Origin of the sequence: Variovorax endophyticus (assembly GCF_025376855.1) — a bacterium.
Taxonomy (GTDB): domain Bacteria; phylum Pseudomonadota; class Gammaproteobacteria; order Burkholderiales; family Burkholderiaceae_C; genus Variovorax.
The window spans coordinates 113024-169640 of the sequence record NZ_JAHUTH010000015.1; the positions used below are offsets into that span (position 1 = coordinate 113024).

The following is a 56617-nucleotide window of genomic DNA, read 5'->3' on the forward strand; positions in this document are numbered from 1 at the left end:
TTCTCGCCGATGCGCTCGACGATGCGCTTGACCTCGGGCGGCATCGGCTGCTCGACGGGCTGCAGCGCGTCGTCGAGCACGTACCACTGCGCATGCTCGCCGGTGGTCGAGGTCATGAGCAGGCGCAGGCCGGGCTTGGCCACGCCCTCCTCCCAGCCCTCGATGATCGACAGCGGATCGGCGATGTCGGTGCCGCCCCAGCCGTTGCCCGGATTGGCGACCTGGAAGTAGCGCCCCGGCGTCGACTTGCGGCCCAGCATCTGGATGCCCGAGGGCGGCATGTCGAGGCAGCGGCCGGCCTGGTGCTCGGTCAGCACGCCGGTGATGTGGTCGTCGACCACCACCACCTCGTCGGCCACGCCGGCGAACTGGCGCGCGAAGATGCCGACCGCGGCCGAGCCGCAGCCCACGCGCATGCGCTGCTCTTCCACGCCGTTGACGATCGGCGCCTTGCCGGCCTGGATCACCAGGCTGGCGCCGCCGTCGATGGTGCATTCGATGGCCTTCTTGTTGCCCAGCAGCTGCATCAGCTCGGCCGTCATGCGGCCTTCCTTCTTGCTGCCGCCCGTGAGGTGGTGCACGCCGCCCAGCGACAGCATCTGCGAGCCGTACTCGGCCGTGGTGACGTGGCCCACCACCTCGCCGCGGTAGCGCACGTTGGCCTGCTCGGCGCCGAGGAAGCGGTCGGTGTCGATCTTCACCTTGAAGCTGCAGTAGCTGAAGATGCCCTCGGTGACCACGGTGACCATGTCCACGCCCTGCGCCTTCGAGGCGACGATGAAGGGCGCGGGCTTGTAGTCGGGGTAGGTGGTGGAGGAACCGACGCCGGTGACGAAGACCTCGTCGGCATGCAGCAGGTCGCCATTCCATTCGGCCGGCGCCGTCTCGGCCGCGCTGCCGTCCGCAGCCGCCCCGGGGCGGTCGAAAGCCACCAGCGCGGGCGCATCGCTCGCGAGCTGGCGGCGCAGCAGCACCACCGGATCGACGCGCACCAGCACGCCCTCGCGGTTGGCATAGCGGTCGCAGGCGCCGGTGCGGCCGTCGGAGATCTGGCACAGCACCGGGCAGGCATTGCATTCGACCTTGGCCGCGCTCATGCGCTCGTTGCGCAGCGGCGCCTTGCCGAAACCGCCGGGGCCGGCCTCGGCGACCACCGGCACGTCCATGCCCGGCAGTCCGTCTGTCTTCGTGTGTTCCGTCATCGGGGGGCGACCTCTTGTTGGCTGCAAATCGTGGTGGCGGGGTTTGCAACAAACGTGCCGCATGTCCGCTTGTGCCGGGGCTTTCGTTTGTGTAGCATCCCCTACACTTTCATGTTGCATTCACTACATTGAAGGTCAATGTAGCAAACGGGCCCGATGCTTGCAATGGTGTTTTCTCGCGATGTTCATCGGGGTTTTTCCGACCAACGACAATGGAGGGTTCGGAGCCGGCCGGCAGCTGGCGCCCCAAGGGCGTGCATCCCGGCTCAGCCAACCCCCGTCATTCACCACTATTGAGTTCCGTATGAGTGCATTCAGCGAAGAGAAGGTCCTGAGCGTCCACCACTGGACCGACCGCCTGTTCACCTTCACCACCACGCGCGACCCGGCGCTGCGTTTCTCCAACGGCCACTTCACGATGATCGGCCTGCGCGTCAACGACAAGCCGCTGCTGCGCGCCTACAGCATCGTGAGCCCGAACTACGAGGAGCACCTCGAGTTCCTGAGCATCAAGGTGGAAGACGGCCCGCTGACCTCGCGGCTGCAGCACATCCAGGTGGGCGACACCATCATCGTGGGCCGCAAGCCCACCGGCACGCTGCTGATCGACTACACGCTGCCCGGCAAGCGCCTCTACCTGTTCGGCACCGGTACCGGCCTGGCACCGTTCATGAGCGTGATCCGCGACCCCGAGACCTATGAGAAGTTCGATCAGGTCATCCTGGTGCACGGCGTGCGCCAGGTCGACGAGCTGGCCTACCACGACCTCGTGACCGACCACCTGCCCAAGCACGAGTTCCTCGGCGAGATGGTCGCCAAGCAGCTGCTGTACTACCCCACGGTCACGCGCGAGGAGTTCCGCAACCAGGGCCGCATCACCGACCTGATCGCGAGCAACAAGCTCACCGACGACCTCGGCCTGCCGCCGATCAACGCCGCCGAAGACCGCGTGATGCTGTGCGGCAGCCCGGGCCTGCTGGTCGACCTCAAGCACATCCTCGAGGCGCGCGGCTTCAAGGAAGGCAACACCTCGACGCCCGGCGACTTCGTCGTCGAGCGCGCCTTCGCGGAAAAGTAAGCAGGACGCCGCGCGATCGATGGCCGACAGCCGCTCCATCACCAAGCCCAAGCCCCAGCGCCGCACCGGCGTGCGCGAGGCCGCGGCCCAGGCCACGCGCGACAGCATCCTCAAGTCGGCGACCAAGGTGTTCGCCAAGTACGGCTACGACGGCGGCAGCGTGGAGAAGATCTCCAAGGCCGCCAAGTCGTACGACCGGATGATCTACTACTACTTCGGCAGCAAGGAAGGCCTGTTCATCGCGGTGCTCGAGGGCATCTACCAGCGCATGGACGACGCCGAGGCCGCGATCGCGCTCGACGCCTCGCGCCCGGTGGAGGCGCTCACCGAGGTGATCCGCTTCGTGCTCGGCTACTACCGCAAGAACCCCGAGTTCGTGACGCTGCTCAACACCGAGAACCTGCACAAGGGCCGGCACATCTCGAAGTCGCTGCGCGCGCGCGAGTATTCGTCGCGGGCGGTGGCGATCATCTCGGAGATCCTCGCAAGCGGCGCGGCCCAGGGGCTGTTCCGCAAGGACCTCGTGGCGCGCGACATCTACCTGCTGATCGCGTCCACCGGCTATTTCTACACCTCCAACCGCCACACGCTCACGGCCTTCCTGGGCGAGCCGCTGGAGTCGCCGGACGCGATCAGGCACTGGGAAGACTTCGTGATCGAGACCGTGCTGCGCACCGTGCGCGCGGACGATCTGCAGGACAACAACACTCCCCCCCACGACGAGGACAACACGAAATGGCAGAAATCGCGAGCAGCGGAAAGTCGGGCAAGGTCGTCATCCAGAACATAGGGCTGCTGCTCTCGGGCGACATCGACAAGCCCATCCTCGACGCCGACACCATCGTGGTGAACGATGGCCTGATCGTCGCCATCGGCAAGCAGAAGGACTGCGACCTCGAGGGCGCGAAGACCGTCATCGACGCGCGCCGGACCTGCGTCGCGCCCGGCCTGATCGACAGCCACGTGCACCCGGTGTTCGGCGACTGGACGCCGCGCCAGGGCCAGCTCGGCTGGATCGACTCCACCATGCACGGCGGCGTGACCACCATGATCTCGGCCGGCGAGGTGCACCTGCCCGGCCGCCCCAAGGACATCGTGGGCCTGAAGGCCCTGGCCATCACGGCGCAGCGCGCCTTCGACAACTTCCGCCCCGGCGGCGTGAAGGTGCTGGCCGGCGCGCCGGTGATCGAGAAGGGCATGGTCGAGAGCGACTTCAAGGAACTCGCCGAGGCCGGCGTCGGCCTGCTCGGCGAGGTCGGCCTGGGCTCGGTGAAGGCCGGCTACGAGGCCAAGGAGATGGTGGCCTGGGCGCGCAAGTACGGCATCCAGAGCACGATCCACACGGGCGGCCCCTCGATTCCGGGCTCGGGCCTGATCGACAAGGACGTGGTGCTCGAGGCCGACGCCGACGTCATCGGCCACATCAACGGCGGCCACACCTCGCTGCCCGAGGCCCATGTGTGCGAGCTCTGCGAGAAGAGCTCGCGCGCGATCGAGATCGTGCACAACGGCAACGAGAAAGTGGCGATCGCCGCCGCCAGGGCCGCGCTCGAGCTCAAGTGCCCGCACCGCGTGATCCTCGGCACCGACGGTCCCGCGGGCTCGGGCGTGCAGCCGCTGGGCATCCTGCGCATGGTCGCGATGCTGTCGTCGATCGCGAACATCCCGGCCGAGCTGGTGTTCTGCTTCGCGACCGGCAACACCGCGAAGATCCGCAAGCTCAACTGCGGCCTGATCGAGGTCGGCCGCGACGCCGATTTCGTGTTCATGGACCGCGCCCAGCATTCGCCCGCGTCGGGCCTGCTCGAGAGCGTGCAGCTCGGCGACATCCCGGGCGTGGGCATGGTGATGATCGACGGCATCGTGCGCTGCGGCCGCAGCCGCAACACGCCGCCGGCGACCGAGATTCCGGTGGTGGTGTCGGGCGCGCACTGAGGCGCGCCGATCTTCAAGGCTCGCGCCGCGCCTTGAAGATCAGGTAGCGCGCGGCGAGGAAGTTCACCCCCATGCCCGCGCCGCTGCCCGCGGCCACGCCGAGCATCGGCGCCCAGCGGCCGCTCGCCGAATGCAGCACCAGCACGTAGGCGCCGTAGTTCACGACGGCGCCGCCGAGCATGGTCGCGAGATAGCCCAGGTATTCGCGCCACAGCGCGGTGTCCGAATGGCGGTCGCCGAAGGCGAGGCTGCGGTTCATCGCCCAGGTGGTGGTGGCCGCCGCGAGGAAGGACAGCACGCGCGCGCCGTACCAGCCCAGGAGCGGCGCGGCGAGGTACAGCACCGCCACGTCGACGCCGAAGCCCACGACGCCGGCCACGGCGAACAGCAGGAACTGGCGCCCGGCCTGCCTCATCGCCTCAGCCGCAGGCGCCGTCTTGCCACGACTCCGAGCCGGCCGCGGGCATGGCGAGGTAGCGCAGCCGCTTGGCCTCCTGCCGGCCGATGGTCACGGTGTGCAGCACGGCGCCGCAGACCAGCGCGAGCATCGCGCTGAGCATCAGGCCGGTGGCCAGCACGGCCGTGGGCAGGCGCGGCACCAGGCCGGTCTCCCAGAAGGTCATCGCGAGCGGGATCGCGAGCCCCACCGAGGCCAGGGCGAGCAGGCCCGCGAGGATCGCGAAGAACATCAGCGGCCGTTCGCTCACGAACAGCTTGGAGATGGTGCCGAGGATGCGCCAGCCGTCGCGGTAGGTCGACAGCTTGCTCACCGAGCCCTCGGGCCGCGAGCGGTAGACCGAGGGCACCTCGGCATAGGGCATGCGCAGTTCGAGTGCGTGCACGGTGAGTTCGGTCTCGATCTCGAAGCCCTTGGCCAGCGCGGGGAAGGACTTCACGTAGCGGCGCGAGAACACGCGAAAGCCCGACAGCATGTCGGTGAAGCTGCCGCCGAACAGGCCCGCGACCGCGCCGGTCAGCATCTGGTTGCCCAGGCGATGGCCGCGGCGGTAGGTCTGGGCATCGCTCTGGTCGTCGACGCGCGCGCCCACCACCATGTCGAGCTTCTGCTCGACCAGCATGCGGATCATCTCGCGCACCGTCGAGAGGTCGTAGGTGGCGTCGCCGTCGACCATGACGTAGATGTCGGCCTCGACGTCGGCGAACATGCGCCGCACCACGTTGCCCTTGCCGCGCAGCGGCACATGCACCACCTGCGCGCCATGGGCGCGCGCGACCTCGGCCGTGCCGTCGGTGGAGTTGTTGTCGAAGATGTGGATCTGCGCCTCGGGCAGGTCGGCGCGGAAGTCGGCCACCACCTTGGGGATGGCCAGCGCCTCGTTGTAGCAGGGGATGATGGCGGCGATGCGCAGCGCCGGCGGCAGCGGCGAGAGCGCGGCGGCGGCCGTGGAGGAAGCGAGGCGGTCGGCGGTCGTCATGGCGTGGGCGCGAGTATGCGGTAGGCCTTCACACCATCCTTCTCGACGATCAGGCTGAAGTACTTGTCGAAGTCGGGCTTGGTGTGCACATAGGGCGCGAGCGCGGTCTGGATCACGATCGAGCCGAACTGCTGCGAGGCCAGCTTGCGCGCGAGCTGGTCGGCCGGCAGGTACAGGTAGTCCGAATAGCGGAAGGGCCCGAAGATGTCGCCCCACACCGGGTTGGGCGCGAAGTAGATCGAGTCGTTGAGGCCGACCTGGTAGAGCCGGCCCACGGGGTTGGCGCGCAGGTGGCTCAGCACCTCGTAGCCCGGCACGCGCTGAGCGAGGAAGGCCTCGCGCGAGGCGGGCGTGGGCGAGATCATGCGCACGTCGCGCACCGAATGCGCGAGCGCGAAGCCCGCGAGCACCACCATCAGCAGCCCGCCGAAGACGCCCGGCGTGCGGCCGCGCGCGAGCGCCGGCAGCCGGCGCCGCACGAAGGTGCCGGCCCAGCCCAGCAGCGTGTGCCAGCCCACGGCGGCCATCAGTGCGAGCAGCGGGAACGAGGCCATCATGTAGCGCGGATAGCGCGAGGTCGCGACCCAGATCGCGAGCGAGTAGAGGCAGAACACGAAGGCCGCGCGCACCGGGCCCGGGCGCCACAGCGGGCTGAACGGCACCAGCAGCAGCGGCCAGAACAGGCCGTTGGGCATGTTGGCGTGGTCGCGCACGTCGGCCAGCTGCTGCGTGTAGTCGGCCATGTTCCAGTTGGTGAAGCCGAACACACGCGCGCCGATCGGATTGAAGGGATCGCCGGTCTGCAGGTAGTTGCGCGCATACCAGTAGATGCACGGCACCAGGAACAGCCCGAGGGCCGCGAGCCACGGCAGCGGCCGGCGCTCGCGGCGCGCCACGAACACCGCCACCAGCGGCAGGAAGATCAGCGCCTGGTACTTGGAGCCCGCGGCCACGCCGAGGAAGAAGGCGGCCAGCAGCAGCCAGCGCGCGCGCCCGTGGCGCGCTGCGCCGGGCGCCGGTTCGAGCACGTGGCCCTCGTCCCACCACCACAGCGCGACGAAGGCCGCGAGCACGAACAGCGCCACGCCCATGTCGATGTACGAGTTCGGATAGTCGCCCAGCGCGAGCCAGATGCCGGCGCCCAGGCAGGCGATGTAGCGGTTGGCATGCAGCCGGCCGAGGCGATGGATCATCAGCACCGACAGCCAGCCCGCGAGGCCGTGGATAAAGTGGGTGAAGACGTCGTCGTAGACCGTCAGCGCGGCGGCGTAGAGCAGGTCGTAGTTGTAGGGGAACCAGGGGTAGCGCAGCCACTCGTAGACGCCCAGCGTGCCGCTTTGCGCGACCTGGCGCGCATAGGGCAGGTGGTACATCACCTCGTCGAAGGCCACCGGCGGGGCCAGCGGCGAGAACAGCGTGGGCAGGCCCACGAGCAGCAGCGCGGCGAACGCGCATTTCTCGCCGAGGGTGGCTGCCGGCTGCGCGGGCGCGAGCGCGGCGCGCGCCTTCAGCTCGCGGCGCCAGCCGGGCAGCCGCAGCAGCGCCAGCACGATGCCCGCGCCCAGCAGCGCGAGCACCGCACCCTGGCGCAGCGCGCCGGCAATCGCCAGCGCCTGGAAGGCGACGATGAACAGGCCGACGCCGAGCGTGGTCGCGATCGCGCCCTCGAGCCAGGCGTCGCGCCGCGCGGGCGCCCCGAAGCGCGCCAGCACGGTGGCACCGAAGCCCCAGGCGCCGGCCACGAAGAGGGCCAGCGCCGCGTGGTGCGCGAGGATGAAGAGCAGTGTCTGAATGGGAATCCCCCGAAAGCCTGGATCGGTTCACCGGCCCGCGGGGCGGGCGGCGTGGATGGCGGCGGCGCGGGGGAACGAAAGGGCCCGCCGCGCGCCGTCAGAGGTTGGGCGCCAGCAGCCGCTCCAGTTTGGACTCGCTCGCCTTGCGGCGCACCGCCTGGTCCTGCAGCTGGTCATGGCCGATTTTGCCTACGTTGAAATACGTGCTGTCGGGGTGCCCGAGGTAGAACCCCGACACGCTGGCGGCCGGCATCATAGCGAGGCTTTCGGTCAGGCTCATGCCAATGTCCGTGCAGTTCAGGAGGTCGAACATCGGCTTCTTCACGCTGTGGTCGGGGCAGGCCGGATAGCCGGGCGCGGGGCGGATGCCGCGGTACTGCTCGGCGATCATCTGCTCGTTGCTCAGCGCCTCGTCGGCCGCGTAGCCCCAGAGGTCGGTGCGCACGCGGTGGTGCATGGCCTCGGCGAAGGCCTCGGCCAGCCGGTCGGCCAGCGCCTTGAGCATGATCGCGGAGTAGTCGTCGAGGTCGTCGACGAAGTATTTCTCCTTCTTCTCCACGCCCAGGCCCGCGGTCACGGCGAACATGCCCACGTAGTCCTTCAGGCCGCTCTCGCGCGGCGCGACGAAGTCGGCCAGGCAGCGGCTCGGGCGCATCGTGCCCTCGATCTCCTGCTTCTCGGTCTGCTGGCGCAGGCCGTACCAGGTGAGCGCGGCCTCGCTGCGCGACTCGTCGGTGTAAAGCACGATGTCGTCGTCGTTCTCGGTGTTGGCCGGCCAGAAGCCGACCACGCCGCTCGCGCTGAGCCAGCGGCCCTCGATCAGGCGCTTGAGCATGCGCTGGCCGTCGCCGTAGACGCGCACGGCCTCGGTGCCGACGATCTCGTCCTTGAGGATGGCCGGGAACGGGCCCGCGAGGTCCCAGGTCTGGAAGAACGGGCCCCAGTCGATGTACTTCGCGAGCTCGGTCAGGTCGAAGTTGCGGAACACGCGCCGGCCGATGAACTTGGGCACGGGCGGCACGTAGCTCGACCAGTCGATGGGCGTCTTGTTGGCGCGCGCCCTGGCCAGCGGCCACAGCGGCACCTGCTTCTTGTTGGCGTGCTGCGCGCGCACCTTCTCGTAGTCGGCGTTGATCTCGCCGATGTAGGCCGCGGCCTGGTCGCTCAGCAGCGACTGCGCCACGCTCACGCTGCGCGAGGCATCGGGCACGTAGACCACCGGGCCTTCGTAGTGCGGCGCGATCTTCACGGCCGTGTGCACGCGGCTGGTGGTGGCGCCGCCGATCAGCAGCGGGATCTTCCTGATGCGGAAGTGGTCGTCCTTCTGCATCTCGCCGGCCACGTACTGCATCTCCTCGAGGCTCGGCGTGATCAGGCCCGACAGGCCCACGATGTCCGCGCCCTCGACCTTCGCCTTGGCGAGGATCTCGTGGCACGGGACCATCACGCCCATGTTCACCACTTCGAAGTTGTTGCACTGGAGCACGACGGTGACGATGTTCTTGCCGATGTCGTGCACATCGCCCTTCACGGTGGCGATGATGATCTTGCCCTTGGTGCGCACGTCGCGGCCCGCGGCCTCGTCCTGGCGCTTCTCTTCCTCGATGTAGGGGATGAGGTGGGCCACGGCCGACTTCATCACGCGCGCCGACTTCACCACCTGCGGCAGGAACATCTTGCCCTGGCCGAACAGGTCACCCACGATGTTCATGCCGTCCATCAGCGGCCCCTCGATCACATGCAGCGGACGGCCGCCCTTGGCGAGGATCTGCCGGTAGGCCTCCTCGGTGTCCTCCACGATGAAGTCGGTGATGCCGTGCACCATGGCGTGCGACAGCCGCTGGTTGACGTGCACCGGCTGCTCGGGCGTGCCGCGCCACTCGAGCTTCTTGCTGTCGTCCTTGGCGCCGCTCTTGGCGCTCTCGGCCACCTCGACGAGGCGCTCGCCGGCATCGGGCCGGCGGTTGAGCACCACGTCCTCCACGCGCTCGCGCAGCTCGGGCTCGAGGTCGTCGTAGACGCCGACCATGCCGGCGTTGACGATGCCCATGTCCATGCCGGCCTGGATCGCGTGGTACAGGAACACGGTGTGGATCGCCTCGCGCACCGGGTCGTTGCCGCGAAAGCTGAAGCTCACGTTCGACACCCCGCCCGAAACCTTGGCGCCCGGCAGGTTCTGCTTGATCCAGCGCACCGCGTTGATGAAGTCGACCGCGTAGTTGTCGTGCTCCTCGATGCCGGTGGCGATCGCGAAGATGTTCGGGTCGAAGATGATGTCCTCGGGCGGGAAGCCCACCTCGTCGACCAGAATGCGGTAGGCGCGCTCGCAGATCTCGATCTTGCGCGCGAAGGTGTCGGCCTGGCCCTTCTCGTCGAAGGCCATCACCACGGCGGCCGCGCCGTAGCGCTTCACGAGGCGGGCCTCGTGCTTGAACTTGTCCACGCCCTCCTTCATGGAGATCGAGTTGACGATGCCCTTGCCCTGGATGCAGCGCAGGCCGGCCTCGATCACTTCCCACTTCGAGCTGTCGACCATCACCGGCACGCGCGCGATGTCGGGCTCGCTGGCGATCAGGTTGAGGAAGCGCACCATCGCGGCCTTGCTGTCGAGCATGGCCTCGTCCATGTTGATGTCGATCACCTGCGCGCCGTTCTCGACCTGCTGGCGCGCGACGGCCAGCGCATCCTCGAACTGGCCGTTGAGGATCATGCGCGCGAAGGCCTTGGAGCCGGTGACGTTGGTGCGCTCGCCGATGTTGACGAACAGGGATCCCTCGCCGATGGCCACCGGCTCGAGGCCGGACAGCTTCATGGGAGGAACGGAAGGCGCGGGAACATCGCTCATGGGGCTCACCTGGGCAGGGGAAGACACGTCAGGTGAGCGTCGTTGCAACCGGGCCTTCCGGGCAGGTTCTGCGAGAAGGCGCCTTCCAAGCCTGACGGCGGGTGCCGCTGCAACGCTCCTTGGAAGGGGTGGCGATTTTACCGGCTGCCGGTGGCGCGGCCGGCGCGCGGGTCTATCGCGGCGGGTTCAGGCCGCCTGCGCGACCGGCGCCGCCGAGGCCGGCAGCCCGAAGACGCGGTCGAAGGCCCAGTTGAAGACGAAGGTATAGACCAGGAAGAAGATCACCAGCCCCAGGTCCATCACCAGCGCCTGCCACAGCGAGATGCCCAGGCCCCAGGCGAACATCGGCACCAGCAGGCCGATCAGGCCGCCCTCGAAGCCGATGGCATGGGCGATGCGGCGCTTGAGGCTGCGCCCGCGCACCGCCTGGCGCGCCTCCCAGCGCTCGAACAGGCTGTTGAAGATCAGGTTCCAGATCACCGCGATGACCGAGGCCGCCACGGCCAGCACGCCCGAATGGCCGAGGCCGGCGCCCGTCATCAGCGCCAGCCCCGCGCTGGCGGCCACGATGGCGATCCCTTCGTAGAGGGTGATGTAAACGATGCGGCGCTGGATTCCCTGCATGACGGACTCTCTCTCGGCTTGTTGTGTGACTGCGATCCCTGGACTTTATGTGTCTCCTGCTGATATAAAAAGTCAACTTATTTCAGTTTTATTGATAGATCGATCCGAGAACAGCCATGAGCTTCTCCAGCGACAGCGTCGAGGTCTTCCTGGCCGTGATCGACCACGGCTCCTTCTCGGCCGCCGCCCGCGCCCTGCGCCGCGTGCCGTCGGCCGTCAGCATGGCCATCGCCCACCTCGAGGCCGAGCTCGACCTGCAGCTGTTCGACCGCAAGGGCCGCGAGCCCCGGCCCACGGCCGCCGCGCGCTCGCTCGAGCCGCAGGCGCGCGCGCTGGCGGCGCAGCTGCGCCAGCTCGACGCGCAGGCGCTGGCACTGACCCAGGGGCTGGAGGAACGGCTCACGCTGGCGATCGCGCCCGAGCTGCTGGCCGCGCCCTGGAGCGGCGCGCTGGCCGAGCTGGCGCACGAGTACCCGCTGCTGCAGGTCGAGGTGCTGGCCGCGCCGCAGGCCGACGCGCTGGCGCTGCTGCACAGCGGCCGGGCCCAGCTCGCGCTGGTGTTCGAGCGGCCCAGCCTCGACGGGCGCGAGGGTTTCCAGGAGGTGGGCAGCGACACCATGGTCGCGGTGATGGCGCCGGGCCACCCCGTGCTGGCCGCCGCGCCCGGCGGCCGCCTGCGCGAGGAGCACCTGATCGCCACCCGCCAGATCGTGGTGGCCGGCCGCGACCTCGTCGCGACCATGGACCCGCGCAGCGTGTTCGCGCGCCACCTCTGGCGCACCGACAACGCGCTGGCCGCCCTGAGCCTGATCACCGCCGGCGTCGGCTGGGGCTGGCTGCCGCGCAATTTCGTGCGGCCGCACGTGGCGGCGGGCGCGCTGGTCGAGATCCCGCTCGAGAACCTCAGCAACGGCCTGAACCTGTGGGTGGACGTGGTGTGGTCGCGCGAAAGGCCGCTGGGGCTGGGGGCGCAGCGCTTCGTGGCGCTGATTTCGCGCGAGCGGGTGGCAGCCAAGTCGATGGGGGTGGATTGACGCGCGCCCGCTGATTGTCATAACATACAAACAAACCAGACCAGGGAGCTGCCATGACCATCACCAGCATTTCCAGCCGGGACTTCACCCGCGACGTGGCCGCCGCCAAGCGTGCGGCCACCCATGGGCCGGTCTACATCACGAACCGCGGCGTGCCCGAGTACGTGCTCCAGCGCATCGAGGACTACCGCCGCGAAAGCGGGGAAGCCGAGGAGTCCTTGCTCGCCCTCATGGACAGCCTGCCCATCACGGGCGACGAGCCCTTCGATCCGCCGCGCGCGCAGATCGTGCCGAAGACGCCGGACCTCGGCTGATGTACGTGCTCGACACCAACGTCGTGTCGGAACTCCGGCATGGCAAGCCGAACCCGTCGCCCGCCGTGCGCGAATGGGCGGCCTCGATCCCGCAACGCCACTTCTTCCTGAGCGCGATCACCGTGCTCGAGATCGAGACGGGCATCCTGCGGATGGAGCGCCGCTCGCCGCCGCAAGGCGGATCGCTGCGCCGCTGGTTCGACGCCCTGCGCGAAGCCTTCGACGGCCGGATTCTTCCTTTCGGGGCGGAAGCCGCGCTGCTGTGCGCGCCGATGCACGTTCCCGATCCGCGCGACTACCGCGATTCGATGATCGCGGCCACAGCGCTGGCGCACGGCTTCACGCTGGTCACGCGCAACCTGCGCGATTTCGAGAGAAGCGGCGCGAAGTTGCTCAACCCCTGGCCGGCCGAAGGCTGAGCGCCCCGGTCCGCGAAGGGCTCAAGCGGCCTCCTTGTAGAACCCCGCCGCATTGTTCAGCAGCCGCCCCGCCACCGGCGACACCGCGCGCCCGATGGCCGCGATGTGGTCGGGCGTGGTGCCGCAGCAGCCGCCGACGATGTTGACCAGCCCCTCGGCCGCGAACTCGTGCAACAGGCGCGAGGTCACGTCGGGCGTCTCGTCGAAGCCGGTGTCGCTCATCGGGTTGGGCAGGCCGGCGTTGGGATAGCAGCTGATGAAGGTGTCGTCGGCCACGCGCGCCAGCTCCTGGATGTAGGGGCGCATCAGCGCCGCGCCCAGCGCGCAGTTCAGGCCGATGGCCAGCGGCCGCGCATGGCGCACGCTGTGCCAGAAGGCGGTCACGGTCTGGCCGCTGAGGATGCGGCCCGAGGCGTCGGTCACGGTGCCGCTGATGATCAGTGGCAGGCGCTGGCCGCTGTTCTCGAAGTACTCGTCGACGGCGAACAGCGCGGCCTTGGCGTTGAGCGTGTCGAAGATGGTCTCGACCAGGATCACGTCGGCGCCGCCCTCGACCAGCGCCTCGGTCTGCTCGTAGTAGGCGGCGCGCAGGGCCTCGAAATCGACATTGCGCGCACCGGGATCGTTGACGTCGGGGCTGATGCTCGCGGTCTTGGGCGTCGGGCCGAGGGCGCCGGCCACGAAGCGCGGCTTGTCGGGCGTGGAGTACTTGTCGCAGGCGGCGCGCGCCAGCTTCGCGGACTCGAGGTTCATCTCGCGCGCCAGGTGCGCCATCTTGTAGTCCTCCTGCGCGATGGTGGTCGCGCCGAAGGTGTTGGTCTCGATCAGGTCGGCGCCGGCCGCGAGGTAGCCCTCGTGGATGTCGGAGATGACGTCGGGCCGGGTCAGCGACAGCAACTCGTTGTTGCCCTTCACGTCGCGCTCGAAGTCCTTGAAGCGCTCGCCGCGGTACTGGGCCTCGGTGAGCTTGAAGCGCTGGATCATGGTGCCCATGGCGCCATCGAGGATGGCGATGCGGCGCCCGAGGATCTCGGGCAGTTGCTGGGCACGGGTGTAGACGATCGGCTTCATGGGTCCGGATTGTAGAAAACGCGCCCGCGCCGCACCGCCAAAGCGGTCTTCGGGACTTCAGGCCGGCGCGTGCCGGGCCGCGCGCGCCAGGCAGCCGACCGACAGCAGCGCCAGCAGGCCGCTGGCGACGATGGCCAGGTCGTAGCTGCCGCGCAGGTCGAACAGCAGGCCGGCCGCGCTGGCGCCGATCGAGGCGGCCACGCCGACCGCGATGTAGAGCGTGCCGAGGATGGCGCCCAGCGCGCGCGTGCCGTACCAGCGCGCCGCCAGCGCCGGATAGAGCGCGATGCAGCCGCCGTTGGCCGCGCCGAACAGCAGTGCGAACAGCGCCAGCGAAGCGAAGCCGCCGGCGGCCCACCACAGCAGGTGCAGCGCGGCCAGCGCCAGCGTGAGCAGCGAGAGCAGCCGGCGCGCGCCGAGCCGGTCGCCGAGCCCGCCGAGCACCAGCCGGCCGCCGACGTTGCCCACGCCGATCAGTCCGATCAGCAAGGTGGCGTCGGCCGCGCCGATGCCCAGCCCCTGCGCCGCCGGCGCCACGTGGACCAGCGCGACGAACAGCCCGATCGAGCCCCAGCCGATGGCCGCGAAGTACCACCAGAAGCAGGCGCCGCGCACCGCCTCGCGCCAGCGCAGGCCGGTCTCGACGGGCGCGCCCGCCGCAGCGGACACCCGGTCTCCGTCGGGCAGCAGGCCGAGTTCCTGCGGCCGGGCCCGGATCGCCCAGGCTGCCACGCCGCCGAGCAGCAGGATGCCGAGCGCGAACAGCTGCATCGTGGCCTGCCACGACAGGTGCTGCTGCAGCGCGCCGGCCGTCACCGGGCCGACGAAGGTGCCGAGCCCGGTGCCGGCCAGCGCCAGCCCCGAGGCCCGGCTGCGCCGGCGCACGAACCAGCGCTGCACCGCGGCCACCGCCGGCACGTAGACCAGCCCGACGCCGAAGCCGACGAACAGGCCGAACAGCGCGAACAGCACGGCCAGCGACGGCGCCAGGCTCGCCAGCGCAAAACCGGCCGCCAGCAGCACGATGCCGGTGCCGACCACCGCGCGCAGCGGGAAGCGGTCGGCCAGCGCGCCCGAGAAGGCGCCGACGATGTAATAGAGCAGCGCCGTGGCCGAGAACAGCGAGGCGACCGGGAAGCGGCCGGCGCCGAAGCTGGCCTGGATGCCGGCGAAGAAGGCGCCGAAGGAATAGGCGGCGCCGAACACCAGCGCCAGCAGCACATGGGCCGCCGCGACGACGCCCCAGCCGCGAAAGAGCCTCATGGCGCCTTCGACATGATCGCGTCCATCGCCGCGACGAAGCGCTCGAGCTCGTGCGGCGCGCCGACCGAGACGCGGATGAAGCGCTCGAAGCCCGGCTCCTTCCACGGCTTGACGATGATGCCGCGCGCCAGCAGCGCCTCGTTGACCGGCCCGTTCGGCCGGCCCAGGTCGATGAACAGGAAGTTGGCCGCCGAGGGCGCGATGCGCAGCCCCGGCCAGTGGCGCGCGCGCAGCTGCGCGGCCAGCGCTTCGCGCAGCCGCACGGTCTGTTCCACGGCCGCGGTCATGCAGGCCTCGTCGCCCCAGGCCGCGAGCGCCGCGGCCTGCGCCGCGAGGTTCACGTTGAAGGGCGTGCGCACGCGATCGAGCAGCTGCACCAGCGCCGCGTCGGAAGCGATGCCGTAGCCCACGCGCAGGCCCGCCAGGCCCCAGGCCTTGGAGAAAGTGCGCAGCACGATCCACGGGAAGGCCACCGCCTCGCCGCGCAGCCGCGCGAGCACGTCGGGATAACCGGGCGCGAGCCGCGCGTATTCGTAGTAGGCCTCGTCGACCACCAGCAGCGTGCCCGCGGGCACGGCGGCCAGCAGGCCCTCGAAGTCCCGCGTGTCGAACATGCAGCCGACCGGGTTCGAGGGATTGGCCAGCATCACCAGCTTGGGGCCGCGCGCGAGCGCCGCGCACCAGGCCTCGATGTCGAAGCCCAGCTCGGGCGTGAGCGCCAGCAGCTCGACCTGCGCGCCCATCATGCGCGGATAGATCTCGTGCAGGCCGAAGGCGGGGCGCTGCGTGAGCACGCGGTCGCCGGGGCCCAGGAAGGCCTGGCACAGCATCTGGAGGATGTCCTCCGAGCCGTTGCCGATCACCAGTTCCGACGGCCGCGCGCCGCTGCGTTCGGCGATCGCGGCGCGCAATGCGGTGCAGTGGGCATCGGGGTAGGTGCCCGCGCGCGCCGCCAGGTCGACCAGCGCGCGCGCCACCGCGGGGCTCGCGCCGTAGGGGTTCTCGTTGCTCGCGAGCCGCGCGATCTGGTCGACGCCGTAGCGCGCGCGCACGGCCTCCGAGGACAGGCCGGCGTTGTAGGCCGGCAGCGGCGCGACTTCGGGTCGCGCGAGGGCATGGATGGCGGTCGTGTTCACAAGTCGAATACCTTGCCGGGGTTGAGCAGGTGGAGGGGATCGAGCGCCTGCTTGATGGCGCGCATCGCGGCGAGTTCGTCAGGAGTGCGGCTCGCGCCCAGGTAGGGCTTCTTGTGCAGGCCGATGCCGTGCTCGGCCGAGATGCTGCCGCCGCGGGCCTCGACCTGCGCGTAGACCATGCGCTCGAAGGCCTCGGCCTCACCGCCGATGGCCCGGCCGTCGGTGGTCACCTGCAGGTTGCTGTCGCCCACGTGGCCGAAGAACAGCGAGTGGTGCCCGGGCCAGCGCGCATCGAGCGCCGCGCGGCAGTCGTCGGCGAAGCGGCCGATGCTGGCCATCGGCAGGCTCACGTCGAGGTTGATCGGCGGATGCATGTGCACCGGCAGCTCGGCCGTGGCCTCGCGGATCTTCCAGAAGGCGCGCGCCTGCGATTGCGACTGGGCGATGACGGCATCGACCGCCGCGCCCTCCTCCATCGCGCCGGCCAGCGCCGCCTCGAGCGCCTCGCGCAACGCGGCCTCGTCCTCGCCGGCCACGTCGACCAGCGCCACCAGCGGATGCGCCGCGTCGAAGGGCTCGCGCAACTGCTGCCAGCGCAGCGAGGTCTGCACGAAGTCGCGCCACATCAGCTCGAAGGCCGCCAGCGCGCCCGGAAAGCGCGCGCCGAGCCGGCGCAGCAGCACCAGCGCGGCCTCGAAGTCCGGCAGCGCGACCAGCGCCGTGGCCTTGGCGCGCGGTGCCGGATGCAGCCGCAGCAGCGCGCGCGTGATCACGCCCAGCGTGCCCTCGGCGCCGATGAAGAACTGCTTGAGGTCGTAGCCGGTGTTGTTCTTGAGCATGGGCCGCAGCATCGGCAGCACGCGGCCGTCGGCCAGCGCCACCTCCAGGCCCAGCGCCTGCTCGCGCATCATCCCGAACTGCAGCACGCCGTTGCCGCCCGCGTTGGTCGACAGCGCGCCGCCGATCTGGCACGAGCCGCGCGCGCCGAAGTCCACGCCGAACAGCAGGCCCCGCGCGGCGGCCGCCTCCTGCACCGACTGCAGGGTCGCGCCGGCCTGCACGGTCAGCGTGCCGGCGGCGGCATCGAGCGACTCGATGGCGTTCATGCGTTCGAGCGAGAGCGCGATCGCATCCGCGCGCGGCACCGCCGCGCCGGCCAGCCCCGTGAGCCCGCCCTGCGGCACCACGGGCACGCGGTGCTCGCTGCAGAGGCGCAGCACGGCCGACACCTCGCGCGTGTCGCGCGGGCGCACCAGCGCCAGCGGCAGCACCGGCGCCACGCCGCTCCAGTCGCTGCGGTGGCGCTCGGCGATGGCCTCGCCGCGCAGCACCTGGCCGGCGCCCAGCGCCTCGCCGAGCGCGGCGAGAAAGGCCTCCTGGCTCATGGCCGGCTCACCCGCGGCCTTCGACGAAGTCGAGCACCGCCTCGAGCATGCGGCGCACCTGCGGCTGCACGCCGGCCGCCACCTGGGGCAGGTAGGCGAAGGGCAGCGCTTCCTGCATGTAGCTCGACTGCGTCATCTCGAGCTGCACCGCATGCACGCCACCCGCGGGGTTGCCGTACTGGCGCGTGATGTGGCCGCCCTTGAAGCGGCCGTTGAGCACGCCTGTGTAGCCGGGGTTCGACGTCGCGATGCCCAGCAAGGTGGCGGCGAGCGCGGGGTCGCAGCTCTTGCCGTCGGCGGTGCCGAGGTTGAGGTCGGGCAGCTTGCCCTCGAAGAAGCGCGGCAGCACCGAGCGGATCGAGTGCGCGTCCCACAGCGCGATGGTGCCGTGCGCGGCCTTGAGTCGCGCCAATTCGGCCGCGAGCTGCGCGTGATAGGGCTGCCAGATCGCCTCGCGGCGCGCGGCGATCTCGGCCTCGCCGGGCAGGTCGCCCGCGGCATACAGCGGCGTGTCGTCGAAGGTGTCGACCGGGCACAGGCCGGTGACGCTCTGGCCCGGATAGAGGCTGGCGCCGTCGGGCGGACGGTTGAGGTCGATCACGTAGCGCGAGTGCGTGGCCACCAGCACCGAGGCGCCGAGCGCGTCGGCGAAGTCGTAGAGCTGCTCGAGGTGCCAGTCGGTGTCGGGTACATGGCGCGCCTCCTCGGTGAAGCGCGCGAGCAGCGCGCCCGGCACGTGGGTGCCCACGTGCGGCATCGAGATCAGCAGCGGGCGCGTGCCCTGGCGAAAGCGGAAGGCCGGTTCGGTGGTGGTGAAGCTCATGGCGTGGGTTCCTCAGTCTTGAAGCAGTTGGGTGCGCGCGGCCACGAAGGCGGACGCGGCCTCGGCATGCAGCGCATGGCGCCCGGCGGCGACGCGCGCGCGGCCCGCCACCCACACGGCGTCGATGGCGCGGGTGCGGTGGCTCGCGAAGACGTGCGCCGACAGCATGTCGGGCGCCGGCAGCCCCTGCAGCGCGAGCTGTTGCGCGTCGAGCACGACGAAGTCGGCCTGCTGGCCCGCCGCGAGGCCGCCGATGGCGCGGCCCGCGGCCTGCGCGCCGCCCTGCACCGCCTGCAGGGTGAGCGCGGTCGCCACGTGTGGCTGCGCCGCGGTCGCGCCCACGTTGCGCTGGCGCGTGCGCAGGCGCTGGCCGTACTCGAGCATCAGCAGCTCCTCGGCCGCATCGACGCAGGCATGGCTGTCGGAGCCCAGGCCCCAGGCGCCGCCGTGCTGGCGCCAGGCCGCGAAGTCGAACAGGCCGTCGCCGAGGTTGGCCTCGGTGGTCGGGCAGAGGCCGGCGACGGCGCCGCTGCGGGCGCCGCGCCGGTACTCGTCGGCGTCCATGTGCGTGGCATGCACCAGGCACCAGCGCGCGTCGACCGGCGCATGGTCGAGCAGCCATGCCACCGGGCGCTGGCCGCTCCAGGCGATGCAGTCGTCGACCTCCTTGGTCTGCTCGGCGATGTGGATGTGGACCGGCGCGCCGGCCTCGATCGCATCGAGCCCCGCGAGCGCTTCGCGCAGCGCGTCGGGCGGCACCGCGCGCAGCGAGTGCGGCGCGAGGCCGAGCCGCGCGCCCTGCGCGTCGCAGGCGGGCTTCAGCGCCTCGAGCAGCCGCAGCATCGAGTCGGTGGAACGGATGAAGCGCCGCTGCCCCTCGTTGGGCGGCAGGCCGCCGAAGCCGCTGGTCTGGTAGAGCACCGGCAGCAGGGTGAAGCCGATGCCGGTCCTGTGCGCGGCGCGCAGCAGCGCGCGGCTCAGCGTGGCGTCGTCGGCATAGGGTTTGCCGTCGGCGTCGTGGTGCACGTACTGGAACTCGCAGACGCTGGTGTAGCCGGCCTCGAGCATCTCGGCATAGAGCCAGGTCGCGATGTCTTCCATCTGCCGCGGGCCGAGGCGCGCGGCGAAGCGGTACATCAGCGTGCGCCAGCTCCAGAAGCTGTCCTGCTGCTCGGCGCGGTGTTCGGTCAGGCCCGCGAAGGCGCGCTGGAAGGCGTGCGAGTGAAGGTTGGGCATGCCGGGGATCACGGGGCCGCTGGCCGTGTCGGCATCGGCCGGCTTGTCGGCATCGGCCCTCGCCTCGACGAGCTGGCCGGCCTCGTTCCATGCCAGCAGCACGTTCTTCGCCCAGCCGGTGGGCAGCAGCGCGTCGGCCGCGAACAGCGCGCGCGTCATGCCGAGGCTCCCACCGCGATGCGGCCCTGCCGCACCACGGTGCGCACGGGCCGCTGGCCGAACCAGTAGGCGAGCTCGGCCGCGTCGCGCACCGACCAGAGCACGAAGTTCGCGGGCCGGCCCGCGGCGATCGCGCCGTGCGAGGCTTCGAGGCCGAGCGCGCGCGCCGCATGCTGGGTGACGCCGGCCAGCGCCTCGGGCACGGTGAGGCGGAACAGGGTGCAGGCCATGTTGACCATCAGCAGCAGGCTCAGCGCGGGCGAGGTGCCGGGGTTGTGGTCGGTAGCGACCGCCATCGGCACGCCCGCGGCGCGCAGCGCCTCGATCGGTGGCAGGTGGGTGTCGCGCAGCGTGTAGTAGGCGCCGGGCAGCAGCACGGCCACGGTGCCGGCCGCGCGCATCGCCTCGATGCCCTCGGCCGACAGGTGCTCGATGTGGTCGCAGGACAGCGCGCCGTAGCGCGCGGCCAGCGCGGCGCCGCCCATGTCCGAGAGCTGCTCGGCATGCAGCTTGACCGGCAGGCCCAGCGCCCGGGCGGCCTGGAACACGCGCTCGGTTTCGTCGAGCGAGAAGGCGATGCGCTCGCAGAACACGTCGACCGCGTCGACCAGCCCCTCGGCCGCGAGCGCCGGCAGCATCTCGCGGCAGACGAGCTCGATGTACTCGCCGCTGCGGCCCGCGTACTCGGGCGGCAGCGCATGGGCGCCGAGGAAGGTGGTGCGCACCGTCACGCCGTAGTGCTCGCCGAGCCGCCGCGCCACGCGCAGCTGCTTGCGCTCGTGCGCGAGCGCGAGGCCGTAGCCCGACTTGATCTCGATCGCGCAGACGCCGTCGGCCAGCAATGCCTCGAGCCGCGGCGCGGCCTGGGCGAACAGCGCGTCCTCGTCGGCCTCGCGCGTGGCGCGCACCGAGGAGACGATGCCGCCGCCGGCCTTCGCCACCTCCTCGTAGCTCGCGCCCGCGAGCCGCATCGCGAACTCGTTGGCGCGCTGGCCGCCGTAGACCAGGTGGGTGTGGCAGTCGACCAGGCCCGGCGTGGCCAGCGCGCCGCCGCCGTCGTGCACGGGCAATGCGGCGTACTCGGCCGGCAGCGCGGCGCGCGCGCCGACCCAGCGGATCGTGCCCTGCGCGACGACGAGGGCGGCATCGTCCGATTCGATGCCGGGCGCGGCGCCCGACGCGAGGCGCAGGCCGGTCCAGAGGCCGTCGGCGGAAGGATGGGAGAGGGTCATGTCAGTGATCCGATGCAATGCGCCGCTCGCCAATCGAGTCGCGAGAAAGCGGACTTCCGGACGCGGAGGACGCGAAGGTTGCGCGAAGGACGCGAAAGGAATTCATGAAAACTTCGACTTTCTTTTTCGCGGCCTTCGCGGATTCTTCGCGTCCTCTGCGTCCGGCTGTTGGTATTTCATGATTCAAGCGGGAAGGATGCGCACGGCCACGAGCCGAGCCGCATCGTCGGCGGGCTCGACCCGCCAGCCGCGCGGTGCATCGGACCAGCACAGGCCCTCGCCCTCGCGGCACGCCGCGCCGCCGGCATCGAGCCGCCAGCCGCCGCGCAGCGCGAGCAGCACGCCATGCGGCGCGGCTTCGAGCGCCGTGGCGCCGTCGAGCACGCGCACCTCGGCGCGCCAGGCGCCGCGGCGGGTCATCACGTTGAAATCGCTCGAGGCGCCGCCCAGCAGCGTGCAGGCTAGCGCGGTGTCGCCGCTGAAGGCGAAGGGCCGGTGCGGCGCATCGAGCGGATGGTCGATGGCGCCGTCGGCCGAGCGCAGCCGCACGCCGTCGCCCTCGAGCAGCATGATGCTGCGGTCGATGCCCGCGAAGCGCGAGAACGGCCCGGCCTGCGCGATGCTGGCGATGCTCACGCGCCAGCCGAAGTCCTCGAGCCCGGCGCCGGCCGGCCAGCAGGCGATCTCCTGCGTGGTGCCGCCGCCGTTCTTCCACGGCATCACGGGCAAGGTGGCGCGCGAGAAGCGCTGCGTGCCGCCGGCCATGCTCAGCCCTTGATCATCGGCAGCTTCAGGCCCTGCTTCTTCGCGGTGGCCACGGCGATGTCGTAGCCCGCGTCGGCATGGCGCATCACGCCGGTGGCGGGGTCATTGAACAGCACGCGTTCGATGCGCCTGGCGGCGGCATCGGTGCCGTCGCAGACGATCACCACGCCCGAATGCTGCGAGTAGCCCATGCCCACGCCGCCGCCGTGGTGCAGGCTGACCCAGGTGGCGCCGCCCGCGGTGTTGAGCAGCGCGTTGAGCAGCGGCCAGTCGCTCACGGCATCGGTGCCGTCCTTCATGGCCTCGGTCTCGCGGTTGGGGCTGGCGACCGAGCCGGTGTCGAGGTGGTCGCGGCCGATCACGATCGGGCCCTTGAGCTCGCCCGACTTCACCATCTCGTTGAAGGCCAGGCCGGCCCTGTGGCGCTCGCCGAGGCCCAGCCAGCAGATGCGCGCGGGCAGGCCCTGGAAGCTGATGCGCTCGCGCGCCATGTCGAGCCAGCGGTGCGTGTGGGTGTTCTCGGGGAACAGCTCCTTGATCTTGGCGTCGGTCTTGTAGATGTCCTCCGGATCGCCGGAGAGCGCGACCCAGCGGAACGGGCCCTTGCCCTCGCAGAACAGCGGCCGGATGTAGGCCGGCACGAAGCCCGGGAAGTCGAAGGCGTTCTTCACGCCCTCGTCGAAGGCCACCTGGCGGATGTTGTTGCCGTAGTCGACGGTCGGGATGCCCATGGCCTGGAAGTCGAGCATGGCCTGCACGTGCACCGCGCACGACTGCGCGGCCGCCTTCTTGAGCGCGGCATGCTGCGACTCGTCCTTCATCGCGGCCTGCCATTGCGCCACGCTCCAGCCCGCGGGCAGGTAGCCGTTGATCAGGTCGTGCGCCGAGGTCTGGTCGGTCACGAGGTCGGGCTTGAGGCCGCCGGCCTTCGCGCGCTTCACCAGTTCCGGCAGGATCTCGGCCGCGTTGCCCAGCAGCGCGATCGACACGGCTTCCTTGGCGTCGCAGTGCTGCTTGATCAGTTCGAACGCATGGTCGATGTCTCGCGCCTGCTTGTCGACGTAGCGGGTGCGCAGGCGGAAGTCGATGCTCGACTGCTGGCACTCGATGTTGAGCGACACCGCGCCCGCGAGCGTGGCCGCGAGCGGCTGCGCGCCGCCCATGCCGCCGAGGCCGGCCGTGAGGATCCACTTGCCCGCGAGGCTGTTGCCGTAGTGCTGGCGGCCGGCCTCGACGAAGGTCTCGAAGGTGCCCTGCACGATGCCCTGGCTGCCGATGTAGATCCAGCTGCCAGCCGTCATCTGGCCGTACATGAAGAGGCCCTTGCGGTCGAGCTCGTTGAAGTGCTCCCAGTTGGCCCACTGCGGCACCAGGTTCGAGTTGGCGAGCAGCACGCGCGGCGCGTTCTCGTGCGTCTTGAACACGCCCACCGGCTTGCCCGACTGGATCAGCAGGGTCTCGTCGTCCTCGAGCTCCTTCAGCGAGGCGAGGATCTGGTCGAAGCATTCCCAGTTGCGCGCGGCGCGGCCGATGCCGCCGTAGACCACGAGGTCCTGCGGCCGCTCGGCCACCTCGGGGTCGAGGTTGTTCTGCAGCATGCGGAACGGCGCCTCGGTGAGCCAGCTCTTGCAGTTCAGCTGGCTGCCGCGCGGAGCGCGGATCACGCGCGTGGGGTCGTGGCGCGGATCGGCGCCGGTGGCAGCGTTGGCGGCGATGAATTTGTCGGGTGCGTTCATGGCGGGAGTCCTTTCGATGGCAAGGAAGGTCGGACGAGGAATCGGGGAAGGTTCAGGCGCGGCTCGGCAGCACGGCGGCCAGCGGCGCGGCCCAGTCGCCGCGGCGGGCCCACAGGCGCATGGCTTCCACGTCGGGCGCCATGAAGCGGTCCTGCTCGATGAAGGCCACGCGCTCGCGGATGGCGGCGAACTCGGCCTCGACCAGCGCGGAGCTGCGCGGGCTGTCGGCGTTGCGCTTGAGCTCGATGCCCTGGCAGGCGCCCATGGCCTCGATGCCGACCACCACCGCGGTGTTGTCGACCATCTCGGCCAGGCGGCGGCCCGCGAAGGTGGCCATCGACACGTGGTCTTCCTGGTTGGCCGAGGTCGGCAGGCTGTCGACGCTGGCCGGATGGGCCAGCGACTTGTTCTCGGAGGCCAGCGCCGCGGCCGTGACCTGGGCGATCATGAAGCCGGAGTTGACGCCGCCGTCGCGCACCAGGAAGGGCGGCAGGCCCGAGAGGCCCGAGTCGAGCAGCAGCGCGAGCCGGCGCTCGGAGATCGCGCCGATCTCGCTCACCGCCAGCGCGATGATGTCGGCCGCGAAGGCCACGGGCTCGGCGTGGAAGTTGCCGCCCGAGATCACGTCGCCGGTGTCGCTGAAGACCAGCGGGTTGTCCGACGCCGCGTTGGCCTCGATGCGCAGCACCCGCGCCGCATGCGCGAGGTTGTCGAGGCAGGCGCCCATGACCTGGGGCACGCAGCGGATCGAGTACGGGTCCTGCACGCGGCCGCAGTCGGCGTGCGAGGGCACGATGTCGCTGCCCTCGAGCAGCGCGCGCACCGCGCCCGCCACCGCGATCTGGCCCGGCTGGCCGCGCGCGGCGTGGATGCGCTCGTCGAAGGGCTTGATCGAGCCCTGGATCGCCTCGAGCGAGAGCGCGCCCGCCATCAGGCCGGCGGCGAACACGTCCTCGGCGCCGAACAGGCCCGCCAGCGCGAGCGCGGTCGACACCTGCGTGCCGTTGAGCAGCGCCAGGCCTTCCTTGGGGCCGAGCACGAAGGGCGCGAGGCCGATGCGGCGCATGGCCTCGGTGCCGCCGATGGTCTCGCCCTCGGGCGTGCCGACCTCGCCCTCGCCGATCAGCACGCAGGCCATGTGGGCCAGCGGCGCGAGGTCGCCCGAGGCGCCGACCGAGCCCTTGCTCGGGATGCGCGGCAGCAGGCCGGCGTTGAACAACGCGAGCAGCGCGTCGACGATCTCGGGCCGCACGCCCGAATGGCCGCGCGCCAGGCTCACGGCCTTGGTGGCGAGCACCAGCCGCACCACGCCGTCGGGCAGCGGCGCGCCGGTGCCGACGCTGTGCGAGAGCACGAGGTTGCGCTGCAGCTCGGCCAGGCGCTCGGGCGGAATGATGGTCTGCGCGAGCTTGCCGAAGCCGGTGTTGATGCCGTAGACCACCTCGCCGGCCTCGACGATGCGGCGCACGGTGGCCTGGGCGGCCAGCAGGCCGGCGCGCGCGGCGCCGGCGAGTTCGAGCCGCGCGCCGCCCGCATGGATGCGGCGCAGCGCGGGCAGGTCGACCTCGCCGGGCGAGAGCACGAGCGGTTCGGTGGCGGCGTTGGGAGCAAGCTTCATGGTGCGATCCTGTATATACAAGTAGGTGCGAAAAAAATCGAAGGCCGGTATGGCGTGCGTGGGTTCAGCCGAAGGCCTGGTTGCCGTCGACGCGGAAGCGGCTGCCGAGCCGGTAGCGCGAGGCCGGGTGCAGGCAGCGCACCAGCGTCACGGGCAGGTCGCGGGTCCAGGTGCGTCGGGTCAGCAGCAGACAGGGCTCGGCCGGCGGCATGTCGAGGCGCTCGGCCTGCTCGGCGGTGGGCAGCACCGCGTCGACCACGTGCTCGATCTGGTCGAAGGGCACGTTGCGCACCAGGTACTCGCCGGGCGAGACGACCGAGAAGTCCTGGTCGAGGAACTCGGGCACGGCGCGCGGATTGACGTAGCGGTCCTCGATCTGCACCGGCGTACCGTTCTCCAGGTGCAGGCAGACGGTGTGGAACACCGACTCGCCGGGCCGCAGGTCGAGCCACACGGCGATGTCGGGCGAGGCGGCGATGCGCTCGAGCGCGATGAACTCGCAGTGGTAGTCGTGGCCGCGCTGGCGGATCTCGCTCGCGATGTTGGCGATCTGCAGCAGCGTGGACTGCGGCTTGTTCTCGGCCACGAAGCTGCCCACGCCGGCCACGCGCACGATGCGGCCCTGCTCCGAGAGCTCGCGCAGCGCGCGGTTGGCGGTCATGCGCGAGATGGCGAACTGCGCCACCAGCTCGTGCTCGGACGGCAGCCGGTGGCCGGGCGGCCAGGTGCCGTCCTGGATCTTGCGCGAGATGTGGTCCTTGACCTGCGCATAGAGCGCGAGCGATGGCGCGGCCGCGCTCGCGCCGGCGGGGCTGGGTGCGGAGGACGGCAGGTCGCGCTTCATCGCTCTCAATGCTCCGCCGACGCCATCGATTCGGCGCGGATCTCCTCGGTCAGCCGGGCCTTGATCTCCATGAACTCGGGCGAGGTCTTGATCGTGTAGTGGCGCGGATGCGGGAAGTCGACCGCGATCTCGGTCTTGATGCGGCCGGGCCGGGCGCTGAACACGGCCACGCGGTTGGCCATGAAGATGGCCTCGTCGATGTCGTGCGTGACGAACAGCACCGTCTTCTGCGCCGACTCCCAGATGCCCAGCAGCAGTTCCTGCATCAGCACGCGGGTCTGGTTGTCGAGCGCGCCGAAGGGCTCGTCGAGCAGCAGCATCTTGGGGTCGTTGGCCAGCGCGCGCGCGATCGCGGTGCGCTGCTGCATGCCGCCCGAGAGCTGCTTGGGATAGTGGTGCTCGAAGCCGCGCAGGCCGACCTTGGCGATGAAGAACTCGCTGCGCTCCTTCTGCTCGGCCTCGCTCATGCCGCGCTCGCGCAGGCCGAAGCGGATGTTCTGCGCGATCGTGAGCCAGGGGAACAGGGTGTAGCTCTGGAACACCACGCCGCGGTCGGCGCCCGGGCCCTCGATCGGCTGGCCATCGAGCAGCACCTCGCCGGTGGTCGGGAAGTCGAGCCCCGCGACGATGCGCAGCAGGGTGGACTTGCCGCAGCCCGAGGGGCCGAGGATGGTGACGAAGTCGTTCTCGCGCACCTCGAAGTCGACCGGCAGCAGCGCCTGCGTGCGCTGGCCGCGCGTGCCGGTGAAGGTGCGCGAGACGCCGTGGATCGACAACTGGGCCGGCTTGACGATGGTGCTCACAGCGTGCTCCAGGCGAAGAGGCGGCGGTTGACCGCCTTGAAGGCGAAGTCGGACACGAGGCCGATCACGCCGATGACGATGATCCCGAAGATGATCTGGCCGGTGTTCAGGAGCGCCTGGCTGTCGGTGATCATGTGGCCGATGCCCGAGGAGGAACCGATGAGCTCGGCCACGATGACGTAGGTCCAGGCCCAGCCCAGCACCAGGCGCAGGGTCTCGGCGATGCCGGGCGCGGCGCCCGGGATCAGCACGCGGCGCACGATGCCCCGGCTGCTGGCGCCCAGCGTGTAGGCGGCCTCCACCAGGTCCTTGCGCGCGCTGCCCACGGTCACGGCCACCATCAGGATCACCTGGAACACCGAGCCGATGAAGATCACCAGCAGCTTCTGGCTCTCGCCGATGCCGGCCCAGAGGATCAGGAGCGGAATGAAGGCCGAGGCCGGCAGGTAGCGGCAGAACGACACGAAGGGCTCGAGGAAGGCCTCGATCGGCTTGTAGGCGCCCATCGCGATGCCCAGCGGCACGGCGATGACCGAGGCCAGCACGAAGCCGCCGACCACGCGCCACACCGTCATGCCGATGTCCTGGATGAAGTTGTACTCGGTGAACAGCAGCCAGCCTTCGCGCACCATCGTGACCGGGCTGGCCAGGAAGGTCGGCGAGACGAAGCCGCCGAGCGTGAAGAAGGCCCAGACGGCGAAGAACAGCACGAAGAAGCCGACGCCGAGCATCCAGCGCGCACGCGGGCTCACGGGTTCGAGCGGCGCCATCGCGCGGCGGCGCCGCGCGGCGGCCACGCGCACGGCGGCGGGGGGAACGGAGGCCGCCGCGGGAGCGGCTGGCGCGGAGGGGATGGCGGTCGTCGCTTCCATGGCGGGCGATGCGTGGCGCTTCGTCGTTGCGGCTCGGGGCGGCTTACTTGATGAAGCTCGCGTCGAAGGTCGCGGCCAGGTCCTCGGGCGCCTTGCGGATCACGCCGGCCTCCAGCAGGATCGGCACCGAGTCCTTCATGAACTGGGTCAGCTCGCCGCTGAAGAACTTCTGGTTCGCGGCCTTGTCCTGCCAGCGCAGGTAGGCCGAGGACTTGGCGAACTGCTCGCCGCTCTGCTTGACCGCGCTGCCCATCAGCTCGTTGGACTTGGCCGGGTCGGACTTGATCATCTCGAGCGCCTCGAAGTACGAGTCGGTCAGCGCCTGCGCGGCCTTGGCGTTGGCCTTGAGCCAGGTCGGCGCGCAGCCCACGGTGTCCATCACCATCGGGTAGTCGAGCGTGGTCGCGAGGATCTTGCCGGCCTGCGGGTTGGCGCGCACGGTCGACAGGTAGGGCTCGTAGGTCATGGCGGCGTCGTTCTGGCCCGCGACGAAGGCCTGGGCGGCCGGCTGGGGCTCGAGCGAGACCGTCTTCACGTCCTTGATGCTCATGCCGTTCTTCGACAGCATCCAGGCCAGGCCGAAGTACGGCGCGGTGCCGGGCGCGCTCACGCCGACGGTCTTGCCCTTGAGGTCGGAGAAGCCCTTGACGTCGTTGCGCACCGCGATGCCGTCGGCGCCGTAGGACTTGTCCATCTGGAAGATCTGCACGATCGGCACGCCGTTGGCGTTCCAGGCCACGTGCGTCTCGACCGTGGTGGCGGCGCACTGGATCGCGCCCGAGGCCAGCGCCAGGTGGCGGTCCTTCTGCGGGATCATCTTGAGTTCCACGTCGAGCCCGTTCTTCTTGAAGATGCCGGCCTTGTCGGCCAGCGACAGCGGCGCGAAGCCGGTCCAGCCCGACATGCCGAGCGTGATCTTGGTCTGGGCGGCGGCGCCCCCGGCCGCGCCCGCGATGCATGCACCGGCTGCCAGCAGCGTGGCGATCTTTGCGACTGTCTTGGCCATCGAGGCCCTCCTGTTCGTGTGAAGCGTCAATTGAATCGGCTGGCAGCGCCCGTCGGAGCTTTCCGTGGTACGCGGCCGCAGTGTCATTCGCCCGAACACCCCTGTATATACAGGATAACCCGAAAAAGCCGCGGCGGAAACGGTGCAAGCCGGCACGGGGCGCACCTTGTATTGGTGCGAACCGCCCGATGCATGCACCAGTATGCTGTCTATACAGGCATCTCAAGCGAATGCCGACCGCTTGCAAACGGCGTGCCAGCCGCGCCGGCCGCCCGGACCGACGGGCGGTCGTACCCGGCCGGGCGACCGCAGCGGCGCGCCTGCTGCGCTGCGGCGACAATCGACCCCTTTCGTCGCCACCCAGCCCGCCGCCTTGTCCAATTCACCTTCCGCCGACCCCGCGCAGATCCTGCACGAGGTCTTCGGCTACGCCGCCTTCCGCGGTCCGCAGGCCCCGATCGTCGACCACGTGACCGGCGGCGGCGACGCCCTGGTGCTGATGCCCACCGGCGGCGGCAAGTCGCTGTGCTACCAGATCCCCGCGATCGCGCGCCAGCGCGCCGGGCACGGCATCGCGGTGGTGGTGTCGCCGCTGATCGCGCTGATGCACGACCAGGTCGGCGCGCTGCACGAGGCCGGCGTGGACGCCGCCTTCCTCAATTCCACGCTCGACTGGCAGCAGACGCAGGACGTCGAGCGCCGCATGGCGCGCGCCGAGGTCACGCTGCTGTACGCCGCCCCCGAGCGCGTGACCACGCCACGCTTCCTCGAGCTGATGGACGCGCTGGCCGCGCGCGGCAAGCTGTCGATGTTCGCGATCGACGAGGCGCATTGCGTGAGCCAGTGGGGCCACGACTTCCGTCCCGAGTACCGCGCGCTCACGGTGCTGCACGAGCGCTACCCGGGCGTGCCGCGCATCGCGCTGACCGCCACCGCCGACGCGCTCACGCGCGCCGACATCGTCGAGCGGCTGCAGCTCGAGCAGGCGCAGCAGTTCGTCTCGAGCTTCGACCGGCCGAACATCCGCTACACCATCGTCGAGAAGAAGGAAGCCACCACGCAGCTGCTGCGCTTCATCGAGCGCGAGCACGAGGGCGATGCCGGCGTGGTCTATTGCCAGTCGCGCAAGCGCGTGGAGGACGTGGCGGTGGCGCTGCGCGACGCGGGCATCAACGCCCTGCCCTACCACGCGGGGCTCGACGCCTCGGTGCGCCAGGCGCACCAGGACCGCTTCCTGCGCGAGGAAGGCATCGTGATGTGCGCCACCATCGCCTTCGGCATGGGCATCGACAAGCCCGACGTGCGCTTCGTGGCCCACCTCGACATGCCCAAGAACATCGAGGGCTACTACCAGGAGACCGGCCGCGCGGGCCGCGACGGCGAGCCGGCCCAGGCCTGGATGGCCTACGGCCTGCAGGACGTGGTGAACCAGCGCCGCATGATCGACGAGAGCCCGGCCGGCGAGGAATTCAAGCAGGTGATGCGCGGCAAGCTCGACGCGCTGCTCTCGCTGGCCGAGGCCAGCGACTGCCGGCGCGTGCGCCTGCTGGGTTACTTCGGCGAACAGAGCACGCCCTGCGGCAACTGCGACAACTGCATCGCGCCGCCGCAGGTCTGGGACGGCACCGACGCGGCGCGCAAGCTGCTGTCCACCGTCTACCGCGTGCAGCAGCAAAGCGGCATCAGCTTCGGCGCCGGCCACGTGATGGACATCCTGCGCGGCAAGGAGACCGAGAAGGTCAAGCAGTTCGGCCACGAGCGCATCAGCACCTTCGGGCTCGGCGCGGAATTCAGCGAGGTGCAGCTGCGCGGCGTGCTGCGCCAGCTGATCGCGATCGGCGCGGTGGCGGTCGACGCCGAGGCCTACAACACGCTCAAGCTCACCGAGGGCTCGCGCGCGGTGCTGCGCGGCGAGACCACGGTGTCGCTGCGCGAATCGATCTCCTCGCCGACGGCACGCGGCGGCAAGTCGCGGCGCGAGAAGACCGCGCGCGGCGCGCCCTCGCCGGCCGCGGCCGCGCTCGACGCGCAGGGCCAGTCGCGCTTCGACGCGCTCAAGGCCTGGCGCGCCGAGGTGGCGCGCGAACACAACCTGCCGGCCTACGTGATCTTCCACGACGCCACGCTGGCCGCGATCGCCGAGCGGGCACCGGCCACGCTCGAGGACCTGAAGGGCATCAGCGGCATCGGCACGAAGAAGCTCGAGGCCTACGGCAGCGAGGTGCTGCGGGTGTGCTCGGCCTTCTAGCCGGCCCACCCACCGCGCGCCACGGCCTCAGTTCGTGACCGGCAGCTTCACCGGCACCGGCCGCGTGAGCAGGTCGACGTAGAGGTCGTAGAAGCGCGCGTTGTCGAACTTCTTCACCACCTTCATCTTCTGCAGCGGCACGCCCGCGGGCGGCGTGGCATAGCCGACCGAGCGGCCGTTCTCGGGATCGCCGGGCTTGGCGATCACGTCGACGTACTCCTCGCTGACCTCGGTCGCGTAGCTCGGGTCGAGCAGGTAGGCGATGGTCAGCGTGTCCCAGATGTTCGAGGTGTAGCCGGGCTTGGTCTCGAACGAGTCCGCGAACCACTCCTTGCGGAAGACCTCGGTGACCGGCGTGGGCGTGGCCGGGTGCGCGATCTTGTCGTAGATGGCCTTGGTCATCAGCACGGTGTCGGTCACGTCCAGCGGCAACACCACCTGCGGGATCGGCAGCCGCACCACGTACTGCGCCGCGTCGGGATCGAACCACCAGTTGAACTCGGCCGTCTTCGTCGTGTTGCCGGCCACGTGGACCGCGCCGCCCATGTAGATGATCTCCTTGATCAGCGGCACGATCTCGGGCGCGCGCTTGGCGGCCAGCGCGATGTTGGTGAGCGGGCCGATCGCGAGGATGCTGACCTGCTTCGGGTTCGCCTTGATGGCATCGATCAGGAAGTCGACCGCGCCCTTGGCCTGCGCCTTGGTGCGGGTGGCGAAGCCGTCGGGGATCGGCACCAGGTCGGCGTCGCTCTTGGGCTCGGGCGAGCTCCAGGCGCCCAGGTAGCCGTCGCCGCCGGCGCCGGCCTTCATCTCGGCGTCGATGTCCGCCTTGGTGTGGTTCAGCGCGTAGTTCTCGCCCACGTAGACGCCGATGCGATCGCCCACGCCGAGCCGCTCGACCGACTTCAGCGCCTCGGCCACGCCCTGGCGCAGCCACTTGTTGCCCGACACCACGCTGATGCCCAGCACGTCGACCTTGCCCTCGGCCTGCAGCTGCGCGGCCATGGCGCCGAGCTGGCCGTCGTCGCTCATCGTGTTGTAGTCGCTGTCGATGATGATCTTGCGCGCCGGCGGAGGGGGTGGCGGCGGAGGCGGCGGGGGTGGGGGCGGCGGCGCGCTGCCGGTCGGCACGAACGCGAAGCCGTTGCTGCCACCGCCGCCGCAGGCGGTGAGCACCGCGGCCGACAGGGCCGACACGATCCATCGTCTTCTGGGCATCTGCATTTCTCTCTCTCCTTGGAATAGTGGTGTCTTTTCAGGGGGAAGCCGTCGAACGGATGCTCGAACGAAAACGTTTGCGCAAACGTTTGCCGAATTCTGGGCGCGAGGGCACGGCACAGGCAAGGCCCGGGGCCTAGGGGTTTTCCGCGAGGTGGATGGCGCGCGGCGGGCGCGCACGGACACGTGAAAACGGGCCCGTCGGGCCCGTTGTCGGTTCGGCAAGGAAGGCGCCGGCGAAGCGGCGCCGGCCGGTGGGTCAGTCGGTCTCGATCAGCCGGTTCTCGCGCAGCGGCGAGCGCAGCAGCAGCATCGGACCCGCGTCCTGCGCCGCGTCCGTCTTCTCGAGCTCGGGCGCCGTGCGCGCCGCGGCCGCGACCGGCACCGGGCAGCTGCCGGTGCTGCGCAGCGCGAGCGCGGCCGAGAACCGGCCCTCGTTCGGATCGCCCAGCGCATGCGAGAAGTCGTCGGCCACCGTGCAGTTGGGCGCGAAGCCGTCGCCGTAGTCGCCGAAGCCCTTGTTGTTCACGCCCTGGAACTGGATCGCGAAGTAGGTGGTGCCGCAGTTGTCCTGCGGATAGAAGCCGTAGGGCTTGCCGCAGGTGGCACCGCCCACGAGATTGACCTTGACGTCCACGCCGCGCAGCCCGTTGATGACCGACTCGCTGGCCGAGCAGGTGTCGGGGCTGGTGAGCACCGTGACCTGCGACAGGCCGAGCTGCGGCAGGGCCTGGCCGTTGCGCGAGGAGCCGAGGAAGAACAGCGGCGGCTGCAGGCCGAAGGGGTTCTTGTTGTTGAAGGCCAGGCGCTCGAAGGTCTTGCCCGCGGTCGCGGTCGGCGAGGCCACCATGTAGGCCAGCCGGCTCGCGATGTTGAGCTGGCCGCCGCCGTTGTAGCGCATGTCGAGCACGAGGTCCTGCACACCGTCGGCCTGGAACTTGTTCATGGCCGAGATCAGCTGCGCCTCGGAGGTCGTGATGTGGTCGTTGAACAGCAGGTAGCCGACGCGGCCACTCGGCGTGTCGACGGTTTTCACGTTCTGCACCGGCGTGCGCGTGATCCGCGCCGAGGCCAGCGTGACGGTGCGCGTGGCGCCGCCGGCCTCCTCGAGCTTGAAGCTGTGCGACTCGCCGAGCGTGGCGGGCGACAGCGCGCTGTTGATGGCGGTGGTGTTGGTGCTGTTGACCACGCTGATGCCGTCGATCTCGAGGATCTTGGCGCCGCGCGCGATGCCCGCGTTGGCGGCCGGCGAGTTCGGCTCGGTGAAGGCCACGCGCAGGTCGCGCGGGCGCGAGTTGCGCACGAACGCGAACTCGATGCCGTAGCCGGCCGAGACGCCGGCCTCCGACAGCTGGCGGTAGACCTCGGTGTCGTAGACGTAGTGGAAGCGGTCCTTGGCACGGCCCGAGGCCGTGGTGGCCGGCGTCTTCAGCACGTTGAAGTAGGCCACCGGCGTTGCGTAGTCGGCCGCCTTCAGCGTGGTCGGCACCTCGCTGTACCAGAGATAGGTTTCGTCGATCCAGGCGCGCACCCAGCGCTTCTCGATCGCGAGCGAGCCGGCGCGGTCGGGGTAGCCGAGGCCGGTGGCCGGATTGATGCCGCCGCGCGGCGCGGCGCACTGGCCGGCCACGCTGGACGAGGCCACGATGGTGTCGTCGTCGCCCGTGCCGGTGCCGGGGTTGCCGGTGCCCGGAACGATCGGAAAGCCGCCGCCTCCGCCCCCTCCCCCGCCGCCGCAACCGGCGAGCAGCCCCGCGAGGGCCAAGGCACCGGCCAGGGCCCAGGGGCCCGGGACCCGGGCATGTGGCCGCGCGCGGCCTGCGTTACGAAACCTCATCGAAGCTCTCCCCCATTCGAGCCCGCGGACGCGGACGGACGTATGAATCCGGAAGCGCGTGTCTCCCGGCGTGATGGCGGCTCCCGTCCGCCTTTCTTTCTTCTTGCTGCGCCCCGGCGGCGCGCGACCGCTACTGCACGAAGCCCATGCCGCGCGATTCGCGCACTTCGGGCTTGATGCGGTGCTCGGCCTCGAGCTGGTCGAGGAACTCGGCGGCCGAGAACTCGGTCGCCAGGATATCGGTCTGTCGTTTCACCGCCGCGAAATCGCCGGGGCACAGCTGCGCGAGCTGCGCCAGCCGCGCGCGGATCTCGCCCGCGAGCAGCGAGGCGTCGCCCGCGAGCGCCTCGGTCACGAACATGCGCTCGCGCTGCGCCGCGGTCAGCGGCATGAACTTGATCTTGAAGGTGAAGCGCCGCAGCGCCGCCTGGTCGAGCCGGTCGAGCAGGTTGGTGGTGCACACGAAGATGCCGTTGAAGCGCTCCATGCCCTGCAGCATCTCGTTGACCTCGGTGACCTCGTAGGTGCGCTGGGCACCGCGGCGGTCCTGCAGGAAGCTGTCGGCCTCGTCGAGCAGCAGCACGGCCTTCTCGCTCTCGGCCTCGCGGAACATGGCGGCCATGTTCTGCTCGGTCTCGCCGACGTACTTGCTCATGAGGTCGCTGGCCTGGCGCACGATCAGCGGCCGGCCGATGGCCTTGGCGATGTGCTCGGCGAGCGCGGTCTTGCCGGTACCGGGTGCGCCGTAGAAGCACAGCGTGCCGTGGCCGCGCGCCTTCAGCGCCTCGACCACGCGCGGGATCTCGAAGCGGGTCTCGACGTTGAGCATGTCGAGGTCGTAGGTGGTCACGGTGCGGCGCTCGCCGCGGCCGGTGTCGGTGGTGCCCAGCGCGAGGTCGGCGTTGCGCAGCTGGCGTTCGATCAGCGCCTCGACCGAGGCGCCGTCGGTCCGGGCCAGGCCCGCGAAGCGCACCGCGGTGCGGATCTGCGCCGGCGTCAGGCCCTTGCGCCCGGCCAGCTTGGCCGTGAAGGCCTCGGACACCGTCACGCCCTCGAGCGTCTTCTTCACCAGTTGCTCGCGCGCGCCCGGCGGCGGCGACTTGAGCTCGAGGTGGTAGGCGAAGCGGCGGCGGAACGCGGGATCGATCTGCTCGATGCGGTTGGTGACCCACAGCGTGGGCACCGGGTTGGCCTCGAGGATCTGGTTGACCCAGGCCTTGCCGCTGACGCTGCCGTTGGCCGGCGCGGGAATCTGCTCGGCGCGCGCCATGTACTGCGCGGCCTCGGTGCTGATCGGCGGGAACACGTCCTCGACCTCGTCGAACAGCAGCGCGGCCTGGGCGCTGCCCTTGAGGAAGACCTGCGCGATCTGCAGCGAGCGGTAGCGGTCGCGGCCCGACAGCGAGTTGCCGTCGCGGTCGGCGTACTCGACCTCGAACAGCTCGAGCCCCGCGGCCTGCGCCACCACCTTGGCGAGTTCGGTCTTGCCGGTGCCGGGCGGGCCGTAGAGCAGCACGTTCACGCCGAGCTCCTTGCGCGCGACCGCCGCGCGCAGCAGCGTGACGAGCACGCGCACCTCCTCGTCGACGAAGGAGAAGTCGTTGGGCAGCAGCGCGCTCTTGGCCGAGGGCCGCGTGAACACGGCCATCAGCTCGTTGTGGTCGCGGTACTCGCGCATCAGCACCGGCGGCAGCTTCTCGCTGACCTTCATCAGGTCGGCGAGGTCGGTGATGTTGTGCTCGGAGATCAGGTTCTCGACCAGCCCGATGCGCTCGAGCCGCGAGCCCGCGCGCAGCGCCTCGCCGACCTCGCTCGCGTTCACGCCCGCGATGTCGGCGATCGCGGCATAGGCCTCGGGCGCGTTGTTGACCTTGAATTCGACCAGCAGCGAGCGCAGGTCGCGCTGGTAGCGCGCGAGCGTGCCGTACAGCAGCAGCGCGCGCTCGGCCTTGTTGAGCTGCAGCAGGCCCGCGAGCGCGTCGATGTTCTTCTCGACCAGCGTGGACTGCTTGCGCAGCGCATGCGTGAGCCAGTCGCGCGTGACGGCCAGCACCGACAGCAGGTCCTTGGGCTGGTCCTTCGCGTACTCGTCAAGGTAGAAGAACAGCGTGCCCTCCTCGTACGGGCCGCGCCAGACGCCGTGGCGCTCGAGCAGCGTGCGGCCGTCGAGGTTCTCGATGCCCTTCCAGGCCTCGTTGCCCGCGCAGCGGCGGCCGAGGAATTCGCGCAGCCGTTGCAGCACCGCGGCCGGCCATACCAGGTGGCGGCCGGTCAGCGAGAGCAGGCCGTTGATGTCGCGCCGCACGTTGAAGCGCGGCCCCTGCTTGGCGGCGAGCGTGAGCACGAAGTGCGAGCACATGAGCTCGAGCACCGGTGCTTCCTTGAGACCGGGCGACGGCAATGCCTGCCCGCGAACCGCAGCAGCCACCACATCGACACCCGCACGCTTGACCATCGGACGAACCTCCAGAGAGGGGAATTACCGGCCAGACCATAACGCAGACTTTTGGCTTCGGGAAGACGCCGAAAGGGTAAAAACCCTGGTGTCCGATTCCGTCCACAATGCGCGCCATGGTCGAAATCGAAGAAATACGCCGTGCCGCGGCACGCCTTTCGGGACAGGTGCTCGACACGCCCTGCGTGGAATCGCGCACGCTCTCGGAGATCGTGGGCGCGCAGGTGTTCCTCAAGTTCGAGAACCTGCAGTTCACCTCCTCGTTCAAGGAACGCGGCGCCTGCAACAAGCTGGTCGACCTGTCGGAGAGCGGCACCCGCGGCGTGATCGCGATGTCGGCCGGCAACCATGCGCAGGGTGTGGCCTATCACGCGCAGCGGCTCGGCCTGCGCGCGCTGATCGTGATGCCGCGCTTCACGCCCGGCGTGAAGATCGAGCGCACGCGCGGCTTCGGCGCCGAGGTGGTGCTGTACGGCGACACGCTCGACGCGGCGCGCGCCCATGCGGTCGAACTCGCGCAACGCGAGGGCCTGGCCTTCGTGCATCCCTACGACGACGAGGCCATCATCGCGGGCCAGGGCACGGTGGCGCTCGAGATGCTCGCGGCCGAGCCCGAGCTCGACACGCTGGTGGTGTCGGTCGGCGGCGGCGGACTGATCGCGGGCATGGCGGTGGCCGCGCGCGCGCTCAAGCCCGGCATCGAGATCGTGGGCGTGCAGACCACGCGCTTCCCGGCCATGGTCAACGCGGTCCAGGGCACGCAGCATCCGCAGGGCAAGAGCACCATCGCCGAGGGCATCGCGGTCGGCACGCCGGGCGTGCTGACGCGCGAGATCATCGCGCGCCATGTCGACGACCTGGTGCTGGTGGACGAAGGCGACATCGAGCAGGGCGTGCTGATGCTGCTGGAAATCGAGAAGACGCTGGTCGAAGGCGCGGGCGCCGCCGGGCTGGCCGCGCTGATCCGCCACCCCGAACGCTTCAAGGGCAAGCGCGTGGGCCTGGTGCTGTCGGGCGGCAACATCGATCCGCTGCTGCTCGCGGCCATCATCGAGCGCGGCATGGTGCGCGCCGGCCGGCTCGCGCGGGTGCGCGTCAGCGCGCGCGACGTACCGGGCTCGCTGGCCCAGATCACGGCCACCGTGGCCGAAGCGGGCGCTAACGTCGACGAGGTCCACCACCAGCGCGCCTTCACCATGCTGGCGGCGCAGAACGTCGACATCGAGCTGGTGCTGCAGACCCGTGGCCGCGAACACCTGGCCAGCGTGCTCGAAGCGCTGGCCGCCGCGGGCTTCGAGGCGCAGGAGCAGCACTGAGGACCGACCCCGGTTACGTCTGGTTCCAGGGGTCTCGCAACCCCCTAGACCGCGGGCATGCACCCCACCGGTAAAATGCCACCAGTTCGTGTCATTCAAAGTATCAGAGGTATTCCCGATGTCCCACCCCACTCCTGTCGAGCCCGCGCACGGCGCTGCCGTCGAGCAAGACACGGTCGAGTCGATCGTTCACCTGATGCCGATCGTGCTGCCGATCGCCGGCGGCGTGCTGATGCTGCTGCTCGCATCGATCGCCGTCTTCCTCGCCTGACAGGCATTTGCGCTCTCGTCCGCGGGTCGTGCGGCCCGCGCTGACGCATCCTCCTCTCCCGAGCCGAAACGTTTTCTCAAACGGACCTCCACGCCGCCGCGGCGTGGCGCACCGTTCGGAAAGACGATTTTTCAACTTAGGAGATTTCCGATGAACGCACCCACGAAGGGCCTTGGCATTCAGGCGCCCGCCTACGTCAAGAACGCCAAGCTGATTGCCTGGGTGGCCGACATGGCCGCGCTGTGCAAACCCGAATCCATCTACTGGTGCGACGGCAGCAACGAAGAGTACGACCGCCTCTGCCAGCAACTGGTGGACGCCGGCACCTTCCAGAAGCTCAATCCCGCCAAGCGCCCGAACTCGTTCCTCGCCTCCTCCGACCCGAGCGACGTGGCGCGCGTCGAGGACCGCACCTACATCTGCTCCGCCAACAAGGAAGACGCCGGCCCCACCAACAACTGGATGGCCCCGGCCGAGATGCGTGCCACTCTGCAGCCTCTTTTTGACGGCTGCATGAAGGGCCGCACGATGTACGTCGTGCCCTTCAGCATGGGCCCGCTGGGCTCGCCGATCGCGCACATCGGCATCGAGTTGTCCGACAGCCCCTACGTCGCGGTCAACATGAAGATCATGACCCGCATGGGCAAGGCCGTGTACGAGGTGCTGGGCGCCGACGGCGAGTTCGTGCCCTGCGTGCACACCGTGGGCGCACCGCTCGAGGCCGGCCAGAAGGACGTCGCCTGGCCCTGCAACAAGACCAAGTACATCGTCCACTACCCCGAGACGCGCGAGATCTGGAGCTTCGGCTCGGGCTACGGCGGCAACGCGCTCTTGGGCAAGAAGTGCTTCGCGCTGCGCATCGCCTCGAACATGGGCCGCGACGAAGGCTGGCTCGCCGAGCACATGCTGATCCTGGGCGTGACCAGCCCCGCGGGCAAGAAGCACCACGTGGCCGCCGCCTTCCCGAGCGCCTGCGGCAAGACCAACTTCGCGATGCTGATCCCGCCGGCCGGCTTCGACGGCTGGAAGGTCACGACCATCGGCGACGACATCGCCTGGATCAAGCCCCAGGCCGACGGCACGCTGCGCGCCATCAACCCCGAGGCCGGCTATTTCGGCGTGGCCCCGGGCACCAACGACCTGACCAACCCGAACTGCATGGCCAGCCTCGACCGCGACGTGATCTTCACGAACGTGGCGCTGACCGACGACGGCGACGTCTGGTGGGAAGGCATGGGCGACGCGCCCGCGCACTGCATCGACTGGCAGGGCAAGGACTGGACGCCGCAGATCGCCAAGGAAACCGGCGCCAAGGCCGCCCATCCGAACGCGCGCTTCACCGTGGCCGCCACCAACAACCCCGCGCTCGACGACGCCTGGGACGATCCCAAGGGCGTGAAGATCGACGCCTTCATCTTCGGCGGCCGCCGCTCGACCACCGTGCCGCTGGTGACCGAGGCCCGCAACTGGGTCGAGGGCGTCTACATGGCCGCGACCATGGGCTCGGAAACCACCGCCGCGGCCGCTGGCCAGCAGGGCGTGGTGCGCCGCGATCCGTTCGCGATGCTGCCGTTCATGGGCTACAACATGAGCGACTACTTCCAGCACTGGCTCGACCTGGGCAAGAAGCTGCAGGCCTCGGGCGCCACGCTGCCGCGCATCTACACCACCAACTGGTTCCGCAAGGGCGCCGACGGCAAGTTCGTCTGGCCCGGCTACGGCGAGAACATGCGCGTGCTCAAGTGGATGATCGACCGCATCGAAGGCAAGGCCGACGGCGTCGACCACATCACCGGCGTGAGCCCGCGCTACGAGGACCTCAACTGGACCGGCCTGGACTTCAGCGCCGAGCAGTTCGCCACCGTCACCAGCATCGACAAGGCCGCCTGGCAGGCCGAGCTCAAGCTGCACGACGAGCTGTTCGAGCAACTGGCCCATCACCTGCCGAAGGAACTGCCCGCGACCAAGGCGGCGATCGAGCAGCGCCTCGCTGCCTGACGTGAACGCGCCCCGCGAGGGGTGCGCTCCAGACGCGAAAAAGCCGCCCGAGGGCGGCTTTTTCGTGGGCGCGATCGCGCGATGGGCTCAGTAGTAGCGCGAGCTGTTCATGCGGCGCATCGCTTCGTACAGCGTGGGCATGCGGGCCGCTTGCGTACGGGCGGCGGCGCCGGCCAGTGCGTCGATGCGGGCTGCGTCGGCCACGCTCGCCGTGCCTTCCGACTGCTGGCGCCAGACGGCGGCCTGCAGTTCAGCCATCACGCGCGGGTCGCTGTGCGCGGTTTCGAGGAAGCGGGCGTCGGCGCGGGCCGCGGCACGGCGCTGCGAGGCGGCCAGCCAGGCGGCGCCCAGCTTGTTGGCACCGTTGGCCAGCGAGCCGGCGAACAGGGCGATCACCGCGAAGGCGCCGGCGCAGACCAGGGCCCAGGCCGCGAGCAGCGCGCCTTCGTCCCAGTGGGTGACGATGGTGTCGGCCACCACGAGCACGGCCGAGACGATGGCGACGATCAGGAGCAGGATCAGCGGACGGGCGCTGCTGCCGCCGCGCGCGGCCTTCAGGTGTCCGAACAGGACTTCGGCGCGCTGGACGCCGGGGTGGACGGTGGGTTGGTCGACGTGTACGAAGCTGGTCATGGTGCCCTCCAAGGCGTGTTTCTATTTCCGATGGCTTGATATTAGGGTTTGCCCTAGTAACTTTCCACTTTATCTTTCTGATGTTTATCATTCACAAGACTGATGGACGTCAATTTCCGCACGCTCGACCTCAACCTGCTTCGTGTCTTCGACGAGGTGATGGCGGAGCGCAACCTCACGCGCGCCGCGCGCAACCTGTCGATCACGCAGCCGGCGGTGAGCAATGCGCTGCGGCGGCTGCGCGAGGTGCTCGGCGACGAACTGGTGCGCCGCGCCAGTGCCGGCGTGGAGCCCACGCCGCGCGCGCTGGCGCTATGGCCCACGGTGCGCGACGCGCTGCGCCAGCTGCAGCACACGCTGGCGCCGGGCGAGTTCGATGCCGGCACCGCCGACACCACCTTCCTGCTGGCCATGGCCGATGCCACCGCGGCCGAGCTGATGCCGGGCCTGGTGCGGATCGCCGAGACCGAGGCGCCGGGCATTTCGATGCGGGTGCTGCCGCTGACCACGCGCGACCCTCGCCGCATGCTCGAGCACGAGGAGGTCGACATGGCGATCGGCTACTTTCCGGCCGTGATCGCGAGCCTGGCGGCGCGCGGCCAGTCGGGCGTGGGCGTGCCCTTCGAGACCCAGCGGCTGTACCTGGGCCAGTACGTGTGCGTGATGCGCCGCGGCCATCCGCTGGCCGAGCAGCCGCTCACGCTCGACGGCTACTGCGCCGCGCGGCACCTGCTGGTGAGCTTCTCGGGCCGGCCCTACGGCTTCATCGACCAGACGCTGGGCGCCCTCGGGCGCGAGCGGCGCATCGTGGTGACGGTGAACCAGTTCTTCACGGCCGGCCAGGTGGTCGCGACCACCGATCTGCTGACGGTGCTGCCGCGCCATTTCGTGACGGTCACGGGCATCGGCGACCAGCTGGTGCTGCGCGACCTGCCCTTCGACCAGCCGCCGGTGCACGTGGATGCCATCTGGCACCGGCGCGCCCAGCACGCCCATTCGCACGAATGGCTGCGGCAGTCGCTGCTGCGCTCGGCGGCGGCAGCCTTCGCGGGCTCGATCCTCGGGCAGAAGGTGCCCGGTTGAAACGGCAGTGGGCCGTTCAGCGGACCACGCGCAGCCAGGCGGCTGCCGCGCCGCGCAGTTCCTGCGCGTGGTGGGCGTCGAGACCCGCGCGCACGTCGGCGCTTTCCATCAGCGCCGCGGCGTGGCTGGCCGGCGCAGAATGGGCGGAGGAACGGAAGAAACGTGCCACTTGGGCAATGAGGCTGAACATGATGGTGCGCGGCTCTTGGCTGCGCTGCAGTGGTTGATGCCCCATAGATTAGGGGTTAACCCTAGTTAAAAAATGCCACATCTATGCGTGATGCGCATAGGCTGATCCACCTAGATAGAAACCCTGATGAAACTGCAGCTGCTGTCGGACCTGCATCTCGAATCCCATCCGCGCTTCCATGCCGAGCCCGTGCCGGGCGCCGACCTGCTGGTGCTCGCGGGCGACGTGGGCTCCTACCAGGAAGGCTCGCGCCTGGAGGATCCCGACTTCGGCCTCGGTCGGTTTTCGCCCAAAAAGGGCTGGCCGAAGCCCGTGATCTACGTGCCGGGCAACCACGAGTACGACAACCTCGATTTCGACGACACCCACGTTCGGCTGCGCGCGCTGTGCGAGGAGCTCGGCATCCTCTGGCTCGAGCGCGAAACGCTGGTGATCGAGGGCATCCGCTTCATCGGCACCACGCTGTGGGCCGATTTCGACGCGCTCGTGACGCCCACCGACGGCCTCGCCGAGGCGCTCAAGAAGCGCGGCAAGGCGATGCGCGCGGCCGATTTCTACCTCGAGAAGATGTCCTCGCGGCGCAACGGCACACCCTTCCTGTCGGCCGAATTGCGAGAGCAAGGGCTCACCTGCCAGGCCTGGCTGCGCGAGGCGCTGGCCCAGCCCTTCGACGGCACCACGGTCGCCATCACCCATTTCGCGCCCTCGCTGGCCAGCGCCGATCCGCGCTACGGGCTCACGCCCGGCACGGCGGGCTTCTGCAACTCGCTCGACGAGCTGCTGCCGCAAGCCAGCCTCTGGCTGCACGGCCACCTGCACTGCGCCTTCGACTACGTGAAGGACGGCTGCCGCGTGGTGGCCAATCCGCTGGGCTACCGCAGCAAGGGCGAGCAGGAGGGTTTCCGGCCCGAACTGCTGATCGAGGTCCGCTGAACCGGGGGCCGCCGATATGATGGCCCGCACTCCTCCTCCAACAACTGCCCTCCGGCCACCGGCGCCCGCGCATGCTCGACAACCTCGCTCCCTTCCTCATCCACTGGGCCATCACCGCGCTCTCGCTCTGGATAGCAAGCCACATCTTCAAGGGCCTGACTTTCGAGAGCACCGGCGCGCTGGTCATCTCGGCGCTGCTGCTGGGCCTGGCGAACGCGGTCGTGAAGCCGCTGCTGATCGTGCTGACCCTGCCGCTCACGCTGGTGACCTTCGGCCTGTTCCTGCTGGTGATCAACGCGCTGATGATCCTGCTGGTGGCGGCGCTGGTGCGCGGCTTCCGGGTCTCGGGCTTCTGGACCGCGCTGTTCGCGAGCCTGTTCGTCTCGATCCTCAGCATCCTGATCGGCGCCTTCGTCGGCGGCAGCGATCCCGCCACCACGATCCAGATGCCGCAGGGCACCGGCAACTGGCTCTAACGCGCAGCCAGGCCGTCGAAGCAGGTCGAGAGCACCAGCTCGACGATCTGCGCGTCGCTGTGCTGCCCGCCGCCCTGCAGGAAGCCCAGCACCGGATCGCAGCCGCGCGCATAGAGCGTGTAGAGCACGCCGATCGCGGGCAGCTTGGGATTCATCGAGCCGTCGGCCTGGGCCGCCTGGATCCAGCCGCCGAGGGTGTCGCTGATGGTCACCAGGCGGTCGATGTAGCCCCGGTTGCCCAGCAGGGTCGCGCGCAGGCTGGAGTTCTGGTGCGGCAGCGAAGGCATCTCGCCCGCGAGCTGCAACTCGAGCGCCCAGCGCACCGTGGCGCGCAGCTTGCCGATCGGCGGCTCGTCGGCCGGCAGCGCCGCGAGCATGTCGAGCGTGCGCTGCATCAGCCGCACCATCGCGGCGGCGGCCAGGTCTTCCTTGCTCGGGAAATGCTTGTAGAGGCTGGCCTTGGCGATGCCCACCGAGGCCGCGACCTCGTCGACCGTCATCGATTCGAAGCCCTTCTGCGCCAGCAGCCGGTTGGCGGTCTGCACGATGGCCTCTTCCCGCGCAGCCAGCATCTGCTCCTTGAACGAAGGCTTGGCGGTCGGAACGGTCATGCCGAAATTCTAGTCTCGCGCGTCGCCCGGCATACACCCCGCGCGCGGAATTACCAGCCGGTCTAGGAATTCCGTCGCGGTCTCAGCTGCCGCGGCGCTCGTGCACGCTGTCCTTGTAGTGCAGTGCCTTGTCCGCGTACATCGCGCGGTCGGCGCGCTGCAGCGTGGCCTCGAGCGAATCGCCCGCATGGCAGGTCGCCAGCCCGATCGCCAGGCTCAGCGCATGGCCGCTCTGGCCGGCATGGAACTGGTTGTTGAGCTCGAGCAGCACGAGGATGCGCTCGCGCATCGCCTCGGCGCCGCGCTCGTCGGTCTGCGGCATCAGCACCGCGAACTCGTCGCCGCCGATGCGCGCGGGCCAGGACGGCGCGTCGACCGCCTTGGCGAGCACCTCGCCCATGCGCCGCAGCATGGTGTCGCCGGCGGCGTGGCCTTCCTGGTCGTTGAGCTGCTTCAGGCCGTTGAGGTCGATCGCCACGATCGACACCGGCCACGGCCCCTTGCGCGCGAGCCGGTTGAGCTCCTCGGTATAGAAGGTGCGGTTGCACAGCTGCGTGAGCACGTCGTGCTTGCCCAGGTACTCGAGGTAGGCCTCGGCCTTCTTGCGTGCGGTGATGTCGACCAGCGAGACCAGCACCAGGTCCCAGCTGTCGAGGCGGTCTTCCTGCACCGCGAACTGCATGTGGATGTTGAGCATCTCGCCCGCGAGCGAGTAGTTGACCACCTCGCGCTGCTGCAGCGTCTTGTGGTTCCACAGGTCCTGCAGCTGCTCGGCGAAGGATTCGCGCATCTCGTCGCGGAAGATGCGCGGCAGGCTGCCCAGCAGGGTGCCCAGGTCGGGCGCGCCGAACATGCGCAGCGTCTCGTGGTTCACGTCGATGACGCGGATCTCCTGCATGCAGCGGGTCACGAACTCGGGGTGCACCTTGAGGAAGGTGGCGAAGTCGGTGATGCCGCGCGCGCGCAGGTTCTCGAGCAGGCCACGCACCGCGCTGAAGTCCTCCACCCACAGCGACACCGGCGAGTGGTCGAACAGGCTGCGCGCATAGCGCTCGCTCTCGGCCTGCCGGCGCTGCGCCGCCACGCGTTCGGTCACGTCGTCGAGCGCCACCAGCACGCGGTCCCAGCGCTCCTCGTGGCCCGGCAGCACGCGCGCGCGCACCCGCACGTCGAGCCGGCGGCCGTCGAGCGCGTAGTTCACGGTCTCGCTCTCGAAGCGCATCTGGCCGCGCCAGAGCTGGTCGAGCTCGTGCACCACGGTGGCCGACATGTCGCCGCGGAACACGCTGTCGAGCGAACCCAGCAGCTGCGCCTGGCTCTCGGCCGCGAACAGCTCGAGCGTGTGGCGGTTCACGCGCAGCACCTTCAGCGAGGCCATGCAGTCGCGCACGCGCTGCGGGTCCTCGGCCAGGAAGGCGACGAGGTCGCTCACGCCCTGCGCACGCCAGCCGTCGAGCATGCGCCGCAGCGCGCTGTAGTCCTCGATCCAGAGCGAAACCGGCGCCAGGTCGAAGGTGGCGTCAAGATCGTCGACGGGAGCGGCATCGGTCGCGTCGGTCAGGTCCATCCGTGAAGCTTTCGAAAGAAGAGACGGGACAGGGCATCGCCGCCGCGACGATCCGGCAAGGATCGGGCCCGGAGCGGAAGGCGCCAGGGACTTTAGACTTAATTATTACCCTGTGAAGGCACCCGGCGCGAGCCCGCCGCCGGGGATTCTGCACGGGCGGCGTGACGACCCTTCAGAGCAGCTCTTCGCCCACGATCGGCAGCAGCAGCCAGTTCTTGAAGCGCAGCCAGATGAACTCGCCGGGCTCGTCCTCGTGGACGATGTCGCCGCCCGCGTCGTCATATTCGAGCCACTGCACGCGGCGGCCGTCGGGCCCCAGCCGCAGGCGGTAGCCGATGTTGACGCGCGCGGTGGTGCGCATCAGCCGCTCGTAGTCGTTGACCATGTCGGGGCTGTCGATCACCAGCCCGATCTCGGTGTTGACCGCGGCCGAGCGGTGGTCGAGGTTCATCGAGCCGACGAAGAAGCGCTCCTGGTCCACGATCGCGAGCTTGGCATGCAGCCGGCTGATGGTCTTGCCGAAGTCGCCGAACTGGCCCGAGCGCCCGCTGAGCAGCGGCGCGATCTCGAAGATGTTGACGCCGATCTTCAGCATGTCGGCGCGGTAGCGCTCGTAGCCCGCGTAGGCCAGCGGCTCGTCGGTGGCGCCCAGCGAATTGGTGATCACCGTGATGCGCACGCCCGAGGCCACGTTCTTCTTCATCTGCGCCATGCCGCGCGTGCCCGGGATGAAGTACGGCGAGGCGATCTTCACGTCGTGCTGCGCCGAGTCGATGACGCCGAGCGCGCCCTCGGTCACGCTGCCGCGGTAGGCCAGCTCGGGCTTGCGCGCGATCTTCTCGGGATCGTCCACGAACAGCGTGAACGGCGCCCAGTAGCGGTCGAGCTTGCCGGTGATCAGCTGTTCGCCCACGGGCGACTTGTCGAGGATGTCGCGCGGGCGGATCGGCACGTCGGGCACGGCGGTGCGCGCGATCTCGTCGAAGCGGCGCTGCGCCGCCTCGGGCGTCATGGCCAGCGGCGCGATGTTCTCGATCGGGCGCACGTGCGGGCTGTTCCAGTAGCGGTCGAAGCCCTCGGACATCTTGCGCACCACCGGGCCGCACGAGATCACGTCCATGTCGATGAAGTTCGCCGCCGTGCTGCGCATGAAGTACTCGTTGGCGATGTTGCGCCCGCCCGAGACCGCGAAGCTGTTGTCGGCGATCAGCAGCTTGTTGTGCATGCGGTGGTTGATGCGGCCGAAGTCGGTGATCGACAGCGCCAGCCGCGTGGCCAGCGAGCTCGCGCGCGAGGGCAGTGGATTGAACAGCCGCACCTCCACGTTCGGGAAGGCCGAGAAGGTGCTGAAGACCTCGTCGGCGCCGCCGGTGTAGAGGTCGTCGACCAGCAGGCGCACGCGCACGCCGCGCGCGGCCGCCTCGCGCAGCTCCTTGAGGAACAGCAGGCCGACGTCGTCGTTCTGGATCAGGTAGTACTGAACGTCGAGCGACTTCTCGGCATGGCGCGCCAGCGAGATGCGCGCGTCGAAGGCGAAGGCCGCCTCGGGCAGCAGCCGGAAGCCCGACAGCGGGGTCTCGCTGCCGCCCGGCGCGTCCTTGTAGGCGAGCTGGCCCAGCTCGGTCTGCGCCACGTCGGTGAAGGCCAGGGTCGGCGGCTTCTCGGGTGGCGGTGGCGGCAGGCTCGCGCAGCCCGCGAGCCATGCAGTCGCGCACAGGGCGAGCGCGGCGAGGCGGCGGAGCGGGGTGGCGGGCATGGCTCGAAATGTAGCTCGCGGCGATGACGAAAGGCACCCCTATGATCGGCGCGGCGGCACGGCAGCATGCGGGGTAAGAGAAGGCTAAGAAAAGGGGTAAGAAAAGGGTGCTCAACGGCTTGTGGCTGGGTTTCTTCCTGGTGGCGGCGCTGGCCGCCTTCGGCCGCTGGCTGCTCGGCGGCGACCCGGCCGTCTTCGCGGCGCTGGTCGAGAGCCTGTTCGCGATGGCCAGGCTCGCGGTCGAGGTCATGGTGCTGCTGTTCGGCACCCTCACCTTGTGGCTGGGCTTCCTGCGCATCGCCGAGGCGGCCGGCCTCGTGGGCTGGCTCGCGCGCATGCTCGGCCCGCTGTTCCGCCGGCTGATGCCCGGCGTGCCGGCCGGCCATCCGGCGCTGGGCCTGATCACCATGAACTTCGCGGCCAACGCGCTGGGCCTGGACAACGCCGCCACGCCGATCGGCCTGAAGGCGATGCGCGAGCTGCAGCGGCTCAACCCCGACCCGGTCACGGCCACCAACGCGCAGATTCTGTTCCTGGTGCTCAACGCCTCCTCGCTCACGCTGCTGCCGGTCACCATCTTCATGTACCGCGCGCAGCAGGGCGCGGCCGATCCCACGCTGGTGTTCCTGCCGATCCTGCTGGCCACCAGCGCCTCCACGCTGGTCGGGCTGCTCGCGGTGGCCGTGGCGCAGCGGCTCAAGCTGTGGGACCCGGTGGTGCTGGCCTACCTGCTGCCGGGCGCGCTGCTGCTCGGCGGCTTCATGGCGCTGCTGGGCACGCTCTCGGCCGCCGCCATCGCCGCGCTCTCCTCGCTGCTGGGCAACCTCGTGCTGTTCGGCGTGATCGTCGCGTTCCTGCTGGCCGGCGCGCTGAAACGCGTGAAGGTCTACGAATGCTTCATCGAGGGCGCCAAGGAAGGCTTCGACATCGCGAAGAACCTGCTGCCCTACCTGGTCGCGATGCTGTGCGCGATCGGCGTGCTGCGCGCCTCGGGCGCGCTCGACCTCGCGCTCGACGGCCTGCGCTGGCTGGTCGACGCGGGCGGCTTCGACGCGCGCTTCGTCGACGCCATGCCCACCGCGCTGGTCAAGCCCTTCTCGGGCAGCGCGGCGCGCGCGATGCTGATCGAGACCATGAAGAGCCAGGGCGTCGACAGCTTCCCCGCGCTCGTGGCCGCCACCATCCAGGGCAGCACCGAGACCACCTTCTACGTGCTGGCCGTGTACTTCGGCGCGGTCGGCATCCAGCGCGCGCGGCATGCGGTGGCCTGCGCATTGCTGGCCGAGCTGGCGGGGGTGGTCGCGGCGATCGCGGTCTGCTACTGGTTCTTCGGCTAGGACTCCTGCGGCACCGCCTCGCGGCCCGACAGTTCCACCACGGCACGGCTCGCCCCCGCGCGCAGCGCCTGCCGATAGGCCGTCGGCGAACTCCCGGTGACGCGCTTGAAGGCATGGCTGAACGCGCTCTCGGAGCTGTAGCCCAGGCTCTGTGCCACGAGCGCGACCGGCGTGTCGTCCTCGCCCAGGGCGCGCTCGGCCAGGCGCATGCGCCACTCGGTCAGGTAGCCCAGCGGAGCGATGCCGGCCACGGCCTTGAAGTGCGAAGCGAAGGTGGTGCGCGACATGGCGCAGGCGCTGGCCAGCTCCTCCAGGTGCCAGGACCGCGCCGGATCGTCGTGCATCGCCCGCAGGGCCGGCGCGATGCGCGGCTCGCTCAGGGCGCGCAGCCAGCCCGCGACCAGCGGCCCCGAGGTTCCCAGGTGCGCGCGCAGGATCTGGATGAACAGCAGCTGCGCGAGCTGGGCCGCGGCGAGCTGCGCACCCGGCTGTGCCTGCGTGCGCTCCTCCATCAGGTGATCGAGCAGCCAGCGGAACACCGGGGCCTGCGGCGCCGACGCGCGGACATGGATCCACGGCGGCAGCGCATTCAGCAGCAAGGGCCCGCTGACCGGGTCGAGCAGCACATGGCCGCCGATGTGCGCGAACTCGCTGCCGTCGCCGAGCTGCGCCGAGGAGCGGCCCGCGCCCGAGAACAGGCCCATGGCATCGACGGGCTCGACCTCGGGATCGCTGGACAGGATCGACCAGCGGTGCGCCGACAGCAGCCCCACGTCGCCGGTCTCGAAGCGCGCGGGTTCGGGCTCCCCCTCGATGCGGACCCAGCAGTGGCCCTTCACGACGGCGAAGAACTTGATCTTGTCGGGCGCCGGAAAACGGAGGGCCCAGGTGCCGCCGGCCGTGAAGCCGCCGGTCACCAGGCTCTGCGCATGGGTCAGCTTGAGGATGTCGGAGAAGGGATCGGCGCTCATCTTCGTACTATCGCGCAAGCAAAGCGTACTCCCAAGCATTCACAGTCCGACCCCCTCGAAATATCGTTCCCCATCTCGAATCAAGGACGAACAAGGAACGGACATGGAACAGGCTTTGGTATTGGTCACCGGCGGCACCGGCTTCATCGCGCAGCACTGCATCCTCGCACTGCTGGCCCAGGGATTTCGCGTCCGCACGACCGTGCGCACGCTCGCACGGGAAGCGGAGGTCCGCGAGCACCTCAGGACGGGCGGCGCCGAGCCGGGCGAGCGGCTGGGCTTCGTGGTCGCGGACCTGGGCGCGGACGCCGGCTGGGCCGAGGCCGCGAAGGGATGCACCTACGTGATCCACGGCGCCTCGCCCACGCCATCGGGCAGCTATGCCACCGACGAGGACTGGGTCCGGCCGGCCGTCGACGGCAACCTGCGCGTGCTGCGCGCCGCGCGCGATGCGGGCGTCAAGCGCGTGGTCCTCACCTCGGCCTTCGGCGCGGTCGGCGTCGGCCATGGGCCGATGGACCGGCCCTTCAATGAAGAGGACTGGAGCAACCTCGCGGGCGACGTCGCGCCTTATCAGAAGTCGAAGACGCTGTCCGAGCGCGCCGCGTGGGCCTTCGTCGAGAAGGAAGGCCGCGGCCTCGAGCTCGCGGCCGTCAACCCGACCGCGGTGCTGGGCCCCGCGCTCGGCGCCGACTTCTCGCACTCGATCCAGATCATCAAGGGAATGATGGACGGCCAGCCCGGCTCGCCCAAGATCAACTCGGGCTTCGTCGACGTGCGCGATGTGGCGGACCTGCACCTGCTCGCGATGACGCATCCGGCCGGCAAGGGCGAGCGCTTCCTCGCGATCGCGGGCGAGAGCCTGTGGCTGGCCGACGTGGCGGGCATCCTGCGCGAGCGCATGGGCGCGGCGGCGCAGAAGGTGTCGACGCGGGCCCTGCCCAACTGGCTGGTGCGGCTCGGCGCGAAGACCGATCCGCGCATGAAGGCCGTCGTGCCGATGCTCGGCGTGAACATGAACGCCACCAGCGAGAAGGCCCGCCGGCTGCTCGGATGGAATCCGCGCTCGGCCGAGGAAGCGATCGTCGCGACGGCCGAGAGCCTGGTGCGGCTCCAGCTGCTGAAGGCGTGAGCGGCGCACGCCGCCGCCTCATTCCCTCCCGCGCGCCCGGTAGCTGCCGGGCGCGATGCCGGCGAAGCGCCGGAACGCGCTCGACAGGTGGCTCTGGCTGCTGAAGCCGCACTGCAGCGCGATCTCGACCAGGCTCAGCTCGGTGCGCAGCAACAGCGTCCTCGCGCGCGCGATCCGCGCGGCCGTCAGGTAACGGTGCGGCGGCATGCCGAAGGCGCGCTTGAACCAGCGCGCGAACGAATAGACATCGAGTTGCACGAAGGCCGCCATCTCGGCGAGCGTGAGCTTCTCGTGCAACTGGTCGAGGATGAACTGCTGCACGCGCCGGCGCAGCGCGTCGCCGGCATCGATGCGCTCGACCTGCAGCCGCGGATCGGCCGCATGGTGCCGCCGCAGGTAGGCCGCCAGCGCCACCGCGATGCTTTCCCCGTAGATCGCGCCGCCCGGATAGCCCTCGCGGATGTCGGCGGCGAGCGCGAGGCTGGCCTGCCAGACGAAGCCGTCGCGGATGCCGTTGCCCGGCACCAGCTCGACCGTCCTCGCGCCCGGCGAGCTCGAGACCGCCTGCACCAGGCCCGGCGTCAGCCCCAGCACCACGCCGCGCCAGCGGCCGCGCGCATGCCCGCTGTACGACAGCCCGGCGGGAAAGATGCCGAAGCTGCCCGGCGCGAAGTCGCCCGTCACCGGCCGGTGCCCCGACCAGTGGATGCGCGCGGAGGTCAGTGCCTCGTGGTGAAGCATCACGCCGTGCTGGAACAGCACGGTCTCGGGCATCTCCCCGCCCGAGCCGCGCCACTCCTCGAGCCGCAGCCCGGGCCAAAGGCCCTGGTCCTGCAGCAGGACCGCCTCGGGTTCGAACTTCGTGCGGGACGCGGTCGTGGTGTCGAATCGCTCGGCGAAGGTCTGCACGGGCGTCTTGTCTTTCTGTCGGGGAAGGAAGGCACGAGTGTCCGGCGCACGGCCCGCCGCGGGCATGCAGGTTTGCCCGCAGCGCCCGCAAGCAATTGCAAGATTCTGAAAAGCCGCGCCGTTTCGTGGAAGCCATGGCCACGCGCGCTGCCTAGCATCGCGCCGCCAATCAATACCTGGAGACACGATGAGCGAGAAGACATGGAGCGGCCGCGGCAGCGTGCTGCTGGCGGCGTGGTGCATCGGCGGCGGCGCGCTGCTTGCCGGCTGCGGGGGCGGCGATGGCGACGCGCGCTTCGCGGGCCTTCCGCCCGCGAGCACCGGCAACCCCGCGCAGCCGCCCGCAACGACGACCAAGGCGGCCGACATCAAGGTGCTGTCGAACCGCGCGGACCTCGTCAGCGGCGGCGACGCGCTGGTCGAGATCGTGCCGGCCGCGGGCATCGCGGCGAGCGCGCTGCGCATCGAGCTTGACGGCACCGACGTGTCGTCCGCGTTCGCGATGCGGCCCGGCGAGCGCTTCATGGGGCTGGTCACCGGCATGAGCGAGGGCCGCCACCTGCTGACCGCGCGCGCCGGCGACACGGCGCTGTCGTCGCTAGTGATCACCAACCACGCCAACGGCGGGCGCATCCTCTACGGCCCGCAGATCCAGCCCTGGGCCTGCGATGCCGGCGCGCAGGACGCCGACTGCAATCGCCCCGTGAGCTACAGCTTCAAGTACCTGTCGAGCGATCCGGCCGTCGCGGGCTTCCAGCCCTACGACCCGGCCCGGCCGCCGGCCGACATCGCCACCACCACCACCGACCAGGGCCGCACCGTGCCCTTCGTGGTGCGCATCGAGACCGGCGTGCAGGACCGCGACTACTACGACGTGGCGGTGCTGTTCGATCCCGCGAAGCCCTGGGCGCCGTGGCAGCCGCAGGCCGCGTGGAACCGCAAGCTGCTGATCCAGCATGGCTCGGGCTGCGGCAACGGCTACGGCCAGTCCAACGCCCTGTCCTCGCAGCGCGTGCTCGACCGCGATGCGCTCTCGCGCGGCTTCGCGGTGCTGGCCGTGTCGCTCAACGACTCGGGCCACAACTGCAACATCGCCGTGCAGGCCGAGGCCACGATGATGGCCAAGGAGCGCATCGTCGAGGCCTACGGCGAGCTGCGCTACACCTTCGGCTACGGCAGCTCGGGCGGCGCCATCGCCCAGCAGTGGATGGCCAACGCCTACCCGGGCCTCTACCAGGGGATCATCGTCGGCGCCTCCTTCCCCGACGCGGGATCGACCGGCAACGAGGTCGAGGACTGCGCGCTGCTGCGCAACTACTTCGGCCGCACCGCCACCGCGTGGACGCCCGACCAGCAGGCCGCCGCCTCGGGCCACCTGAACACCGCCGTGTGCACCGAGTGGATCGACTTCTACAAGTTCAACAACAACCTGAACCCCTACGCGACCAACATCGCGAACATCCCCGGCACCTCGCCCACCGCGCTCGGCGGCTGCGACGCGCCCCCGGGCGCGCGCTACGACGCCACCTTCAACCCCGGCGGCGCGCGCTGCACCTCGGCCGACTCGGCGATCTCGATCTTCGGCAAGCGGCCCGACGGCTTCGCCAACCGGCCGTACTCGAACGTGGGCCTGCAGTACGGCCTGCTCGCGCTGAAGGCGGGCCGCATCAGCGCCGAGCAGTTCGTGGACCTCAACGCGAACATCGGCTCGCACACCATCGACTACGCGCCGCAGGCACCACGCGTGGCGGCCGACCCGGGCGCGATCGAGGCCTCGTACCGCTCGGGCTCGTTCAACCAGGCCAACGGCCTGGGCCAGGTGGCGATCATCGACATCCGCACGCTCGACATCAGCGGCATCCATCACCAGCACCGCTCGTGGACCCTGCGCGCGCGGCTCGACCGCGCCAACGGCGGCCACGCCAACCAGGCGATCTGGTACCAGGCCGGCAGCCAGCGCGAGGCCTACGACACGATGGATGCCTGGCTCGGCGCGATCGAGCGGGACGGCGGCGCCACGCCGCTCGCGCAGAAGGTGATCGCCCATCGCCCGACCAGCGCCAACGACCGTTGCGGCAGCGCCGACGGCACGGGGCTCTCGATGCTCGAATGCACCGGCCTGGCCGACGGCTCGACGCGCATGACGGCCGGCGAGGCCATCACGGGCGACGTGCTCGAGTGCCAGCTCGCGCCGCTCGACCGCGCGAGCTACGGCACGGTGGTGTTCTCGGACGCGCAATGGTCGCGCCTGAAGGCCGCCTTCCCCACCGGCGTGTGCGACTTCGGCCGGCCCGGCAAGGGCCAGCAGCCCACGCGCTTCTGGCAGACCTACCTGGACACGCTGGGCCAGGTCGTCGTCGGCGGCATGCCGCTGCCCGACCTGCCCTGAGCCGCGTTCATCGCGGCTCCACCACCGGGAACATCGGCTCGAAGCTGTCGAGCATCGCCATCAGCTCGGCCAGCTTCGCGCGGTCGCCCTCGATGCGCACCTTGCCGGCCAGCACCGCGGCCGGAAAGCTGGTCTGCTTCAGCGTCACGGCGTCGAGCGCGGCGCGGCTCAGCGTCACCGTGGCGTCGGCATCCGGCTGCCGCCCGGCGATGTGGGTCAGGGCCGAGTTCTCGAGCGTCAGCACGAACTGCTGCTTCGAATCCGTGAAGTTCCAGTTGATGACCAGCCGCTTGCCCTCGGCCTTCGCGGCATCGAGGCGCACGCCGAGGTAGTCGAAGAACAGGTCGTTGCTCACGGCCTTGAGCGTGTCGGCGTTGGCGGTGCCGCCCGACGGGATCTTCGGCACGCCGTTGCGCAGCTCCATCGCGCCCACCAGGTAGGCGCTGCGCCAGGTGCCGGCCTCCGACTGGTAGCCCAGCTGCTCGAGCGCGTCGGCGCCGAGCTCGCGCGCCGCGCGGTTCGAGGGATCGGCATACACCACCTGGCTCATCGCGCTCGCGACCCAGCGGTACTCGCCCCTGGCGAAATCGCCGCGGGCGCGCGCGATCACCGCCTCGGCGCCACCCATGTACTCCACCGTCTTGCGGGCCTGGGCCACGGGCGGCAGCGGATTCAGGTTGGCGGGATTGGCGTCGTACCAGCCCAGGTACTTCTGGTAGACCGCCTTCGCGTTGTGCCGCAGGGTGCCGTAGTAGCCGCGCGCCGACCACTCCTGTTCGAGGCTCGCGGGCATGCGCAGGGTCTCGGCGATGTCGGCCGCGGCGTAGCCGTGGTTGAGCAGGCGCAGCGACTGGTCGTTGATGAACTTGTACATGTCGCGCTGCTTCTTCAGCAGCTCGACGATGCGCTCGCGCCCCGTGGTGGGCCAGTGGTGCTGCGCGATCAGCACGTCGGTCCTGTCGCCGAAGGCCACGCGCGCCTGGTCGATGTACTTCGACCACAGGCTGCCGTCGCGCACCTCGGCGCCGCGGATGGTGTAGAGGTTGTGCATGGTGTGCGTCACGTCCTCGGCCATGTCGAGCACGCGGAACTGCGGCAGGTACATCAGCATCTCGGACGGCGCCTCCGAACCCGGCACGAGTTGGAACACGAACTGCACGCCGTCGATGGTGCGCTCCTCGGTCGGCTTGTCGATGGTGGCGGTGGGCGCGATCAGCGTGACAGTGCCGCGCGCCAGCGCCTTGCCCAGCCCGGTGTCGACCTGGCCGCGCACGCCCGGCGGCAGCAGCGAGCCGAACTGGTACTGCGAGCGCCGGCTCATCGCGTTGCCCGCGAGGATGTTCTCGGCCACCGCGGTCTCCATGAAGCCCGAGGGCGCGATCACCTGCACCTTGCCGGCCGCCACGTCGGCCTCGTCGACCACGCCCTTGACGCCGCCGAAGTGGTCGGCGTGGCCGTGCGTGTAGATCACGGTGCCGACCGGCTTGCGCGGCCGGTGCTGGTAGTACAGCGCGAGCGCGGCGCGCGCGGTCTCGGCGGCGAGCAGCGGGTCGATCACGATCAGCGTGCCGTCGCCCTCGACGATGGTCATGTTCGCGATGTCGAAGCCGCGCACCTGGTAGACCCGGTCGGTCACGCGGAACAGCCCGTGGATCGCATTGAGCTGCGCCTGGCGCCACAGGCTCGGGTTGACGCTGTCGGCCGGCGCGTCGGCCTGCAGGAAGCCGTAGGGCTTCATGCTCCATGCCGGGCGCTCGCCGGCGCCGGGCACCAGCGCGTCGGGCACGGTGCCGATGAAGCCGCGCATCGCGTCCTCGAAATCGCGCCGGTCGGCGAAGGGCAGCGTCTTCGCGAATTCGGCGTTGGCGGCCAGCGTGGCGGGCTCCGGCGGCTTGGGCGCGAGGGGCGTTGCCGGCTGCGCAAAGGCCATGGCGCAGGTCAGCGCGGCGCAGGCGGCGGTGGCGCGATGCGCGCGTGGGAAGACGTGGAGGAGATGCATGGTGCGGCCTGGCGCGAAGCTGGAAGCTGGAAAGTGGCGCGATTCTGGGCAGCCCCCAAACCATTGGCAAATGCAAAATACGTCGATCGATTTGAAGAAAAACACAAGATCACGATGCAGCTGCGCCAGCTCCAGCACCTCGTCGCCCTCGCCGAGCAGGGCAGCTTCGGCCGCGCGGCCCAGGCCTCGCACCTCTCGCAGCCCGCGCTCTCGCGCAGCATCGAGGCGCTCGAGGAGGGCCTGCAGGTCCGGCTGATCGACCGCGCCTACGGCACGGTGCGCTTCACGCAGGCCGGCGAGCTGGTGCTGGCGCGCGCCCGCGAACTGCTGATCGACGCGCGCCAGCTCAAGGAGGACGTGCTGCAGCTCGAGGGCCTGGCCGCCGGCAGCCTGCAGGTGGGCCTGGGGCCGTTCGCGGCCGGCATGCTCGGGCGCGCGGCGCTGACCTTGCTGGTGCAGCGGCATCCGCAGCTCTCGGTGCGCACCGAGGTGGCCGACACCGCCACCCTGGCCGAGCGGCTGCACCGGCGCGAGATCGACCTGTTCATCGCCGACACGCGCGACCTCGCGCGCCAGGGCGGCCTCGAGACCATGCGACTGCCCGACGTGCCGGTCTCGTTCTTCGTGCAGCCGCGCCATCCGCTGCGCAGGCTGGCCTC

Annotated in this window: 48 protein-coding genes and 1 riboswitch (2 of these 49 cut by a window edge); of the genes, 17 read left to right on the forward strand and 31 right to left on the reverse strand. The window is 70.0% G+C overall.

Annotation, left to right across the window (positions count from 1 at the left end; all coding sequences use genetic code 11):
• A protein-coding gene (locus KV106_RS20520; RefSeq protein WP_261212015.1) for a 6-hydroxynicotinate reductase crosses the window boundary here: on the reverse strand, window positions 1–1202 show its 5' portion. Its footprint begins 427 nt before the window's first position; the window shows 1202 of its 1629 coding nt (coding positions 1–1202); it begins with the start codon at window positions 1200–1202; its stop codon lies off the left edge, out of view.
• 304 nt (window positions 1203–1506) lie between these two features.
• Here KV106_RS20520 and KV106_RS20525 point away from each other — a divergent pair, with 304 nt between their 5' ends.
• Genes KV106_RS20525 through KV106_RS20535 form a run of 3 tightly spaced genes read left to right on the forward strand, consistent with a single transcriptional unit; the run spans window position 1507 to window position 4215 of the window.
• A complete protein-coding gene (locus KV106_RS20525; protein WP_057593423.1) occupies window positions 1507–2280 on the forward strand; it encodes a ferredoxin--NADP reductase in 774 nt (257 codons plus the stop codon).
• A 19-nt stretch (window positions 2281–2299) separates the two neighbouring features.
• Window positions 2300–3070 (forward strand): TetR family transcriptional regulator, encoded by a 771-nt coding sequence (locus KV106_RS20530; protein WP_057593424.1) that lies wholly within the window; start codon window positions 2300–2302, stop codon window positions 3068–3070.
• The gene (locus tag KV106_RS20535) at window positions 3016–4215 is read left to right on the forward strand and encodes an amidohydrolase family protein (RefSeq protein WP_261212018.1); all 1200 of its coding nucleotides are present in this window, start codon (window positions 3016–3018) and stop codon (window positions 4213–4215) included. Before KV106_RS20530 ends, KV106_RS20535 begins: the two co-directional genes overlap by 55 nt.
• Window positions 4216–4228: 13 nt before the next feature.
• On the opposite strand, the gene KV106_RS20540 is transcribed toward KV106_RS20535, so the two are convergent.
• From KV106_RS20540 to KV106_RS20560, 5 genes are all read right to left on the reverse strand, one after another.
• On the reverse strand, window positions 4229–4630 hold the full coding sequence (locus KV106_RS20540) for a GtrA family protein (protein ID WP_261212019.1): 402 nt from the start codon (window positions 4628–4630) through the stop codon (window positions 4229–4231).
• Between the two features lie 4 nt (window positions 4631–4634).
• Window positions 4635–5651, reverse strand: a complete 1017-nt coding sequence (locus KV106_RS20545; RefSeq protein ID WP_261212020.1) for a glycosyltransferase family 2 protein — start codon at window positions 5649–5651, stop codon at window positions 4635–4637.
• The gene (locus KV106_RS20550) at window positions 5648–7393 is read right to left on the reverse strand and encodes an ArnT family glycosyltransferase (protein ID WP_261212021.1); all 1746 of its coding nucleotides are present in this window, start codon (window positions 7391–7393) and stop codon (window positions 5648–5650) included. The genes KV106_RS20545 and KV106_RS20550 overlap by 4 nt, the downstream gene beginning before the upstream one ends.
• A 148-nt stretch (window positions 7394–7541) precedes the next feature.
• Entirely contained in the window at window positions 7542–10256 is a 2715-nt protein-coding gene (gene metH, locus KV106_RS20555) for a methionine synthase (RefSeq protein WP_409976544.1), read from the reverse strand.
• 60 nt (window positions 10257–10316) lie between these two features.
• Window positions 10317–10416: riboswitch (S-adenosyl-L-homocysteine riboswitch) on the reverse strand.
• Between the two features lie 59 nt (window positions 10417–10475).
• Window positions 10476–10913 (reverse strand): PACE efflux transporter, encoded by a 438-nt coding sequence (locus tag KV106_RS20560; RefSeq protein ID WP_057593428.1) that lies wholly within the window; start codon window positions 10911–10913, stop codon window positions 10476–10478.
• Between the two features lie 116 nt (window positions 10914–11029).
• Between KV106_RS20560 and KV106_RS20565 the strand changes: the two genes are divergently transcribed.
• The 3 genes from KV106_RS20565 to KV106_RS20575 are packed head-to-tail and all read left to right on the forward strand — an operon-like array spanning window position 11030 to window position 12680.
• On the forward strand, window positions 11030–11947 hold the full coding sequence (locus KV106_RS20565) for a LysR family transcriptional regulator (protein WP_057593429.1): 918 nt from the start codon (window positions 11030–11032) through the stop codon (window positions 11945–11947).
• A gap of 53 nt (window positions 11948–12000) precedes the next feature.
• Window positions 12001–12261, forward strand: a complete 261-nt coding sequence (locus KV106_RS20570) for a type II toxin-antitoxin system Phd/YefM family antitoxin (RefSeq protein WP_057593430.1) — start codon at window positions 12001–12003, stop codon at window positions 12259–12261.
• Window positions 12261–12680: a type II toxin-antitoxin system VapC family toxin gene (locus KV106_RS20575; protein ID WP_057593431.1), complete on the forward strand. Its 420-nt coding sequence runs from the start codon at window positions 12261–12263 to the stop codon at window positions 12678–12680. Before KV106_RS20570 ends, KV106_RS20575 begins: the two co-directional genes overlap by 1 nt.
• 21 nt (window positions 12681–12701) lie before the next feature.
• On the opposite strand, the gene KV106_RS20580 is transcribed toward KV106_RS20575, so the two are convergent.
• The 14 genes from KV106_RS20580 to KV106_RS20645 all read right to left on the reverse strand — a co-directional run bounded on the left by KV106_RS20580 (window position 12702) and on the right by KV106_RS20645 (window position 28629).
• Complete coding sequence (locus KV106_RS20580; protein WP_208510647.1) at window positions 12702–13751, reverse strand: homocysteine S-methyltransferase family protein; 1050 nt, start codon at window positions 13749–13751, stop codon at window positions 12702–12704.
• A gap of 57 nt (window positions 13752–13808) precedes the next feature.
• Entirely contained in the window at window positions 13809–15014 is a 1206-nt protein-coding gene (locus KV106_RS20585) for an MFS transporter (RefSeq protein WP_261212023.1), read from the reverse strand.
• Window positions 15011–16150, reverse strand: coding sequence for a histidinol-phosphate transaminase (locus KV106_RS20590; RefSeq protein WP_261212024.1), 1140 nt, complete (start codon window positions 16148–16150; stop codon window positions 15011–15013). The genes KV106_RS20585 and KV106_RS20590 overlap by 4 nt, the downstream gene beginning before the upstream one ends.
• Window positions 16147–17535: an FAD-binding oxidoreductase gene (locus KV106_RS20595; RefSeq protein WP_261212025.1), complete on the reverse strand. Its 1389-nt coding sequence runs from the start codon at window positions 17533–17535 to the stop codon at window positions 16147–16149. The genes KV106_RS20590 and KV106_RS20595 overlap by 4 nt, the downstream gene beginning before the upstream one ends.
• Window positions 17536–17542: 7 nt before the next feature.
• The gene (hutG, locus tag KV106_RS20600; protein WP_093343856.1) at window positions 17543–18358 is read right to left on the reverse strand and encodes an N-formylglutamate deformylase; all 816 of its coding nucleotides are present in this window, start codon (window positions 18356–18358) and stop codon (window positions 17543–17545) included.
• Window positions 18359–18370: 12 nt separating this feature from the next.
• Complete coding sequence (locus KV106_RS20605; RefSeq protein ID WP_261212026.1) at window positions 18371–19753, reverse strand: formimidoylglutamate deiminase; 1383 nt, start codon at window positions 19751–19753, stop codon at window positions 18371–18373.
• The gene (hutI, locus tag KV106_RS20610; RefSeq protein WP_261212027.1) at window positions 19750–20985 is read right to left on the reverse strand and encodes an imidazolonepropionase; all 1236 of its coding nucleotides are present in this window, start codon (window positions 20983–20985) and stop codon (window positions 19750–19752) included. Before hutI ends, KV106_RS20605 begins: the two co-directional genes overlap by 4 nt.
• A gap of 183 nt (window positions 20986–21168) precedes the next feature.
• Window positions 21169–21750: a HutD/Ves family protein gene (locus tag KV106_RS20615; protein WP_261212028.1), complete on the reverse strand. Its 582-nt coding sequence runs from the start codon at window positions 21748–21750 to the stop codon at window positions 21169–21171.
• Window positions 21751–21752: 2 nt separating this feature from the next.
• Window positions 21753–23486 carry a urocanate hydratase gene (gene hutU / locus KV106_RS20620; protein WP_261212030.1) on the reverse strand — a complete coding sequence of 578 codons (1734 nt, stop codon included), beginning with the start codon at window positions 23484–23486 and terminating at the stop codon, window positions 21753–21755.
• Window positions 23487–23538: 52 nt separating this feature from the next.
• On the reverse strand, window positions 23539–25104 hold the full coding sequence (hutH, locus tag KV106_RS20625) for a histidine ammonia-lyase (RefSeq protein ID WP_261212032.1): 1566 nt from the start codon (window positions 25102–25104) through the stop codon (window positions 23539–23541).
• Between the two features lie 64 nt (window positions 25105–25168).
• A complete protein-coding gene (gene hutC / locus KV106_RS20630; protein WP_057593442.1) occupies window positions 25169–25948 on the reverse strand; it encodes a histidine utilization repressor in 780 nt (259 codons plus the stop codon).
• Between the two features lie 5 nt (window positions 25949–25953).
• Window positions 25954–26742, reverse strand: a complete 789-nt coding sequence (locus tag KV106_RS20635) for an ABC transporter ATP-binding protein (protein WP_057593448.1) — start codon at window positions 26740–26742, stop codon at window positions 25954–25956.
• A gap of 5 nt (window positions 26743–26747) precedes the next feature.
• Complete coding sequence (locus tag KV106_RS20640; protein WP_082321716.1) at window positions 26748–27623, reverse strand: ABC transporter permease; 876 nt, start codon at window positions 27621–27623, stop codon at window positions 26748–26750.
• 43 nt (window positions 27624–27666) lie between these two features.
• On the reverse strand, window positions 27667–28629 hold the full coding sequence (locus tag KV106_RS20645) for an ABC transporter substrate-binding protein (RefSeq protein ID WP_057593443.1): 963 nt from the start codon (window positions 28627–28629) through the stop codon (window positions 27667–27669).
• A 373-nt stretch (window positions 28630–29002) separates the two neighbouring features.
• On the opposite strand from KV106_RS20645, the gene recQ reads away from it, so the two are divergent.
• Complete coding sequence (recQ, locus tag KV106_RS20650) at window positions 29003–30877, forward strand: DNA helicase RecQ (RefSeq protein ID WP_057593444.1); 1875 nt, start codon at window positions 29003–29005, stop codon at window positions 30875–30877.
• A 27-nt stretch (window positions 30878–30904) separates the two neighbouring features.
• Here the strand turns inward: recQ and KV106_RS20655 are convergent, their stop codons facing one another.
• The 3 genes from KV106_RS20655 to KV106_RS20665 all read right to left on the reverse strand — a co-directional run bounded on the left by KV106_RS20655 (window position 30905) and on the right by KV106_RS20665 (window position 36387).
• Window positions 30905–32101: a nucleoside hydrolase gene (locus KV106_RS20655; RefSeq protein WP_409976543.1), complete on the reverse strand. Its 1197-nt coding sequence runs from the start codon at window positions 32099–32101 to the stop codon at window positions 30905–30907.
• 253 nt (window positions 32102–32354) lie between these two features.
• Window positions 32355–33932, reverse strand: coding sequence for a S41 family peptidase (locus KV106_RS20660; protein ID WP_261212034.1), 1578 nt, complete (start codon window positions 33930–33932; stop codon window positions 32355–32357).
• Between the two features lie 130 nt (window positions 33933–34062).
• The gene (locus KV106_RS20665) at window positions 34063–36387 is read right to left on the reverse strand and encodes an ATP-binding protein (RefSeq protein WP_261212035.1); all 2325 of its coding nucleotides are present in this window, start codon (window positions 36385–36387) and stop codon (window positions 34063–34065) included.
• A 116-nt stretch (window positions 36388–36503) separates the two neighbouring features.
• Here KV106_RS20665 and KV106_RS20670 point away from each other — a divergent pair, with 116 nt between their 5' ends.
• The 3 genes from KV106_RS20670 (at window position 36504) to KV106_RS20680 (ending at window position 39972) form a co-directional block, all read left to right on the forward strand.
• Entirely contained in the window at window positions 36504–37703 is a 1200-nt protein-coding gene (locus tag KV106_RS20670) for a threonine ammonia-lyase (protein ID WP_261212036.1), read from the forward strand.
• A 118-nt stretch (window positions 37704–37821) separates the two neighbouring features.
• Complete coding sequence (locus KV106_RS20675) at window positions 37822–37974, forward strand: hypothetical protein (protein ID WP_172705419.1); 153 nt, start codon at window positions 37822–37824, stop codon at window positions 37972–37974.
• Window positions 37975–38124: 150 nt separating this feature from the next.
• Window positions 38125–39972 carry a phosphoenolpyruvate carboxykinase (GTP) gene (locus KV106_RS20680; RefSeq protein WP_057592396.1) on the forward strand — a complete coding sequence of 616 codons (1848 nt, stop codon included), beginning with the start codon at window positions 38125–38127 and terminating at the stop codon, window positions 39970–39972.
• 87 nt (window positions 39973–40059) lie between these two features.
• On the opposite strand, the gene KV106_RS20685 is transcribed toward KV106_RS20680, so the two are convergent.
• Window positions 40060–40605: a hypothetical protein gene (locus tag KV106_RS20685; protein ID WP_057592407.1), complete on the reverse strand. Its 546-nt coding sequence runs from the start codon at window positions 40603–40605 to the stop codon at window positions 40060–40062.
• A 102-nt stretch (window positions 40606–40707) separates the two neighbouring features.
• On the opposite strand from KV106_RS20685, the gene KV106_RS20690 reads away from it, so the two are divergent.
• The gene (locus KV106_RS20690; RefSeq protein WP_261212037.1) at window positions 40708–41688 is read left to right on the forward strand and encodes a LysR family transcriptional regulator; all 981 of its coding nucleotides are present in this window, start codon (window positions 40708–40710) and stop codon (window positions 41686–41688) included.
• A 16-nt stretch (window positions 41689–41704) separates the two neighbouring features.
• Here KV106_RS20690 and KV106_RS20695 read toward each other — a convergent pair whose 3' ends face one another.
• Window positions 41705–41878 (reverse strand): hypothetical protein, encoded by a 174-nt coding sequence (locus KV106_RS20695; protein WP_172705418.1) that lies wholly within the window; start codon window positions 41876–41878, stop codon window positions 41705–41707.
• A gap of 126 nt (window positions 41879–42004) precedes the next feature.
• Here KV106_RS20695 and KV106_RS20700 point away from each other — a divergent pair, with 126 nt between their 5' ends.
• Both KV106_RS20700 and KV106_RS20705 read left to right on the forward strand, forming a co-directional pair.
• Complete coding sequence (locus KV106_RS20700; protein WP_261212038.1) at window positions 42005–42811, forward strand: metallophosphoesterase; 807 nt, start codon at window positions 42005–42007, stop codon at window positions 42809–42811.
• A 71-nt stretch (window positions 42812–42882) separates the two neighbouring features.
• On the forward strand, window positions 42883–43287 hold the full coding sequence (locus tag KV106_RS20705) for a phage holin family protein (RefSeq protein ID WP_057592392.1): 405 nt from the start codon (window positions 42883–42885) through the stop codon (window positions 43285–43287).
• Here KV106_RS20705 and KV106_RS20710 read toward each other — a convergent pair.
• The 3 genes from KV106_RS20710 to KV106_RS20720 all read right to left on the reverse strand — a co-directional run bounded on the left by KV106_RS20710 (window position 43284) and on the right by KV106_RS20720 (window position 47221).
• A complete protein-coding gene (locus tag KV106_RS20710; RefSeq protein WP_057592391.1) occupies window positions 43284–43898 on the reverse strand; it encodes a TetR/AcrR family transcriptional regulator in 615 nt (204 codons plus the stop codon). The two genes, KV106_RS20705 and KV106_RS20710, sit on opposite strands and share 4 nt — an antisense overlap.
• 82 nt (window positions 43899–43980) lie before the next feature.
• Window positions 43981–45465, reverse strand: coding sequence for a sensor domain-containing diguanylate cyclase (locus tag KV106_RS20715; RefSeq protein WP_261212042.1), 1485 nt, complete (start codon window positions 45463–45465; stop codon window positions 43981–43983).
• 172 nt (window positions 45466–45637) lie between these two features.
• Window positions 45638–47221 (reverse strand): phospholipase D family protein, encoded by a 1584-nt coding sequence (locus tag KV106_RS20720; RefSeq protein WP_261212043.1) that lies wholly within the window; start codon window positions 47219–47221, stop codon window positions 45638–45640.
• 107 nt (window positions 47222–47328) lie between these two features.
• Here KV106_RS20720 and KV106_RS20725 point away from each other — a divergent pair, with 107 nt between their 5' ends.
• Window positions 47329–48558, forward strand: a complete 1230-nt coding sequence (locus KV106_RS20725) for a nucleoside recognition domain-containing protein (protein WP_057592388.1) — start codon at window positions 47329–47331, stop codon at window positions 48556–48558.
• On the opposite strand, the gene KV106_RS20730 is transcribed toward KV106_RS20725, so the two are convergent.
• Window positions 48555–49568 (reverse strand): AraC family transcriptional regulator, encoded by a 1014-nt coding sequence (locus tag KV106_RS20730; RefSeq protein WP_261212044.1) that lies wholly within the window; start codon window positions 49566–49568, stop codon window positions 48555–48557. The two genes, KV106_RS20725 and KV106_RS20730, sit on opposite strands and share 4 nt — an antisense overlap.
• Before the next feature lie 64 nt (window positions 49569–49632).
• Here KV106_RS20730 and KV106_RS20735 point away from each other — a divergent pair, with 64 nt between their 5' ends.
• Window positions 49633–50661 carry an SDR family oxidoreductase gene (locus KV106_RS20735; protein WP_057592386.1) on the forward strand — a complete coding sequence of 343 codons (1029 nt, stop codon included), beginning with the start codon at window positions 49633–49635 and terminating at the stop codon, window positions 50659–50661.
• Window positions 50662–50679: 18 nt separating this feature from the next.
• On the opposite strand, the gene KV106_RS20740 is transcribed toward KV106_RS20735, so the two are convergent.
• Window positions 50680–51570, reverse strand: a complete 891-nt coding sequence (locus tag KV106_RS20740; protein ID WP_057592385.1) for a helix-turn-helix domain-containing protein — start codon at window positions 51568–51570, stop codon at window positions 50680–50682.
• 187 nt (window positions 51571–51757) lie between these two features.
• On the opposite strand from KV106_RS20740, the gene KV106_RS20745 reads away from it, so the two are divergent.
• Window positions 51758–53959 (forward strand): tannase/feruloyl esterase family alpha/beta hydrolase, encoded by a 2202-nt coding sequence (locus tag KV106_RS20745; protein ID WP_261212047.1) that lies wholly within the window; start codon window positions 51758–51760, stop codon window positions 53957–53959.
• A 7-nt stretch (window positions 53960–53966) separates the two neighbouring features.
• On the opposite strand, the gene KV106_RS20750 is transcribed toward KV106_RS20745, so the two are convergent.
• Window positions 53967–55958 carry an alkyl/aryl-sulfatase gene (locus KV106_RS20750; protein ID WP_261212049.1) on the reverse strand — a complete coding sequence of 664 codons (1992 nt, stop codon included), beginning with the start codon at window positions 55956–55958 and terminating at the stop codon, window positions 53967–53969.
• A gap of 114 nt (window positions 55959–56072) precedes the next feature.
• Between KV106_RS20750 and KV106_RS20755 the strand changes: the two genes are divergently transcribed.
• Window positions 56073–56617, forward strand: partial view of a LysR family transcriptional regulator gene (locus KV106_RS20755; RefSeq protein ID WP_261212051.1) — the 5' portion only. 379 nt of this gene lie beyond the right edge of the window; 545 of the gene's 924 nt are visible here — the first part of the coding sequence; its start codon is at window positions 56073–56075; its stop codon lies beyond the right edge, outside the window.

Excerpts from the sequence above, each read along its gene's own strand:
- KV106_RS20545 (WP_261212020.1), bottom strand. The coding sequence starts at position 5,651 with ATGACGACCGCCGACCGCCTCGCTTCCTCCACGGCCGCCGCCGCGCTC.
- KV106_RS20695 (WP_172705418.1), bottom strand. The coding sequence starts at position 41,878 with ATGTTCAGCCTCATTGCCCAAGTGGCACGTTTCTTCCGTTCCTCCGCC.
- KV106_RS20645 (WP_057593443.1), bottom strand. The coding sequence starts at position 28,629 with ATGGCCAAGACAGTCGCAAAGATCGCCACGCTGCTGGCAGCCGGTGCA.
- KV106_RS20530 (WP_057593424.1), top strand. The coding sequence starts at position 2,300 with ATGGCCGACAGCCGCTCCATCACCAAGCCCAAGCCCCAGCGCCGCACC.
- hutG (WP_093343856.1), bottom strand. The coding sequence starts at position 18,358 with ATGAGCTTCACCACCACCGAACCGGCCTTCCGCTTTCGCCAGGGCACG.
- KV106_RS20580 (WP_208510647.1), bottom strand. The coding sequence starts at position 13,751 with ATGAAGCCGATCGTCTACACCCGTGCCCAGCAACTGCCCGAGATCCTC.
- KV106_RS20615 (WP_261212028.1), bottom strand. The coding sequence starts at position 21,750 with ATGGCCGGCGGCACGCAGCGCTTCTCGCGCGCCACCTTGCCCGTGATG.
- KV106_RS20535 (WP_261212018.1), top strand. The coding sequence starts at position 3,016 with ATGGCAGAAATCGCGAGCAGCGGAAAGTCGGGCAAGGTCGTCATCCAG.
- KV106_RS20665 (WP_261212035.1), bottom strand. The coding sequence starts at position 36,387 with ATGGTCAAGCGTGCGGGTGTCGATGTGGTGGCTGCTGCGGTTCGCGGG.
- KV106_RS20640 (WP_082321716.1), bottom strand. The coding sequence starts at position 27,623 with ATGGAAGCGACGACCGCCATCCCCTCCGCGCCAGCCGCTCCCGCGGCG.
- KV106_RS20680 (WP_057592396.1), top strand. The coding sequence starts at position 38,125 with ATGAACGCACCCACGAAGGGCCTTGGCATTCAGGCGCCCGCCTACGTC.
- KV106_RS20670 (WP_261212036.1), top strand. The coding sequence starts at position 36,504 with ATGGTCGAAATCGAAGAAATACGCCGTGCCGCGGCACGCCTTTCGGGA.
- hutC (WP_057593442.1), bottom strand. The coding sequence starts at position 25,948 with ATGAAGCGCGACCTGCCGTCCTCCGCACCCAGCCCCGCCGGCGCGAGC.
- KV106_RS20730 (WP_261212044.1), bottom strand. The coding sequence starts at position 49,568 with ATGCTTGGGAGTACGCTTTGCTTGCGCGATAGTACGAAGATGAGCGCC.
- KV106_RS20585 (WP_261212023.1), bottom strand. The coding sequence starts at position 15,014 with ATGAGGCTCTTTCGCGGCTGGGGCGTCGTCGCGGCGGCCCATGTGCTG.
- KV106_RS20560 (WP_057593428.1), bottom strand. The coding sequence starts at position 10,913 with ATGCAGGGAATCCAGCGCCGCATCGTTTACATCACCCTCTACGAAGGG.
- KV106_RS20660 (WP_261212034.1), bottom strand. The coding sequence starts at position 33,932 with ATGAGGTTTCGTAACGCAGGCCGCGCGCGGCCACATGCCCGGGTCCCG.
- KV106_RS20735 (WP_057592386.1), top strand. The coding sequence starts at position 49,633 with ATGGAACAGGCTTTGGTATTGGTCACCGGCGGCACCGGCTTCATCGCG.
- KV106_RS20690 (WP_261212037.1), top strand. The coding sequence starts at position 40,708 with ATGGACGTCAATTTCCGCACGCTCGACCTCAACCTGCTTCGTGTCTTC.
- KV106_RS20655 (WP_409976543.1), bottom strand. The coding sequence starts at position 32,101 with ATGCAGATGCCCAGAAGACGATGGATCGTGTCGGCCCTGTCGGCCGCG.
- KV106_RS20595 (WP_261212025.1), bottom strand. The coding sequence starts at position 17,535 with ATGAGCCAGGAGGCCTTTCTCGCCGCGCTCGGCGAGGCGCTGGGCGCC.
- hutU (WP_261212030.1), bottom strand. The coding sequence starts at position 23,486 with ATGAACGCACCCGACAAATTCATCGCCGCCAACGCTGCCACCGGCGCC.
- KV106_RS20575 (WP_057593431.1), top strand. The coding sequence starts at position 12,261 with ATGTACGTGCTCGACACCAACGTCGTGTCGGAACTCCGGCATGGCAAG.
- KV106_RS20685 (WP_057592407.1), bottom strand. The coding sequence starts at position 40,605 with ATGACCAGCTTCGTACACGTCGACCAACCCACCGTCCACCCCGGCGTC.
- KV106_RS20570 (WP_057593430.1), top strand. The coding sequence starts at position 12,001 with ATGACCATCACCAGCATTTCCAGCCGGGACTTCACCCGCGACGTGGCC.
- KV106_RS20525 (WP_057593423.1), top strand. The coding sequence starts at position 1,507 with ATGAGTGCATTCAGCGAAGAGAAGGTCCTGAGCGTCCACCACTGGACC.
- KV106_RS20710 (WP_057592391.1), bottom strand. The coding sequence starts at position 43,898 with ATGACCGTTCCGACCGCCAAGCCTTCGTTCAAGGAGCAGATGCTGGCT.
- KV106_RS20675 (WP_172705419.1), top strand. The coding sequence starts at position 37,822 with ATGTCCCACCCCACTCCTGTCGAGCCCGCGCACGGCGCTGCCGTCGAG.
- metH (WP_409976544.1), bottom strand. The coding sequence starts at position 10,256 with ATGAAGCTGTCCGGCCTCGAGCCGGTGGCCATCGGCGAGGGATCCCTG.
- hutI (WP_261212027.1), bottom strand. The coding sequence starts at position 20,985 with ATGACCCTCTCCCATCCTTCCGCCGACGGCCTCTGGACCGGCCTGCGC.
- hutH (WP_261212032.1), bottom strand. The coding sequence starts at position 25,104 with ATGAAGCTTGCTCCCAACGCCGCCACCGAACCGCTCGTGCTCTCGCCC.
- KV106_RS20715 (WP_261212042.1), bottom strand. The coding sequence starts at position 45,465 with ATGGACCTGACCGACGCGACCGATGCCGCTCCCGTCGACGATCTTGAC.
- KV106_RS20720 (WP_261212043.1), bottom strand. The coding sequence starts at position 47,221 with ATGCCCGCCACCCCGCTCCGCCGCCTCGCCGCGCTCGCCCTGTGCGCG.
- KV106_RS20745 (WP_261212047.1), top strand. The coding sequence starts at position 51,758 with ATGAGCGAGAAGACATGGAGCGGCCGCGGCAGCGTGCTGCTGGCGGCG.
- KV106_RS20540 (WP_261212019.1), bottom strand. The coding sequence starts at position 4,630 with ATGAGGCAGGCCGGGCGCCAGTTCCTGCTGTTCGCCGTGGCCGGCGTC.
- KV106_RS20750 (WP_261212049.1), bottom strand. The coding sequence starts at position 55,958 with ATGCATCTCCTCCACGTCTTCCCACGCGCGCATCGCGCCACCGCCGCC.
- KV106_RS20705 (WP_057592392.1), top strand. The coding sequence starts at position 42,883 with ATGCTCGACAACCTCGCTCCCTTCCTCATCCACTGGGCCATCACCGCG.
- KV106_RS20565 (WP_057593429.1), top strand. The coding sequence starts at position 11,030 with ATGAGCTTCTCCAGCGACAGCGTCGAGGTCTTCCTGGCCGTGATCGAC.
- KV106_RS20605 (WP_261212026.1), bottom strand. The coding sequence starts at position 19,753 with ATGACGCGCGCGCTGTTCGCGGCCGACGCGCTGCTGCCCACCGGCTGG.
- KV106_RS20700 (WP_261212038.1), top strand. The coding sequence starts at position 42,005 with ATGAAACTGCAGCTGCTGTCGGACCTGCATCTCGAATCCCATCCGCGC.